This is a genomic window from Bartonella acomydis (assembly GCF_039543025.1).
In the GTDB taxonomy this organism is placed as follows: Bacteria; Pseudomonadota; Alphaproteobacteria; order Rhizobiales; family Rhizobiaceae; genus Bartonella; species Bartonella acomydis.
Map to the genome: position 1 here is coordinate 1 of NZ_BAABIY010000040.1, position 55615 is coordinate 55615.

Below are 55615 nucleotides of genomic sequence, written 5' to 3' on the forward strand. Positions count from 1 at the left end.
CAAACCTGCCCCAGCACAAACCTGCCCCAGCACAAACCTGCCCCAGCACAAACCTGCCCCAGCACAAACCTGCCCCAGCACAAACCTGCCCCAGCACAAACCTGCCCCAGCACAAACCTGCCCCAGCGGAACAAAGCAACCTTTAAAAACGTTTATTGATCACGAAGAACGCCTCAAGGCTGACAAACAAAGCCCTATGCTGTCAACCTTTTATTTGGAAATATTTTATGAATACCCTCATTTTTATCCTTTTATTGGTTTCATGCACAGATGATTTTAACAGCTGTTATTCCAACAATAAAATGGTCAAAATCTATCCCACAGCGCAAGCGTGCGAACAGGCCATGATACCTTCCACAAAACAATTTTCCTCTTATGGGCAACAAATCTTTGCCCAATGTATCAGTATACAAGCAAACTTACATCAACAACAAGTACAACTCGTCTGGTCTGTAACAAACCGAGGAAACTTCCTGCTTACCAGCCAAAATATGCATGATAAGATCTCCAAACCCCACGACGCAGATATCTTCGCATCTCATCCCCATTTCTAGGTTTTTCTTCTATAAACCTCTTGCACAATGCACAAAAAGACTTAAAAACATAAATTCATCAAGCTCTCAAAAAACAATCCATGGAAGAGGTCAGCACGATGGATAATAAGCAAATGGATACAGCAAAAGACCACTGCACACGGCCTCAAGATCTCCCCTTAGACCCGGCAGTAGAACGAGTAAGAAAAAAGCTTATGCGATTAATGATCATTTCCATTGCAATAACGCTCATTCTTATGCTTGCTGTACTGTTTGGTGTTGTCTATAAAATTATAGCGACGGGATCAGCTCAAAAACAAACAGAGCCTTTTTCCTCTCACAGCAAAAATAAAGAAATTGCTTACCACACACTTTTTTTACCGAAAGACACGCAAATTCTCTCGCACAGCGTTTCAGAGCCAAATCTTGTTTTAAAAATCTTAACCTCAGATGGGCAGACAAAATTTATGGTGTACAATTATTACACTGGTACACGCATTGCTGTTCTTTCTGTTGAAACAACGGAAGAAACAACAAACCCCCCTCCCCATTAAGAAGATGCCTCAAAGCACACTTACAGGCCGTGGTTTTCTTTGTGTTTCCTTCTCCAACACAGGCAAGGAGGAGACCTTTTGTGCCAACACATCATTATCCTGAGCAGCTTTTGAGGTTGCCCTAAAAAAGGAAAAGCAAAGTGCAAAACACATCACATACTGCTTACAAGTAACACTGCCCCTCAACAAGCGCACTTACAGCATGCACGACATTTTAGACATTTTCTTCTGTGAGAGATGTAACCGTGCGACGACGCCGTGGTTTTCTTTGTGTTTCCTTCTCCAACACAGGCAAGGAGGAGTCCTTTTGTACCAACACATCTTCCTGAGCAGTTTCTGAAGGTGCCTGTGGAAGTTCAAAATGTGGAAATTCCAGGGATATTTCTTCTTGTTGCGCGCGCACAATGGCAGTGCGTCGCCGTGAAATTCTGCGTGATTTTTTAACAGGTTCAACAGTCTCTTCAGCACGACATTGTTCTTGGAATTTTTTTTCATCCAGAGGAGTATTTACTTCTAACTCTTCTTCATGCACATATCCATTTTGCGCCTGAGTGTATTGACCATGACCATTTTTTTGCAACGGTGTTTGTGCAACATCTGTTTCACAATTGACAGTATCTTTTTTCTCGCCTTCAACGTTTATCTCACTGCATTCCTGCTCATTATTCTCATCACGTCGGACATATTGCGTTTGTCCGACGGCAGCCAAAATAATCCGCAAATAATGCTCAGCATGTTGTAGATAATTTTCCGACATCACACGATCACCAGCGCCCTGTGCATCACGAGCAAGACTGATATATTTATCAGCAATTTGTTGCGCATTTCCGCGAATTTTAACATCCGGACCGCTACTTTCATAATTCCGCGACAATGGATTAGGTCCGCGACGATTATTATTGTTATTACTATTGTTGTTATTGCGACCGCGTACCCGTCTATTTTGTTGTGGCCTCATTTTTATCCCTTTTTGGAGTGTGTGTGTCTTAATTGACTCTTCTTCATTGTATTATTTTGCGATAACGCTCATCATGTTTAAATACGGTTATCAGACTATCCGCGTTTTATTTCATCAAATGATACCTACTGATATTTGATAAAGCATATATTTTTTGAAAATCACAAAAACAGCAGGGAAACCATAAATTTTAAATTCCCTCATTCTCTGTTAACCGGCGTTAACCGGCAGAAATCTAATGATGTTCACATAAAATGCCAAGTGTTTTTTTCTAAATAGACCATATTTTATTAAAAAAATAACTTATCTTGTGGAAAAACAAAAAATGATAACGTATAAAAAACACATCTAGCAAAAATACTCCCTGCCAGAGAACAACTAAAACTGCCTTTTTTTGTTTTAAAACCACTGATCCTAAAAACGCCGATATCATGCCCCCTCGCACACTTAAACCAGACAAGCACGCATGCTTCAGTTACTGTACGAACATATTTACTTTATGTAACATAGGCTTTCTTCCGCGCTAAAGCAACCCCTTTATGCGTAATAATCCACTATTACTTCACAAAACCTCTTAACTTTTATAAGTAGATGCGTATGAAGCATTATTCAAGTCCTATACCCATCAACAAATACGTTTTCTTGTCAAAGTTTACTTCCTGCGCTATGAAGCTTTTTTAAAGTTTAAGGGAATTTATAGAAAAATCAGTGTTTTCATTTATGACAGGCTCGGCATAAAAGCCCCATATAAAAGCAAGTATAAACTCCGTATACCCCTTGTATGAACAACGATAAAAAGAGACTTATGAGAAAGCCCTCCCAATATGCTGCTTCCTGTCAAAAATTCGAGCATGTCTTAGAAAACAACAAAATCTATAAGTGAGAATGGAACATGAATTCTTCAATTTTTGTTATATTACCCAAGAGGGAAACTTTATTTGCAAAACGTTATACGCGTTTTGCTCATTTAGCCAACACCCTGGAAAACAAACAAGCTTTATTATTTTTTGCGCATTTTTGTCATGCCCAACAACAATCGAGCGAAAAATTTAAAGATTTTGCTGTTCCTCTTTGTCGTTTTGCTGCCCCCACAACAACGCCTCTTAATCGATCAAAATTATTAACCTTAGGTTTTTATGAAAGCATTGTTGATGATTTTTTACGACGCCTATCAACTCCAATACTTTCTCAAGCTATACCTTTGGCAATAAGCGCTCAAGCTTTAAAACGCACGCACCAGCAAAAAGACCACTGGCGCCTTTGGGGCGAGAATCTGTTAAACCATAAACTTCCCCCACAGCAACTAACTGAATATATTTTTATCACCGGTGCCCTACAAATCATTTATTGTCTTGCTGCCTCACAACTTGATGCTCAAAACTTGAGCGCACAACCAAAAAACCTCTGTCCTGCTTGCAGCGGCACACATTCTGCTAACCTCATAATCGAGGTCAAACCACAAGAAACCATAAAAGTTTGTTCTTGCCTTTATTGTGGCACTCTTTGGCAGATTGCGCACAATCAATGCAGTTTTTGTCAAGCAAAACAAGGTCTTTCTACCCACAGCAATAAACATCTTTCCAACGGCATTTTATTTGAAACCTGTGAGAAATGTGGCTTTTATTGCAAGCAATTCAATCACCAGCAAAATCCTATACTGGATGTTTTTGCCGATGACATCAGCACCCCCACAACGGATTTTTTACAAAAAATCTCTTGTAGTTTTCAGCATAAGAGTTTTAATCCCTTTTTAGCCGAAGACAGAAAAGAACCCGTATGGGCAAAATCATAAAAATTTCTCTTTTCTCAAGAAATAAAAGGAATCCCGCTGATAATTTATCTTGAAACCGTTTTCAGATAAAATGGACTTTTTGATCTATGATGATAATTCATGGTTGTTGTTCTCATAACAACTGTGCAGATGAAAAGATTTTGGCATGACAAATCCTCTTTTCATAGTTTTAAAATTTTCTATTATATCAGTTAAAATCACTCCGCCTACATCTTCCACAAGTATGATTGCTGTGTGAAAGCAAATATACAGGATAAGATGCTGTGCATTGTGCAAAAGTTTCAAAGGAGAAGGAGATATACAAGAAAGCGTGGCAAGATTTTTACCAATCAAAACGCTGTTGGATAAAAGCAGTGATGTGATGACCATAAGAACTTGGTTTTTTCATGCAATTTCCAGAGCCTTTAAGTTCTATATAAAAAACTTAAAAGTGATTACGCATCTTCCCTTTCCCACCTTCTTTTTCATTAAAAAAACAATCCCGTAGGAGAAAATAATTTCCGTCTCCTGGTCGCACCATTGCCACACATTTTTTCTTTGCCCTATCAGAGAGCGTATCCCACATTTCACGAATAGCAAAATAGGCTTCACTTTCTAAATTCAGACAATGCTGATAAACTTCTTGCCTCCTATCGGAGGTTACGGAAGCAGCTATTTCCTTACAATATACGCGATGGTCAAAGACTGGAATAATCAATTCTACAGGTGCTTTTTGTGCTATTTGTTGGTGAGAAGAAAAATGGCTAATGATTTTTACCATGAAAAAAGCAAAAGCTGCTACACAAAACAGCAGCAAGCACACAAAAGCGATCTTACGAGAGAGTCTTTTGAAATAAGCCTTTTGTCTTGCGCGGATTCTTTTTTCCATAAAAACCCCATCCTGTAATATCTAAAGAACGTTTTTAAAAAGCAAACAATAAAAAAAGCCTCAAAGCATAACATACATGTTACAATAGCAAATGATCAATCTTCTTAATTCCAAAGCACAGCATTTTTTCTACCCTCTGCTATATTATGCTCAATATACTCTTTCTCTGAGGCTTTTTTCTCGATATCAGCAGTACTATACGCCACACCCTTGACTAAAATTCTTCATCTCATCTGTATGACGTTGGCCAGCAGAAAAATATTTACCAGCAGTTATATCACTTTCTAAACTGATAAGATAACTTTCCTTATCAGCTTCAAGAGTGCGATCACTTAATTGATGGACATACGGACATAATTTGGTTAAATATTTCATTTATGCTATAATCTATATTATAGTTCATTGGTTCACTCATGGGATTGTGTAGACCAATGCCACGACCAACCTTAAAAGAAGCCATTCCCGATGTAATAATTGCAGAATTGCGTAGATAAATTCTGTTTCCAGATTCATAAACTGTACTATTTTATACAGTTATTGTTTCACCGCTCACGCTACTCTTCCCACTCGCACAGCTGCCTTTCTCCTCTTCCTTAAGAACTTGTTCATGCGTGAGGGGGAGCAAGATTTGTTATTTTCAATTGTTTTTCTAAAGCCTCAAGCCGCTGTGAAATTTGTGTAATATCGTTACATATTCCCTTCAACAATGCATTCAAAGGAGCGTGCCCCATTCTTCCGCTGGCATAAAGAACCACGCGAATATGTTCAGGATCATCAATATCAGCGATAGAAAATGGAAAAAGCGCCATTATCCCTCCTTCACTCTAAAACAGCTTTCTTGGTAAATTGCCCTTTTTGGCAAATTTGAAAGCCTTTTGTCGACAAACTCTTGCACCGACATAAAGCTTCAACCTCTATTCTCAAAACGCGTGCAAAAGAATTTCTCAACAGCCATGAAAAAAGGATCTTATTAAAGGAGCTCTTCAAGAAAGAGAAGAAAGCAAAGATGCATTTTTTTGCATAAAACGCGCAAAGCATCGAAACTTTATGCATGCAGATTCTATAACGTTCTATAAAGTCCTTTTAGAGCAGGCTTTTTTTCACAAGAAATCTTCTAGAATCATTTTTATCTCGGTTAAGAACTTTCATTGATCACGCTTTGACAGCATAAACAACAGCCACATTGACGGGGCGCGTTTCATCACCACCGGTTTTTTCCAAAATGACTTTGTGTTCATGATCCCCTGCAAGAGTCGTATCGAGATCTTCTGAACCGTTAAAGAAGTATTTATAATTCCCGTAGAAAACGTCTATACCAGCGGCTTCGCATTCTTTAATTTTATGTGTATGAGCCCCTGTAAAATCTGTTTTTCCTTGATGAGTATGGGCTTTAAAAGACTCTTCCTGTCTACTTCCCAGGCGACGTCCTTTGTCGATATTTTTTTCATAATCGAGCCCACGCAAAAACATAGCACGCAAATCGGGCACATTAAAAGTTGTTCGCCCATCTCCACGTCCCCATATTTCCCCAAGGGCAGCAAAGAGATTTGCATAAATTCTGCGAGAATAAGCTTTACCATCGCAAAGCAACCAACCAGGTGGCACTTTTTCCATAGCAAAAGTACCAATAAAGCCCGCTGCAAAACTTTGCGTTGGATTGGTTAAAAACCAACCGTCTGCGTTTTTTCCAGCAATATCCGGGGTATAGACGAGCTCATAAAGTCCGCCCTTTTGTATTTCTCCGCCACTTAAAGGCGTGATACCAACAGGCGTTGCCATATAAACGGGACGTGGGAGTAATTGGTTTAAAGCGACATTTGTGGTTCCACTATTTTGCTCCTGTGCCCTAAAGCGCAACATAATTCCGCCCTTATACACTTCAAAAGAAGATTTTGTCCTCAAGTGCACAGCTGTTTTGTTGTTCTCCTTATCAAAACTAAACTGTGCCTCAATCACCCCGCCATTATCCAACAAATATTCTTTAATGCGTTGCATCATAGCCCGCGCACTATCATTGACGGAACTTGGCGGTTGTCCCTCTGCCCAATTGATGCCCTCATCGGCATAGGCATTTTCAGATGCGGTAAGTGACCAATCATAAATTGAGCTCATAAAAGATATCCTTTTTGTAAGAAAGACAAACGTGCAAAGAGAGAAGAGAAAAAGTGAGCAATTTTCTTTTGAAGCGCTGTAATTTTTTCCATTTTTGCCTTTTCCATTTGCAGCTTTTCCATTTTGAGGCCGATTTTATCATAATCGACATGCAACAATTTGGTTTTTGCATTGACAAAGACGGCCTCAGGTTTTAAGCGCAGCACCTCTTGAGCGAGAACACCAAGGTAGCGTTGCGGATTGCCCTTATAATTAAAGCTATAGAGCGGATAGCCATTTTTTTTGCCCGCAGGGATGATATTTTCTTTGGCTCTTACATCACAAAGCCCTAGAATTCCTCCCACCAATCCCAGCACTTTCTGTGCATCCCGCAAGGGATCTTTTGTCACAGAAGGTATGATTGTCGATTTTCCTGATGTTGTTCCGTAATTTCCAGCTGCTTGTGTTCCCACACGCAGCAGCTGTTCTAAGCGGTTCCAGCCCTGATTATCTTGTTCATCCCACTTTTGGCGCTGTGCATCTAACATATTCTGACGGTTCATATCTTGAATAAGGCCGCCCTTTAAAGCATTGCTTTGCGCATTACTTTGCCCTTGATAATAGTTGTTGGCCGCATTGACCTGATCATATAAGGAGCGATCAATCATCTGATTAGCATTCATCATATTCTGCACATCTTGATTATATTGCTGAGCGGTAGCATTTGTTGCCAGTGCGCCAAGCTCATCGGCGAGCACACCGGTATGGGCACCAGAACCATAGCGCCCAGCCCCAGACATAGATTGATTGATAGCATCGGAAGTTTTATTCAAAGCATTTTGCAAAGCAGCATTAAATTTACTATTGCCGCCAATCCAATTCCCTTGAGCCATACCAAGAAGATTGTGCGCGGTTTGTGTTGGAGCATTAAGCCACTGTGTTAAGGCTGGATTATGATATTGATCGGCAGCCTGTTGTAGACCGGTGAGTGCATTTTTTGTCAGGTTTCCAAGACCAGCCACACGCTCTCCCTGATACACATTTCCGCCCACTCCTTTATTATACAGATCAAGAGCTTGGCTACTTGCTTTTTTAAAGATATCTGCAGCCCATTCGGGCGGTGCATTTGTTTGTGTTGTTGTTTGCACTTGAGGCGTTTTTTTTCTACTCATGGCTTTAAAACCTTTCTATAATGAATAAGATTACGAGAATATCCGTGTTGGCTGAGCATTTTCGCCCACCCAGCTCTTGCAAACATTTGTATTTCCTCGGCATTAATTGTTCGCGCCCACGCTTCAACTTTATCGATCAACGGGACCAATTCCAGTCCTCCCTCACCAGCCAGATCTGAGAGGATAACGCATTTTTTTCCCTTATGGGTACTTTCAACTTTGGTAAGAGCAAAAGCGCTAAATTGGTGGTTATTTTTTAACACCAGCCACAATTGTGCTTGTCCAGCGATGAGTTCTTCAGCAATGGTTTGCAAACAAACATCATCGGGAAAACGCTTAGCATATTTTTCGAGTGCAGCATTAAGAGGCTTTTGATAAGGCGCTATTTTTTCCCACGACCATTTCTGTGTAAGATGAGCAGCATAGGAATTTGGCTTCTTTTGCGTGATAATTTTCTTCCTCGCCGCACGCATCTTCAGCCCTTTAATAAGCCCCCTCACCAACTCTAAACTTTTCCGCCTCATGAAACACCCCACCGCATGAACCACCCCTCTTACCAAGGCACGTGCTAGCGCATACCAGCCCCCTGCAATTGCACATCGAATCCCGTCACATGAGACCAATTCGCCCCTTCAGGAATACGCAATCTAAAGCGATAAAACCGTGCCCTTGCCCGCACATGAATTTGCCCCGTATGATGGGAGGGCAGTCTTTCTGGCAACCAAAAGGTTTTCTCTGCAAGAGATTGGCGAAAGCGCAGCCCCACAGACAAATAAAATTCCCCACTATTCACTTGAGGCATAATATTTTTCACCCGTGTTATCACACCATTTGTCTGCCCCATTTCCTGTGAAGTCACCACACAAGCCATAGGGGAGCCAGAAAACGAACCAAGTCTGCCCTGCGCATCAAATGCACCGAGAATGGGCGATTCATTTTTCCAAGCTTTACTATCGAGAGAAAAGGGCAAATCATCAAGGTTTCCATTCACTTGATCGAGACCTTCTAGAGTGGTTCCAGCCAAAAAAATGGGCAAAATCATTTTGGTATCGACAAGAGCTTTTGTCCATTTTTGCAATCCCCAATCATAAATGAGCAAAATGCGTTTATGGAGAATCTCATCGCTATCGACCATCCAATAAACGCGGTTATACACGCCATCAATGGCAGCAGACAGAGTATAAAGATTATTCTGTCTTTCTTTTGCTGTCATGGTTCGGTCAACTTTTTCAAATCCAATGGGTATAATCTGTCCCTCATTGGTGATCTGATAAAAACCGCCCTCATCAGCAAAGAAGGCAAGATCGCCTCGACAAACGATAGATTCGGCGTTTTTTGCCCCACGTTTATCGTGAATTTTTTGAAAACTGAAAATAATCTTAGAACCGGGGATAAAAGAACCGGCATAGATGGCAGAACGCATAAAGATGATTGGATTTGTTGTTTCGGTTGCCCCTTGTACGAATCCGCCATCGGGAAAATCTTGATAATCACAACTTTTTTTTCCCACGGTCCAACATTCGGCATCGTTCAATCCCGACCAATGAATACGTCGTGGATGCTCAGTCAATTTCATCAGACAAACGAAATCTCCCCACACACGCACAATTCCTGCTTGAGGTGGATTTCCGCCCAAATCCCTAAATCGTTTGTCATGATGAATATCAATGACTTGTGGCCTATCATTGGCATTCACAGCGATCACATAATCGCCAAACAAAGCAAACGACCATGGAGCATCAACATTGGCAAGATAAGATATTCCCCTTTGGCTAATATCTTTCCACTGTTTTGTTGTATTGTCGAGAAGATAAATTTTTTGTCCTGTTCCAACAATAATAGACACGCCATTTTTTGTTTTCACAGCAAGAGCGCCTAAAATTGCATCTGGACAAGGCTGTGACAAAGGTTGAAAACTTGGCATAGGGATATAAGAACCATCAGCCGGTAGCACATTGATGAGTTCATCGGTAAAAAGCCCATTGATGTCTGCGACATCGGGTCGATAATCAGCGATTGGGAAAAAAGCCATTGAGCACCCCATAAAAAATATTGAAAAAGCCCAGCACGACATTGCAAAAGTGTGTATTGCAAAACAGCAAGGCTTACTTTTAAGCACCAGTCCCCAGCACCAACCCTCGGCACCAGCCACCGGTATCAGCCGCCAGCACTAATCATCCGCACCAACGCCCAGTACCCAAGAACAGTTTTTTAAAACTTCATGGGACGAATATTTGTCGAATTTTTTCGGCGTGATGTTTCAAATCGCAAAGCCTGCAGCTGTTCTTGAAAATCTCTAAAAGAAACAGCAGCATATTCAGAATCTTTGAGGATATTTTTGTAGAGTTCGTATTTTGCACGCGCTTTAATGAGATCGAATGCATAAAGCAACCAAGGATTATCTTCCTCGACCAGCGCTTTATTGCTAAAACAGACAGGAGCAAAGACAAGGCACACGGTTTCAACCTGTTTTGGTGTTGGAAAGAGCCCTATTTTTTGCGCCATACAACTATAAAAGAGAGGTTCTCCTTGTTGTGTTCCATATTGTTTTTGCAATGTTTCAGCGGATTTAAAAAACAATTGAGTCGCATCATTTTTTCCCAAAAAGACAGATTCCACAGCCTTTTCCGACTCGATAAAAATCCCTTCTTCTTGGCCATACCATGTTTTTCCCTTTTGTGTTTTGAAAGTACTCTGTCTTTTTTGATTAAAGAACAAAGGCTCGCGTTCACACAAACGCAAAGCGGTACAAATGGAGTCTTGAATTTGTATAACATATTCGCCTATTGTATCGTCAATTTCATCTTGAATAAGAGCGACCATAGAAGCAAAAGTTTTACAAGACTCTGAATCTGTCGGATTGAGGAAATTTAGATTAATGGGTAAAATGGTCATAAGCAATAATAATCCTTTTGCATGAGGCATTTTGGGCATCTGTAGGCAGACGGCATATTCTTTTGAGAGATAAAAAAACTTTCAAATGGGTTGCAAAGAAGCACTCCAAAAGCTCAGATCAAGCATCCCTTGGCATCACAATCCTACAAAATTCTGCATAATTCTGCATAATGATGACAAGTAAAGCCAATGTTTGGCACTTCTCCTCAACAAAAAGCTCTGTTGAGAAGAAGCATTTGCAGTACTTAAGCTGGTGCTCCATAAGTTGGGATCACGATAGTAGCAAAATCTTGTGCACCTTGTGAACTTCCAGGCAAAGTGAAGCAAGTTTTTTTCATACCGATAATGGTTTTTGCTGCGACACCGAATTCGCGTTCATAGTCGAACAGCTCTTCCACCAATTTATAGCGTGTAGCCCCGCGATCTTTTCCAAAAGCGATGACAGCACTTTGTGCACCAAGCAACACCGCACGGCGCACATTGGGCACAGCTTTGTTTGTTGTAGCGGATTCAACGCCTTCGGTAACATGTTCCGCCTCACGCAAGACGACGCCATTATACATACCAAGCGATCCATCATAGAGCGGATTTTTAAGACGGCTTCCGCTATAGATAGCCTTGGTAATATCGAGCCACTGTCCGGCATCGGTATTGGTTCGCAATTGTGTGACCTGTGTTGGGTGGAGATAAAGCACATAGACATTTTCGCCATCAATGCGCACAGGTCTAATTTTGGGATTAGCAAGCTTAGCCCGTTCCACAGCTTTATCGATTAATTTGAGAGAAAAGACATCATTTTCTTTCAAATCTTCATCTTTTGTTTTTCCATTGGGTCGCACGACGCGTTTATCGGTTGGTGCGGTTGGAGCATTAAAACCATAATGGACAGGTTTAAGGGTAATACTACGTCCCTCAAAGTTAAGAGCTTTTGCAGTATAGCCACACACTTGAATGAAAAACATCAAACTCAAGCGATCTGCATACCAATCGACCAAACCATTTTTGGCTTCGGTTCGCAAATCATATAAGATACGTTGTTGATCAATAGTGCCTTCATTTTTGACCCGCACAGCATGAACAAGTTCATTAATTGCCAAACGATCACTGAGAAATTGCAAGGCTTCTTCATTGCCTTCCACGGCCTGCCCCTCACTCACCCCATCGCCAAGCAACTGTACACGCAAATTAAAGCTAATGGCATCACCACTTGCTTTTGTCGTTTCGTCTTTTAATTGTACGATACTGTTTGAGTCTGTCCCTATCAAGGGAGCAATAGGAATTGCTTTTGAAACTTCTTGGTTTAACAGTTTAGACCACGTGCGCACTGCCATAGGGTCATTAATTCCAATATAAGTTACGGTCATTTTATCCTCTATAAATTGATTGACATAAAAAAACCGGCAAAGCGCCGGTTGTTAACATTCCACATTTCTCATTTTCAGATGGTGGATCCATTGTTGTGTTTTTGTATGATTTTCTTGCTTGTCCTTCCCCCCCCCTTTTGAGAAACGTCACATTCTCACTTCGAGAATTCTCCAGCTCTCCCACACCAACATCCCAAAGGCACCAGCGCCAACAGCTCAAAGGCATGCGCCATCAAAATTCCTCCACGGGTTTCTTTTTAAGATTCTCCCCCGCCCATGAGACGATGAAAAGCAGCTTTATTTTTGGGATCAGCAACCCAACGATTAAATTCGGTTTCCGACATTTTATCGAGCATATCCAAAGAAATGGGTCCATTAGGAGTTACGCCATTATAGGCTGCAAGGGTACGTGCAGAATTTTGTCTTTTTTGAAAATCCTCAACAAGACTCTTTGCGCTGTTGGTGTAGCCAATTTTTTGCGCAATCGTGTAGAGCACTTCGGCAGGGTTTTGATTTTTTTTGGCACAATCTTGGACGATTTGCTTTAATTCACTGCCAATCAACGCATCGATAACATTTGGATCTGCCATTTCCGGATAGAGAGCAGAGAAAGCAGCCAACTGCTTAGCTCGCGTATCATAAATAAAATCGGCAGCTTGATCAAAATCATCGTGTCTTTGCTTAACGCTTATAACAGATTGTTGATAGAAAGCACTCAACTGTTCTGCTTCAGCGCTTAATGCAGGTTCTTGTTGTGAGAGCCCCCCCCCTTGTTTGTAGAGATTTTTTCCTAACCATTCTATATAACCCATAAAATCTTTTTGCGGGTCTGGGGGTGCATCACCTTCTGCTTCTCCTTGCACATTTTGAATATTTTGTTGCTGTGCCCTCTCTTGGATTGAACGCTGTTGTTGTGGCAGATTGTGCTGTGTTTGGAAATTTTCTTGCCCAAACTTTGCTCCTTCTCCTTTTACGTGTCCTCCCACATCAATTGCACAGTTTTCTCCCTGTAGAGATTCTGAAAGAGAAGCCTGTTGTAATTGGTTTTGTTCTGCTGGTGTTAAGTGTTCTTGATCCATACTCTCAAGCCTTCTGTTGTTTAAAAATAAGATGATATTTCTTCACATAAAGCGACCTTACGCCGCGCATTTGCCTGTTACTCTGTCTTTCCTCTCCCGCCCTAGCATGACCAGCACAACGCTCTTGTTTTCCACCACAATGTCAGACGCTCCCATGAAACCTGCCGCTAAATTCTCCACCCCCATGAAGCTGCCTGCCACCGCCCGCATTCAATGGCATATTTTGCCCTTCTAAATTTTGCTCTTGCACATTGTCTGCCACTTCCTGAATTTGTGCTTTAAGGGCAATTTTATGGATAAGGGATGCGGGCAAAGGCGAATAGTGTAAAAGATCAAGCATAATTTCTGGTGTTGCGAAATTCTGCATCAAAGGCAACAATTGCATAATAATAGCAAATGTACGCTCTTTTTCATTGAGACTTGTTGGCGCATCATCAACGACGATATCATATTCCAAGCTGGTGATTATTTCGCGTGTGAGTGGCACATACTGGGCGTTTTCATCCCCAGCGATACGCACCAAGCGCCCATCGGACAGATAATTTTGAATCAGATAAAGGATAATTTTTCCCTGCCGTTGCCGATATCTTCGCAAACCATCAAAGAAGGATGCCAACAAATTAAGGGAGGATTGGCGGCGTTGTTCCTCTAAGATTCCTGGTTGATTGACAGCCCGTGTTCCAATAAACTCGGAAGATAAGCCTGTGACTTGTTCCAGTGCACTTTTTGCTTCATTAAACAGTTGAAAGAAGCCTTGAGGAAATTGTGCAACGGGTTTAGGCTGTATTCTTCCCCCAGACACGGCACCACTTTTCAACCAAGTAATGCTATCGGCTCTCGCCCAACTTTCGACAGCCTGTCGATCATCATCAAAAGCGTCGCGTTCTGCCATAATCCCGCCTTTTGACTGGCTATTGAGCAAATGCATCACTTGACTAAAATATTTATTTGCCCAACGTTGTGGATCTTTTGTTGGTTTGACGATACCGTAAAATTGCCGGCTTAACTTATCAAAAGTCCCGGTAATACATTCCCATCCCAATTGCCCTGCTGGCACCAAAGGCTTATCGGGTGGCTCGAGCAATTTTCGCCCTAAGAAAGCCCGTTTGACAATTTTTCTAGTTAATCTTGTTGCTTGGCTATTAGGAAATTCTTTGTTTAATTTCTGGAAATCCTGCTGTGAATAATCGACAAATTTTCCGCTTAGAGGATCGAGGACTTTATAAACCACCTCGCGTTCGAACCAGCGGCATTCAGCCAATGTCACCATTTTAGGGCGTTGAGAGCTGTCTAACTCCCTCTCACCAAGATAGCTTTGCTGCTCGCTCACACTGGTTTGCTGCCACAATGTCTGATGTTTGACCCAATCGGCATGCAGATCACTCCAATGGACATGGGGAAACATTTCGGCTGCCACATCGAGTGGTTTTTCATCAATATACCACAAGCGCTGTGCATCAATCAGATTAGGTTTCACAGCACTTGCATCCCACACCATTTTCATAGGATCTAACCGGGCGATGACGGGTTTTCCTTGTGGATCTTCTTCATAATCAAGCCTGGTATCTGTCCATCCCATTCCGCAAATAATAGCATCTTGAAAAGCATCAGAATCCTCGTACTCACCATCAGCCTCATCACGAAACCACTCAGCAGCACCGGTGAGGATTTGGTTTGCAAAAGCCGCACCTTCTTGACGTGGAATAAATTGCACTTGGCGTTTATTATTACGCTCAGTGCCAATCACAGCATTGATCAGCGGGGCAATGCGATTAAAGGTCATGACCGGTCTATTTTGTTCGCGCAACACGGCGAGATCTTGCTCGTTCCATTGGCGTCCATTATAAAAATCATAATCTTCTTGGGCATTTTTTCGCCATTGCTCGACATGGCCAATATCATCCTGATACCAGCCAATAAGTTTTTTAAAGAGCGCTTGATGTTCAAGGGTCTCGATTGGATCAAAAGAGTCTGTAGAAATATTCATTAAAAAGCCATCCATGAAGTTTGAGAATGGTAAGAAGAGCGATAAGCCTTTTTTTTCGCTCGTATATGCGGCTGTTCGTAAGCCACACACATCAGTCCAAAGGCATCGGCTCCATGACTTGCCCAGTCATGTTCCGCACCCAGTCCAATATTGCGTTGTTCATCACGCTTTTCGTGATACCAGGCGAGTGCTTTTCGCCCCGCAGCTGTTGTTTCGCGATTAAACCATATGGCGGGAAACAAACGTCTAACAGCTTCGATACGCATTTTCACCGCCCCCGCTCCTTGATTAGGAATCACCTTGGTTTGGAAACCAGCTTGTTGGAGAGCACTTTCAAAACTGACATTATAGACGCGGTCTTTACTCGCCCCATCATGGGGCAAAACCATCAATGCCTTGTCATATCCGCGTTGCAACACCCAGCCCACATGCTCAGAGAGTGGCTGCCCTTGTGCTTCATAATAATCCAGCACACGAATTTCCCGTCCGACAAATTGTACCACCCACAAAGCGGTTGCATCGGCCTTTGCCCCTGTTCCCCCGATATCCCAAAAGATTCTCACCTGCATGAGCGGGTCGCGGGGCACCGTGGTAATACGCCCTTCGCGTGCAGCTTCAAGCAGGGCTTTTTGGTAATAAGCGCCCTCAACATTTTGCAGATATTCGCCCTCCCAAATATGGTTATATTGTTCGGGCCGCTGTTCTAGATCTGCCATACGATCTCGATTGAGTTTTTCGGGAAATTGCGGATTATCACGCCAATTAATTTCAGCACCTTTGATATTGGGATCTTTGACATTTCTAAAACGTTTTTCCACGGCTGCATTTTCACGACAAGGGTTCCAAGTCACCCATAATTCGGCATTCCAATCGTCCCCCTCTTCGCGCAAAGTCGGAATAAGGGTTTGCCAAGCGGTTTCGGTTACCGGTTCTGCTTCATCGACCCAACAAAGAAAAACACGCCCCATGGATTTAATACTTGCGATATTGCGATCAAGCCCAGCGAACACATAAGAAATACGCCCATCTTTTGACTTGATATATTTATCGCCAACTTCATAATAGTCTTGCAAAAAAGGATAGGAATCGATTGCGCGCTTAATTTCCTCCAACGAACTTTCATGAAGCGAATTCTGGAATTGTCGTGCACACAGAATAATGCCCCGCTCTCCAGCCTTGCCATGCCGATATCCCACCACGGCAGACATTAACGCAAAAGAACGTGTTTTTCCAGAACCCCGTCCCCCCCAAGCGGCACGCACATCGGCTTTTCCGGTAAACACGGGAATAAGCTTTGGAATAAGAGCAATTTGCGCAGTTGTCATGAAACCTCAAACAGGACAATTTTCAAAAAAACACTCCGCCAAAACCACACTTCCCAAATTCCACCCTCCAAAAATTCCGCGTTCTTCAATCCCCGCCCTCAACACCCTCACACATCGACGGGTTGAGCCTTCTGCCCTACAGATCCCACATTTTTGGCAGCCACTGGCACAATTTCAACCCGTGAAATGGTTTTAATATCCCCATCTCCTGTCACCTGTAGAGGCAAAACTTTAGCCAACAGTGAAAAAAGCCTCAACACCCTCACACATCGGCGGGTTGAGCCTTCTGCCCCACAGATCCCACATTTTTGGCAACCACTGGCACAATTTCAACCCGTGAAATGGTTTGAATATCCCCATCCCCTGTCACCTGTAGAGGCAAAACTTTAGCCAACAGTGAAAAAAAAGGCACTGGATTATTCAAAGCATGATATTGCAGGTAAGACACCAACCCATCTTTACCATAGTGATATCCCGCTTGTTCAGCAGCAGTAAGCAGGGCTTCATTAAAACGCCTTGTAGTTTTATTCAAAGCCCCTTTAGGACGCCCTCTTCGGCGTAAAGGAAGACAAATTTCATCTGCCATCATTCTATTCCTTTAAAGAAAGAGAAGAGCACTCCACGACATAAAAACGGTACAAGTATCAGCCACACTCTTCAAAACCCGCGCATGGCACTCGTCAAACATTGATGGCACCTCCTGCCCCACCAATATCCCAACCACAGACACAATCTTGAACACGTGCAATGGATTGAACACCGATCCTCACTTCATTGGATAACTGGCAAAGGCAAAGCTCTTTGCCAAAAGCAAAAAAAAGCCCAAAATTATTGAAGAGGATATTGAGCAATTTCCCCCGATAAACGCAACGAGATTGACGAGAGAGAAGGGAAACATAATCAGCCCCTCTTAGCCCCTTAAAAGTTAAGATTTTCTCTTATTTTTCAAGATATTGGATATGAGCAGATTGAGCTCTGGAGAAATTTAACCGCAACAGGCAACCGCAACAGGCAACCGCAACAGGCAACCGCAACAGGCAACCGCAACAGGCAACCGCAACAGGCAACCGCAACAGGCAACCGCAACAGGCAACCGCAACAGGCAACCGCAACAGGCAACCGCAACAGGCAACCGCAACAGGCAACCGCAACAGGCAACCGCAACAGGCAACCGCAACAGGCAACCGCAACAGGCAACCGCAACAGGCAACCGCATTTACAAATGCTTATGCGCCCTCACCATCATTAATCTGTTTGCTTGGTAAAAACGCACAATCCCGATTGTACCATTATGATACTGATAGAGATTAACCTTGTCAAGTTTTTTTATGTTCTCATGAACATTTTTTGTCTGCCTGATGAGAATATTCACCACACGCCTATACTCCACCATGGCACCCACGCGCACGCCATTCTTGATGTTTTTCCGCTTTATATTTCATCTGTTATTCTTTATTTTTTTCTGTTTCTCTTGTTTTTGTTGTTTCAGGCAAGAAGACCAACTGATCGCCTTCTTTTGCGATTGTCACCGCCATTTCATCGTGAATTTTTCCAAACAGGATATTTTCCGCCATTGGGTCTTGAATTTCCTTTTGGATAATCCGTTTGAGAGGGCGTGCCCCATAGAGGGGATCATAGCCTTTATCAGCAAGGAATTGGCGCACATCTGGTTTGATATGCAAAGTTATTTTGCGTTCATTGAGCAAATTTTGCAAATGTTGTATCTGAATATCAACGATAGCTTCCATATCTTTGCGTTGCAAGCGTTGAAAAAGGATAATTTCATCAACACGGTTGAGGAATTCTGGACGAAACGCAGCCCGAACAACATTCATGACCTCGTCTTTAGCCTGATTGGTTATTTGTCCTTCCGGCAAAGCGGTTAAAAATTCAGCACCAAGATTGGAGGTCATAATCAGCAAAGTGTTGCGAAAATCGACGGTACGTCCTTGGCTATCGGTCAAGCGTCCCTCATCAAGCACTTGCAACAAGAGATTAAAAATATCGGGATGGGCTTTTTCGATTTCGTCGAAGAGAATAACTTGGTAAGGTCTTCTACGCACGGCTTCGGTCAGCACGCCGCCCTCTTCATAGCCAACATATCCAGGGGGAGCACCAATCAGGCGTGCACCGGCATGTTTTTCCATATATTCAGACATATCGATACGCAACATTGCATTGGGATCTTGGAAAAGGAAAGCGGCAAGCGCTTTGGTGAGCTCGGTTTTTCCCACTCCAGTAGGCCCCAAGAACATGAAAGAACCCAGTGGGCGATTGGGGTCCTGCAATCCGGCGCGGGCACGGCGTACAGCACGGGAGACAGCCTGTACGGCTTCTCCTTGTCCCACCACACGTTTGCTCATTTCGTCTTCCATACGCAACAGCGCTTCTCGTTCTGCCTCCAGCATACGATCCACCGGAATTCCGGTCCAGCGAGAAACAATTCGCGCCACATGTTCAGCGGTCACGGTTTCTTCAACGAGATGATTTTGCTGATCATCATTTTCAGCGATACTTAATTGTTTTTCGAGTTGGGGAATAAGGCTATAAGCGAGTTCACCGGCTTTTTGAAATTGTCCATCACGCTGTGCGATAGCCAAAGCATTGCGTGCTTCTTCAAGTTGTTTTTTCAAATCGGCAGCATGGCCTAATTTTTGTTTCTCTGCCTGCCAAGCGGTTGTCATCTCTTTTGACTGTTGTTCCAAGGTGTTCAATTCGTCCTCTACAGTTTTGAGACGTTCTTTTGCGGTTGGCTCCACATCGGTTTTCAAAGCTTCGCGTTCGATTTTCAGCTGCAAGATACGCCGATCAATGGCGTCAAGTTCTTCAGGTTTTGAATCGACCTGCATACGCAAACGTGCTGCCGCCTCATCGATGAGATCAATAGCCTTATCAGGCAAAAAACGATCCGTAATATAACGGGAAGACAACCTTGCCGCTGCGGTCAAGGCACTGTCAGCCAAGCGCACCTTGTGATGTTGTTCGTATTTTTCTTTAATGCCGCGCAAGATAGAGATGGTGTCCTCAAGGCTTGGTTCTGGTACAAAGACAGGCTGGAAGCGACGAGCAAGAGCGGCATCTTTTTCGACATATTTGCGATATTCATCCAAAGTAGTTGCGCCCACACAATGGAGCTCTCCGCGGGCAAGAGCCGGTTTGAGCAAGTTTGAAGCATCCATAGGCCCATCGGATTTTCCAGCCCCTACAAGGTTGTGCAATTCATCAATAAACAGAATGATTTGTCCATTTTCGGCTTGCACTTCCGCCAAAACTGCTTTGAGTCGCTCTTCGAATTCGCCACGGTATTTTGCCCCTGCGATAAGTGCCCCCATATCGAGGGCATAGAGCTGCTTATCACGCAAAGTTTCTGGCACATCACCATTAACAATACGCAACGCCAACCCTTCCACGATAGCGGTTTTTCCCACACCGGGTTCACCGATGAGCACAGGATTATTTTTGGTCCGCCGTGAGAGCACCTGAATGGTGCGGCGAATTTCCTCTTCACGCCCAATGACAGGGTCAAGCTTTCCCTCGCGTGCATCTTTGGTGAGATCACGGGCATATTTTTGCAAAGCATCATATTGGCTTTCCGCATGGGGGCTTGACGCTGTTTTTCCTTTACGCAGGGTATTAATGGCTTGATTAAGCGCTTGCGGGGTCAAGCCTGATTTTGTGAGAATATCGGCTGTTTTTGCCGATTTCTCCATGATGAGCGCTTGTAATAAACGCTCCACGGTAACAAATTGATCGCCAGCGCCTTTAGCGAGCTCTTCAGCCAGCGTGAAGACTTTTGCCAAGGGTTGGGCGAGATAGAGTTGGCCATTACCGCCTTGCACTTTTGGCAAAGCCTCGAGAGCTTTTGACAGCTCCTTTTGAATAACAGCGAGATCACCGCCGGCTTTTTGGATGAGAGAGGCTGCCAATCCTTGAGAATCGTCTAACAACACTTTGAGCAGATGCTCGGGCATAAATTGCTGATGGTCAGAAGAGAGAGCATAATTTTGTGCTGCTTGTAAAAAACCTTGCAATCGTTCGCTATATTTTTCCAGGTTCATTTTTTTTCCTTTCTTGCACCACCGCTCTTTAAGCTCCCCCAGGCACTAAGGCAAAGAAGTGTGCCACCCACAACACTGCCCGCAGTGTGAAGAATAACCCCAGCAGCGTGAAAAATAACCGTTGTGCTAAAGAGAATATGGGTTCTCAAAAGCCCCATAGCAAGAGGGAAAAAAAGGCGCGCTGTTATTTTTCCACAAAACCAGCAACCCCCAGAATCCACACTCCACATCACACCAGCAGCCAACATCCACCAACAGTGTCTTGGCAGCCAACACATCACCCTCCTATAGCGCTTTGCCAACATCACCACACGAAAACCCATCATCCTAAAGGCTCTGTTGATCAGCATGCAAACACCTTCAAAAGCAGCTGCCCTCTTATGCATACTTTTTCATGGCCTCAAAAACATCCCACCTCCCCTAAAACAAAGCTGTGTGCATTTTTATTGCCAATCCTCTGAAATTACTTTATGAATAAAAGGGTGTTGGTCGTCTACGCAACGTCCAAATAGGGATTTGAAAGCCCGAAGACTCGATACATAAATTCATCCCGCTTTGCGGGTGGTATCCCGGCGTTCCGGGAGATTTTGCTATGTCCAGGTGCTCTCACGCACTAAAAGCAAAATGCTGATTCGAGTTCAGTGCTTTCAAACTCCCGGAATACCAATGCGAGGGCGCTCGCAACCGGCGGGGAGAAAAATGCAAAGGACAAATCCTCATCAAGACATTTTCCATAATGACATTTTGATTGACACATTCATTGGCAAAAAAATTCGCTTGAGACGCAATATGCTAAAAATGTCTCAAAAACAATTGGGGCAATCGCTAGGGGTCAGTTTCCAACAAATTCAAAAATATGAAAAAGGTCTAAACCGTGTAAGCGCCGGACGCCTGCAGAAAATTGCTAATCTTTTAAATGTCCCCATAAGCTTTTTCTATGCGGAGGTCTCCACAAAACAACAGCTCTCCCACCCTCATGGCGAAATCGCCTCAAGCAGAGAGGAATATCTACTGCTCAAAAGATTTAGAGAGCTCACTTCTATAAAACGCAAAGCAATTTTACAATTAATCCGTGAACCAGATGAAAGCTTTTAACAGCATAACCGCCCCCTAGGCTCTGTTCATCGCACAGGTTCTGTTGATCAGCATGCATGACACCTTCAAAAGCAGCTGCCCCCTTATGCATACTTTTTTATGGCCTCAAAAAAACCCACCTCCCCTAAAACAAATCTGTGTGCATTTTTATTGCCAATCCTCTGAAATTACTTTATGAATAAAAGGATGTTTTTGGTCGGTTACGCAACGACCAAGAGGGACAACAAGCCCTAAATCCGAGCGTAAAGATGAACCCACTGATGTGGGTGTCCCGGCATTCCGGGAGATTTTGCTATGTCCAGGTGCTTTCACGCACTAAAAGCAAAATGCTGACTCGGATTCAGTACTTGTTACTCCCGGAATACCAATGCGAGGGCGCTCGCAACCGGCGGGGAGAAAAATGCAAAGGACAAATCCTCATCAAGACATTTTCCATAATGACATTTTGATTGACACATTCATTGGCAAAAAAATTCGCTTGAGGCGCAACATGCTAAAAATGTCTCAAAAACAATTGGGGCAATCGCTAGGGGTCAGTTTCCAACAAATTCAAAAATATGAAAAAGGTCTAAACCGTGTAAGCGCCGGACGCCTGCAGAAAATTGCTAATCTTTTAAATGTCCCCATAAGCTTTTTCTATACGGAGTTCTCCACAAAACAACAGCTTTCCCACCCTCATGGTGAAATTGCCTCTAGCAGAGAGGAATATCTGCTGCTCAAAAGATTTCGCATCCTCACCTCTATAAAACGCAAAGCAATTTTACAATTAATCCGTGAACCAGATGAAAGCTTTTAACAGTATAACCGCCCCCCAAGCTCTGTTCATCCTAAAGGCTCTGTTGATCAGCATGCATGACACCTTCAAAAGCAGCTGCCCCTTATGCATACTTTTTCATGGCCTCAAAAACATCCCATCTCTCTTAAAACCATATCCTCTGCCGCCATATTTTCCCGCAGATAGTTTCCCTTTTGCCTCAAACGGCAGTTTTCATGGCTTTTAAACAGCTTACTGCTTTATTCTTCCTCATCGCTCACTTGCGGTGGTGGCGGCAAAATATAAGCACCAGACAACCACCGATTTAAATCGAGTGCGCGACAACGTGTTGAACAAAAAGGATAGGCATCTTGTTGTGCCATCTGCCCACAGATTGGACAAGGATGCGGAGGACGAATGGGAGATTTTTCTGTTTTTTTCAACTCTGTTTCTCTTAAATATTTGCGACAACTGTGTTGTTGGATTTCTGTTGTTGGCAGCTTTAAATTTCTTGCTATTTACACCTTTTCATGGTGTCTTTCGCTTTTTGTTGTTTTTATTTTGTTACCTTACTTTGCTCTGTCATTTGACTTTTTCTCCACAGCTCACAGAACAAAACTTTCCCTGCGTATCTGTCTGTGCCCAATCCGACTTTTCTTGGGTCAACTTCCTCCTGCTTAACCTCTACAACGACTCCACCTCCACGACCACTTTCCCGCCTCTTACTCTTAAATATGGGCATAGTTCACCTCACATAAGGTTTTACAAGCAAGGGTTTCTCTAAAGAGAGGCACAAATTATCTAAAAATATTTCATGTGTAAAGTTTACCACTGCTTATATTATTGCTATAGGTGAGAGGATTTTCCGACACAACAGATAAAATTTTTCTAACGCATTTCTTCAATCCAATGAGAGAGCACAGGATATTGATAAGCTGTGAGAAGATCCATAGTTTCAGCCAGTGGTAATCCCACCACATTGGAATAAGACCCCTTGATATGAACCACAAAAGCACCAGCTTTTCCCTGAATAGCGTAACCACCGGCTTTTCCCTGCCATTCTCCAGAAGCAAGATAGGCATCCATCAAGGAAGCAGTGAGGCGCCGAAAACGAACACGACTTTCGACCAATTTTACTGTTATTTTCCCCGTTTCATTGAGCGCACAAACAGCGCCATAGACCTTGTGCGAACGACCAGAAAGGAAGCGCAAACATTCATAAGCCTCGTCTTCACCCTCTGGTTTAGGGAGAATGGTACGCCCCACCGCCACCACGGTATCAGCCGCCAAAATGAGCATTTTTTGCGCTATGCTCTGTTGTTCATTTTGACTGCGCCATAGCAAAATCTCTTGCGCTTTAAGGGCTTTTTCTTTTGCCAAACGTTTAGCGAGATTGCTGGGATGTTCTCTTAATTTTGCTGTTTCATCGATATCGGTGACACAGACTTCATGAGGTTCAAGACCAATCTGCGCTAAGAGCATCAAACGGCGTGGTGAAGCGGAAGCGAGTACCAATTGCAGATCTTGGGCATTTTGGCCCTTCACAGATTTTTTTCCTAAGAAGGTTTTTTTGAAATTCATCATTTTTCCCCCTTAGAACAATAGTCCTCCGATGGTTTATTTCAACAGCTTCATTTTAGCGCCACGGATATCCTTTACCTTTTGTACATATTTTGATGTCTTTTGCAGAACATTTTTTTCTTCTTTTAAAGGTTTAAAAAGAAGCATCCAACCCGTTTGAGCAACAATATCCATGCATTCGATAAAGAAAAAGCAGCTCTCACTTACTTATAGCGATAAGTAATACGCCCTTTTGTCAAATCATAAGGGGTCATTTCCACCATGATTTTATCACCAGCCAACACGCGGATACGGTTTTTGCGCATTCTTCCAGCGGTATGGGCAATAATTTCATGATCATTTTCCAATTTCACACGAAACATCGCATTTGGTAAAAGTTCGGTTACGATACCAGAAAATTCCAAAACTTCTTCTTTTGACATAAAAAAACAATTTCCTTTACAGTGCGTATAATTTTTTTCAGCTATGCGCTATTTTTCAGCACTTATAGCCTATTTTGTTAGTTTTGTGAACAGAAATTCCACAAAAAGGCAAAGCTTTTTCTTTTTACATTTTTTCCCTCGCACTGTTAAAAAATCTTTAAGCTGCAAGGCTTTAGTTCTTCAATGACAGCAGTTTTATGAACATCTCTTTCTGCAAACGCTCCTCTTGCTTTATTTTTTTCCCACCACAAGCCCTTCTCCCCGTGCCAAGCTTCTTCTCCTCCCCTACTATCTGATCTCCTCACCAAAAAGCACAACAGTCTTCTCATCCCCCATGGCTCTCGCAAGCTGCCCAAAACACGCGCTTACAGACAAAAAAACGCGCCCATGCCGCACTCTTCCCCAAAGCACACAGCTCATGCATCCTGCGCGGCAACAAAAGCAAGACAGAAGACACATTTTACGATTTTCAATATTTACACAAAACAATAAATCTGTAAAAACGCATTATAGGAGAGTATTTTAAATAATTCTCTTTACTCCCACAGCTGTCTTTTTAAAGCAACTTCGTATAGCAACTTTTGATTTTGGGGTTTTCGCGCTTGTGCCGTATGCACAAAAGCCATACATAAAAACACATATTCTTTTTTGCCCAAGTCATAGTCCTCCTTAACCCAAGAGATATTTCAAGTAACAGATATATTTTAAGAAGGCCTTTTCTAGCAGCAGTTTGCAGATAAGCCAGCAGGCAAGAAAACAGGGAGCAAGAGATAAAAACAGATCCATTTATTAGAAACAGACTTTTAGAGAAAATTATTGCGTAAGTAATCTTTCAAATTTCAACCAAAGCCTTAGAAAGCGTTTAAACCAGCCCTAATGCATCAATGAACATGAAACTACGAACCTTATGAGCAAAGAAACACAAAAGCGACACAAGCAGAGACTTAAAATAAGTTTTCAGCGTACCAAATGTAATACTTTAATAATATTTTTAGCGTCCCAAAACCCTATGCCAGAAAGAGCTATGAATATGCTGATAAAAGAGAAATTTCATAGGAATTGCTTGAGAATTTTTCTATCACTTTACAAATTTTTACAAAAAAGAAGCGACAACATGAATGCTACCGCTTCTTTCATCTCACCATTAAGATATTATCCAGCAATTTTATAAAAAAACACTTTTAAGGTGAGGAAGGAAACCAACTTGACAACAATTCGTATTCTAATGGATCATCAGCACACTGCCCACCTCCGCATTCGAGGATGGTAGAAACCAAATTTGCTCCGATCAAAAAGACAAATAAGAAGCTTGCCACTTTACTAAAAACTGGAAAAGGAGAAAACATTGTAAACTTGGAAGCCAATTCGCTCAAAATCATCATAAGGGAAACGGCGATAATACAAAGGACAGAGATGATCAAAGTCCAAGTATAAAAATGTAAACCAAAGAATGTTGAACCATATCCAAGATCATCTGGAGTGATATGCAAAAACACTTGCCTTGCAGCAACAACACTGGTTACCATACAACCAAGAATAACCATACCATAATGGGCATTTTTCACTTTATAGTGAATATTGAGTAAAAACCCACATCCAGCCAACATCAAACCGACGCGTTGAAGAAGACAAAGGGGGCAAGGCAACTCAAACTTCACCAACTGATAATAAAAAGCGACGATCAAGACAATGGATAATCCCATCAGTCCTAAGGTATTCATCAATATAATGAAAGAGGGGGTTTTGTGTTCAAGGGTTTCCATGGCGATTTCTCTCAAAAAGACAAATTTAAAGTAGAAGTTGCGTGGTGATTAAAAGTAAGAAGAATGACCACTAACAAAATTGCCCACAGGGCATAACTAATATTTTTCTTACCATAAATGGTTGTGATTGCGGTACCTAAAGCAATTAAAAACGGGAAAAACATGGCATAAAGTCTCCTTTCTTATTTTTTTGTAACATATGAGAAAATTGGGCAAAAAAGAGACCATAAATTTATTATTCACACTCCACCCTTCATTTTTATTTTTAAACGAAGACGAAACAAGGTGGGATATAGGGTAGTCAAAGCGAAAATCAACAAAATTTGCTTGTGCACTTTCATGCTGCAGAGCATCTTTTTTCTTAAGAAAGATAAAAGATTTCACTTAGAACGTCAAAAGAAGAAGTTTTACTTATTTAACAATGACGCTTTGACGCTTTTTCTATTCTCTTTTCTCAAAACGAAACGTCCTTGTTTTTGTCTTATTTTTGCCGCCATAATTTCTTGTTTGCTCTCAAAAATGGTTCAAATTCTTACATTTTGCCTATGCTTTGAATCTTTTTACCCTTATGTGCAAACAAGTTGGCTTCTCAAAGCAAAAGCACAAGCGTAAAAACGGGTAAAGTGAACCATAGCAGAGTGGCATCCCCACATCCCACAAGCCACATCCCACAAGCCGCACGCACGCCTACCCAACACCGCGCCATATTACAACACCTTAAAGCGTGCAAACAGCCCACAATACTTCTGTCCCCAGTACACCCAATGCCCCACCCTCAACACGGATAACCAAAACCAGATTCCACCAGCACAGACAAAAAAACGCGCCCATGCCGCACTCTTCGCCAAAGCATACAGTTCATGCATTCTGTGCGGTAACAAAAGCAAGGCAGAAGCCACATTTTTACGATTTTTAATATTAGCACAACATAGCAAAACAGCCACATCCCACAAGCCGCCTCTCTCATTTCCTCTCCATCCCACACCTTTTTCAAAAGACTCTCCCCAAAATTCGCAAAATCGTAAATCTGCAAATAAGTAAAACTGCACAATCACAAATCAGCAAATTATTCTTCCCCAAAGCGTATCCGCTGCCGGCATAACAATGCGCTGCTTGGCAGGCTGACTTTCCCAACACTTCACGAAAAAAGGCAAACTTCACCCCGCACCACTCTCTCCACACCAGCACATCCACTCCCCCCATATATATTCCCTGCTCATCTCCTCACATCATTTGAGAAGCCCTCTTCCTCACCCCCTTCCAACAAATACACAAAATCGTAAATCTGTAAAACAGCAAATACACAAATCCCTGCAAACCTTCCTTGCGAAGGCGTCTGCCGCGTGTGCAACAGAGACAACAAAATGAATTGCCTTTTTAATACAAGTTTTGTTTTTTACACAATTTTTTGATAGAAAGAGGATGGATGAAAGAATAGCGACAATATTTTACTTTGCCATTTACCATAAATCTGAAAATTTTTCTGTTTTTTACAAGATTTTTTATTTTTTGCCATCATAAAGTCGGTTATATTTTCCACATATTGGAAATAACACATGCCTTCATATCAAGAGGACCAGCATGTTGAAAAGCACAAGGTTTCAAATTTCTGTAACTGTTCTGCCTATAAATCTGTTGCTCACCTTCAATCTTCTTTGAAAAACTGTTATATGGTGAAGAGACTTTGCAAAGGGAAGATAAGCTCTTACAGAAAGCATGAATCGCCTTAAACACTTGCAGTTGAAAAGGATGTAAAATGACGAAGCAATCATGTGATATAGCGATTTTAATGGGCAGCCAATCGGATTGGCAAACGATGCGCCATAGTGCGGATATTTTAACGAGTCTTGGTATTTCTCATATTTCGCATATTATCTCGGCACACCGCACGCCTGAACGTCTTTACCAATTTGCCAAAGGAGCAAAAGCAGCAGGTTTTAAAATTTTGATTGCCGGAGCAGGAGGTGCAGCGCATCTTCCTGGCATGCTTGCAGCGCTCACCCCTCTTCCAGTTTTCGGCGTTCCAGTGCACTCACACTCTTTATCAGGTCAAGATTCTCTCCTTTCCATTGTGCAAATGCCAGCAGGAATACCGGTTGGCACCTTAGCAATAGGCAAAGCAGGTGCCATTAACGCAGCGCTTTTAGCAGCAGGGGTGATGGCAGTTTACGATGATAACCTCGCACAACGGTTACAAGATTGGCGCCACAAACAAACAGAAAATGTTGCGCAAACTCCGGTAACTGAGGTTTAAGATGACAAAATTTTCCAACGCCTCCACATCCAATGCACCCACCCTCAACACGGATAACCAAAACCCAGTCTCACCAGCAGGCGAGCAAAACGCATGGTCTGCAATACCCCCACATCACAACACCTTCGGCATGCAGACAGCCCACAATGCTTCTGCCACACCCAGTGCCCTCACATCCAGTGCCCCCATACCCAGCACCCTCACAGCTAATGCGCCCAGTGCCTCGCCCCTCAACACACGCACATCCAACACCTCCACGATGTTGCCTTTTGGAAACACCATTGGTTTAATAGGCGGTGGACAATTGGCACGCATGCTTGCCATAGCGGCAGCAGAACTGGGGTTTCGCACGGTTGTTTTTTGCCCTGAAGCTGATTGCCCAGCAGCACAAACAGCAAATGAACATATTGTCGCGCCCTATGATGATAATTCCGCCTTAGACCGTTTTATTTCTCTGTGTGATACTGTGACCTATGAGTTTGAAAATCTTTCCCTTGAAACGGTTCAATATGTAGAGAAGGTCAAAAATGTTTATCCCTCTTCTAAAGCGTTAGAGATCACACAAGACCGACTTTTTGAGAAACAATTTTTGCGTGATCAAGGCATCCGCACGGCCAGATGGTATGCTGTTGATGATTATGCTTCTCTTCGTTCAGGACTCTTGAGCTTAGGCAATCGCGGTCTTTTAAAGACTCGCCGTTTTGGTTATGATGGGAAGAACCAGATCAAGCTGGATTTTCCCAATGAAGAAGCGCTTGCCAATGCCTTCACGACATTTCAAGAACAGCCTTTAATTTTAGAAGAGATTATTCCTTTTTTATCGGAAATTTCGGTTCTCTCGGCCCGTACGAAACAAGGGGAACATATTTTTTATGATTGCCCTGAAAATCAGCACAAAAACGGTATTCTTCATAAATCATTTTTACCCTCGCATGTTCCGCTTGAGGTACAAAAGGCAGCGCAAGAAATCAGTGCAACAGTGATGGATGCTCTTCATTATGTTGGTATTCTTTGCATTGAATTTTTTGTTCTCATAGATGGACGTTTATTAGTGAATGAACTGGCGCCGCGTGTTCATAACTCTGGCCATTGGACGCAAAAGGCATGCGTAACTTCACAATTTGAGCAGCATATCCGTGCCATTTGTGGACTTCCCTTAGGCAGCACATACCGCCACAGCAATTGTCAAATGATCAACCTTCTTGGCAACAATTTGAACGAGGTCAAGTATTTTCTCACGCAAGCACGCACCTCGGTGCATTTATATGGCAAAAGCTCAGCTCAACCTTTACGCAAAATGGGGCACATCATCCAATTAACGGGACCGGCCAGCAAACTTTGACAGGAGAGCGCCGCCCATATAAGAAACAACAAAACCCTCACTCCAACAAAATCCTTCATCATTGTCGTAAAACCAAAACGCTCCCCTCCCACTAATCAGCAAATTATTCTTGCCCAAAGCGTATCCGCTGCCGGCATAATAATGTGCTGCTTGGCAGGCTGGCTTTTCCAACACTTCACGAAAAAAGGCAAACTTCACCCCGCACCACTCTCTCCACACCAGCACATCCACTCCCCCCATATATATTCCCTGCTCATCTCCTCACATCATTTGAGAAGCCCTCTTCCTCACTCCCTTCCAACAAATCCATAAAATCGTAAATCTGTAAAAACACAACTCCCCACGAACCTCCCTCCAAATGCATCTTCTGCGCTCATAACAACGCTACTCTTTTATGAGCAAACAAGAGCACCTGAGCTTGATAAGCAAAAAATTGTTACAATTGCACCACACAGGGGTAACATGTCATGCATTTTTCAAAATAACAAACCCACGAAATCAGGTCTATTGAAGAAAGCAGCAACATCAGAGAACAAAAACACAACATATAACGCTTTCTCATTCAAACGAATATCTCAAAAACTTCAAACACTTGCTGAGAGATTGACGCTGACTGATAAAAATCTTTGTGCTTTAGTGATATTTTACAATCTTGCATCGACAACGAAATAACGACAATACAAAAGGAAAGTGTTTTCATTCATAATCAAACATCAGGTACAAAATGGCTTTTTGTTTTTTCGGTTTGAGCGTTCTAAAATTTTTTAACAGCAAAGTTTCTTTTTCGCTCAATATTTCTGCATGACTGTGCTACGGAATATGTTTTTTTGTGCAATATCCGCATAAAAAAAGCTGATGGAGACATCCAGTATGTTGGCAATTTTCTGCAAACGTCCAGCGCCCAGACGATTGCCCCTTTTTCATATTTTTGGATTTGTTGGAAACTGACACCCAAATAGCGCCCTAATTCTTTTTGAGAAAGCCCCCTCATTTTTCTTCTGTAACGGATTTTTGCCTATAGCAATGTCATTAAAATGTGGATTTTTTTGCCTACACTTGATATCCTCTACCGGTTGCAAGCGCGCTCGCATTGAGCTTCCGGGAGTCAAAAATACTGAATTTGACCAGTTTTTTGCTTTTAGTGTTTAGGGAACACTTGGACAGAGCAAAAACTCCCGGAATCCGCGAAATACCAACAAAGTGGATTCATTTTATGTGAGAACTTAAATTGATAGCCCCCCTGTTGATCGCCGCATAGACGATCAGAATGACTGCAACTATAAAGTAATTTCAGAAGATTAGCAAGAAAAATAAAAAGATTTTTTATATCTCGAAAATCATAATATTTGAGACTTTAAAGATCTATATAATCTCTCTTAGAATTTTAAAGAAAAATATGTTTTTGCGCCTAGCCCAGAGAGCACTCTAGATCAAGAGCACTTTGGCTTTTCATATAAAGCAAAACTGACGAAAACATTATCAAGCCAATAACTGTTCTGTTTTGTTCTCATCAGACATCATTTTTTGTGTTCACTTTCACAGCTAAGCTTTCTTTATACAGCAAGTCTTTCAGCGAAAATATTTTTGCAGATTTTATTTCTCACGCTATCGCATGATTGCCCCCTAAAACATGATGTTTTCCTAAAAACCACGCTCCCCTCAACACGATACTCTCTTGACAAGAAGCAGATTTCTTGTTAGAAGCGTATCAGATTTTCGCAATTTTCACTTATTCGCTATGGTAATGTGCTTATTTGCTGTAGTAATGATAATGTGTTTTTGGCGATAATGTGTTAATGCGTACCTTTATTTTTAAGGGTGCGTTTTTCTTATTTATGATCACGGTAAAAAAGGTAAGAAGTGTTATAATGCAATTGCCTATGATTACGGCCCTGTTATGATAGGAAATTTATCATAGCAAAATATTTGATCAAGAGTGAGCCGTGTATGATAGGGGTGGAATGGTAAGTGAGAAGCAAGCATTGCATTAAGTAAATAAACGGTGAGTATGATGAAAATTAAAAATTCCCTTAAAGCATTGATGGAGCGCCACCGTAACAACCGTTTGGTGCGTCGCAAAGGTCGTGTTTATATCCTCAATAAAACAAACCCGCGTTTTAAGGCACGCCAAGGTTGATGGTTTTTATGCCTGCTTTTTGCGGACATGAGAACTTTTTCTCTCTTGAAATTTTGATATAACAGGTTCATTGTTTGATCATTGATCATTTGAGGACTTGTCTTATGCGTTTTTTTAAAACTCTGTATTTGCCGATTTTTTCTGCTTTTTGGCGGAATTTTTTGCGTTTTTTTCTTTCTTTTTTGGCTTTTGCAGGTGTTTTTTGTTTTACCCATGCAAGCTATGGGCAAAATCCTCCTTCTTTTCCTGAAGATCGTCCCACCCCACAATCGCTTTTGCCTCTGGAAGATCTCATTCCCAATGCCCCTTTCGCAGCACCAGCAATAAGCGATTCTGATTCCTCTGCGATTCTTCTTGAAGATTTTGTCTCAAATTCCCATTCTGGTGTAGACAGAGCAAAACAGCGGCAAGAAGCGGAAATCTCACGTCTTCTGAAAGAATTAAAATTTTGTGCGAATGTCCGTGAAGCCAAAAAGATCAGCGGACAACTTCAACATTTATGGTCGCAATCGGGGAGCGAGACGATTGATCTTTTAATGTCATGGGCTGAAAATGCTATTAATGCCGACGATTATGGTCTTGCTCTTGATTATATTGACAATGCCCTTGTGCTTTTACCAACGCATGCCGAAGCATGGCTAAGACGCGCCTGGATTCACATTCAATTGAGCGATTTTAAACTTGCCATGCTTGATCTTAACCAAGCTTTAGAGCTTGAACCACGTAATTATAATGCATTTTTTGCCCTTGGCGTCACCATGGAAGCGACAGAGCGTCCAGAACTTGCACTTAAAGCCTATACAAAAGCACTTGAATATTATCCGCAAATGCAAAAACTTCAAAAGCGCATTGAAACTCTTTTAGACAAAAAAACACCACAATCTCTTTGAGTTCGTAGGAACTCATTTGCCCTTTTCGCACTTTCACTGCAAGCGCAAAGAAAAATGCGCATGGCTTCCCCTTCAACCGCATAATTTCACCCACGCATTTTGACCAAGCTTTAGAGCTTGAATTACGTAGTTATAAGGCATTTTTTGCCCTTGGCATCACCATGGAAGCGACAAAGCGTCCAGAACTTGCCCTCAATACCTCGCGCCTCTCCCCACCCTACACCCCAACACCGCAAGCCCCAACACACCTGCGCTCATTGCAACCCCATCCAGTGCGCACACGCCAAGTCGAGCAAGCAGAAGCGACTCAGCACCAGCACACGCACAAAATGCACAGCCCGCAACAATCCCACATCCCATCACCCAGCACATCCAGTATCGCCAACATCACCAACATCACCAACATCACCAACATCACCAACCGCATCTCCCACCCCTAAAAGAGAGAGGAGATTGAAATCATTTTATATCTAGCAGAAGCTTGCAAACTGTTTTATATTAGAAAGGGTGTTCTGCGCTTCTCGACAGGAGATAACGCATTCCTGAGACCTTAGTGATCTCCAAGGGAGCTGTCCCTGATAAAGCCCGTGGGCTTTTTCATATGGCGCCCACCTATTTGTTTAGGTTCCCGGGATCAACTTTTTCCATCGGCCGTCGTGGATCACCTTTTTGCATCGATAAAACCAATTTTTTAGATTTTTCTCATAGGAAATAAGCAACAAATTGTTGTAACATTCTTTAAGAGATTTATGAGAATTTTTAATGGGGTAGAAGATTTTATTTTGTTTGACCAACAGCAAAAGAGACAATAAATTAACGCGGTTATGACACAAAATACAAAGCCCTCCGACACTACAGCGTTCATTCGTGCACAGCAGCGCAAAATTGGTTTATCGCGCCGCGCTGCTCTTTCAACCCAAGAACGTGTTACTTTTTCACGGCGCGCCTGCGCGCATTTGATTGCAAATCTTGAAACGCAAGGGGAAGATTTTTCACGTCTTATTTTGGCGGGTTATTGGCCCATCAAATCGGAAATTGACCCACGTCCCTTATTTCATGCTATAGCGTTACGTGGAGGGCGTTTAGCATTACCAGTTGTGCTTGATTCTACCACTATGGTTTTTCGTGCTCATGCACAAAATAGCGTGTTAGAACCGATGCGTTTTGGCACTTTGGGTCCAGGGAGAGAAAATAGCGTTGTTGTCCCCAGCCTTATAATTGTTCCTCTTTCTGCGTTTGACAGTCAATGTCACCGCCTTGGCTATGGGGGAGGATATTATGATCGTGCTGTTGCAGCACTTGAAAAGGAAGGGCATTCCCTTAAGTTGTTAGGCTTAGGCTTTTCCTGTCAAGAAGTTGAATCCATTCCCCCAGAAGAGCATGATCTTATTGTGGAGGGAATTTTTACAGAAAAAGGTTTATTAAAAGGCTAAAATGTGATTAAAACGCCTATGCGTTTTTTATTTTTGGGTGACATTGTTGGAACAACAGGTTGTAGAGCTGTTTTTGACCAGCTTCCACAACTAATCAAAAAGTGGCAGCTTGATTTTGTTGTCGTGAATGGTGAAAATGCTTCTGATGGTTTTGGCATCAATCAGGAGACCTATCAAGATCTTCTCATGACCGGTGTTGACGTTGTGACAACGGGCAATCATGCATTTTCTTGCCAAGAAACGTTGCACTATGCCCATGAGAGTGATCGTTTTTTGCGTCCTGCTAATTTTATGAATGACACTCCTGGCCGAGGTTCTGGTATTTTTACGGCACAAAATGGAGCCCGTGTGCTTGTTGCCAATCTTTTGGGCAGTATTTTTATGCCATGCAAAGTGGATGATCCCTTTGAAATAGCAGAAAAGATTTTGTTTTCTTGCTCTTTAATGGAGCAAGCAGATGCAATTATTTTTGACTTTCACGCAGAAACGACCAGTGAAAAGCAATGTTTAGCGCATTTTCTTGATGGCCGTGTGAGTGTTCTTGTTGGAACACATACCCATGTTCCAACAGCTGATGCGCAGATTTTAGAGGGTGGCAGTGCTTACATGTCGGATGCGGGAATGTGTGGAGATTATAATTCGTCGATAGGGATGGATAAGGAAGAGCCTTTACATCGTTTTCTTTATAAGCACAAGCAAGGTCGTTATGAACCAGCACAGGGACCTGCCACGCTTTGTGGTTTGGCGGTAGAGCTTTCAGACCGCACGGGCTTAGCAGAAAAGGTCTCAGCGATACGGATTGGTCCGCATTTAAAGTCTGAGCTTCCAGATTTTTGGTAACGTACTTTTCGTCAATTTTTATATGCGACTTTTTTGCGTAACAAGATTCTGCCATTTTTTAAAGTTTTGCCACAAAACAGCTTTGCGTCCTCCGACATCCCCCTTTAGCCAGCAACAGCGCAAGTCCATAACCAGGGAGAGAGAGCCATTGATTTATAAATATAATTTAGCGTTATTGATAGGGAATCAGAGAGCCGAATATCGTAAGATTCTCTCACTTCAAACCTATTGATCTTGAATTGATCAAAATCACTTGCTTGTAGGTTCAAAAGCGGAGCTGCTGTGTGGATAAAAACTGTACAAAAAAGGATTAAAATGGCTTTTATGAATCAACTTAATGCGAGGGCTGTCGGCAACATTGGAGGCTGTCAAATATAATATGGTGCAGACTTGTTACGCCATAAGCGTAAAGATGGGGGGGGCTGAAAGGCTTTATCGTTAGACCATTTGGACAACGCGCCGCGCAATAGGCTTTGGTGTTTTAGCAATAGGCTTTGGTGCTTTAAGAGATGTTTTTTTAAAACAAGCGCGTGAATGTGCAAACCAATGGCGCTCTGTTTTTGGTGTACAACACAGTGACAGCCAAAAAAACTCTTATACACAAAGGACAGTGCAAAATTTTTCCCTGCCAAAATCTTTATAATAAGAAGATCATCAGAAGAATACCCAAAGGCCAGCACCGGCAAGCTTTTCGCACAAGCGGCATTTTTCCTAAGAAGTTCTCATTGCAAGGCATTTTGCTTCTCAGAAGCACTGGCGTTCATCTGCCAATGCTCCAAAGGTGCAGAGAGCAAGTTTTTATCTCCACATTGATCTCCACAAGGCAGAAATTCTACCAACAAGAATTGTACCAATGAGAGTTTGAGAAGAATTCTTAAACAAGGATTTAAGCTGTTATCCGTTGAATGACAGCGCCACATCCTGCTAATTTTTCTTCCAATCTCTCAAAGCCGCGATCCAGATGATAGACGCGGTTGACAATTGTTTCTCCCTTTGCCGCCAGAGCCGCAATGACAAGAGAGACAGAAGCGCGTAAATCGGTGGCCATGACAGGTGCACCTTGGAGACAGTCTGTTCCATGCACGGTTGCCGTTTGCCCATCGAGCTTTATCTGAGCGCCCAAACGGATCAGTTCTTGCACATGCATGAAGCGATTTTCGAAGATTGTCTCTGTGATATGGGAAATTCCCTGCGCGCGTGTCATCAGTGCCATGAATTGGGCTTGCAGATCAGTTGGGAAAGCGGGATAAGGTCCTGTTTTGATATCGACGGGCATGATTTTTGTTTGTCGCAAATTTCGTTTGACGCGAATTCCTTTTGGTTCTATTTGAATATCAAGTCCGGTTTTTTGCAGCACGCCGAGCACTTGTGTGAGATGATTAGGGTTTGCATTTTTGAGAAACACATCCCCACCTGTCATAGCGACGGCCATGGCGTAGGTTCCGGCTTCGATTCGATCAGCGATAACGCGTATTCTTGCGCCATTGAGTTTTTTGACGCCCTCAATGGTGAGAGTTGATGTTCCCTCGCCGAGTATTTTTGCACCCATAGCATTAAGTGTTCGAATAAGATTTGCGACTTCAGGTTCACAAGCAGCATTTTCAAGGATAGTTTTTCCCTTTGCCATTGTAGCAGCCATCAGCATGACATGGGTTCCCCCGACAGTGACTTTAGGAAAACGATAGTGAGCAGCTTTGAGTCCGCTTAGGGCTTTTGCATGGACATAACCATTTTCGATAGAGATACGGGCGCCTAGAGTTTTGAGTCCCTCGAGAATAAAATCGACAGGTCTTGTACCGATAGCGCAACCACCAGGTAGGGATACGTATGCTTCTCTGCATCGCGCGAGCAGAGGTCCAATGACCCAAAAGCTTGCGCGCATTTTTTTCACCAATTCGTATGGAGCGCGTGTTGTGGTGATTTTTTGCGCTGTAAAATGGATTGTTCTTGCATTCAGACAATCACCATTGTCTTTTTGTCCATCCACCGCATACCCGACCCCATGATTATTAAGAATACGAATAAGCAATTCGACATCTGCCAGATGGGGCACATTGTCTAAGGTAAGCGTTTGTTCGGTAAGCAGTGCAGCAATCATCAAAGGTAAAGCGGCATTTTTTGCTCCTGAGATAGGAATAGTTCCTTTAAGTTTTTTGCCACCAATAATTTGAATAGAATCCATATTTTTCTCTCTTTTCCCTTTCCCCCTCCAAAGGGTCCCCCCTTTGAGAAGTTATTTTATGATGATTTCAGATCGAAATCGATGATATGAGAAGACTTCTCAAAGATAAGAACGCTCATTTGGGAAGTTTGGTTGCAAAATGAGCGTTAAGGATCATTTTAGAGTTCTGTTTGTGCTTTTTTTCGGCTTTGCTCTTTTCGACGTTTTAGGTTTTGTCGCAATTGTTGTGCCAATCGTTCTTGGCGTCGCTTTGCTTTTTCATTTTTTTCATCTTTGTGGTTAAGTTGTTGTTGTTTTTGATGCATTTGTGTCATTGCGCAACCTTTGGAGCATTATCGAGCTTTTATTCAAGCAACTCATGACTTTTGTATAAGAAATTTATGTCATGACACAAGAGTGGTTTTCTTTCAAGAATGTACAAATGTTCTCTTGCCTATTTTATGACAATATGGCACAAGACAGCGCACATCTTGCAAAGAGCTGCGGTAGCTCAGTGGTAGAGCACTCCCTTGGTAAGGGAGAGGTCGAGAGTTCAATCCTCTCTCGCAGCACCATATACAACCTATCTTTCCTCCCCCCAATACCATACAACAAGAACAGCACTCCCTCTTTCATTTTTTTCATTTTTTGCATCATATCCGCACAATCTTCTTCGCCCATAACAGTTTCGTGATTCTTTTTTAAGGCTGTCACACACCACACGCCGCGCCTCCCCCATGTTCCGCACGCCATTCCCAACTTGCTATGCCAAGCCCTCGTCCATAAGCCCTACAGATTTAATTTGCCGCACCATCATCTCCAAGGCCTCATTAAAACGGCTAATTTCACTTTCAAGCCTGCGAATATAAGTTTCATCACGGTAAGCGCGCTTAATCAAAGGCGGCATATCAGGCCAATAGAGCATCAAATCAACCCATTCGCGTTGCGCAATCCACAATCCACCCTGACACTGTGCTTTATGTTCTTCTGGAAAGCCCTTCTGCATGAAATGGGGAATAAGGATTTCGGGTTTTTTTGTTTTAATTTCCAACAATCCCTCTTTTCCCACAAAGGCATCGGGAGAAAAGCCTTTTTTACCATCATCGGCAAGCACAAACCCAATAATTTCAGGCTCCCTATGGGTGAGTTTAGCATAAAGCGCACGTGCACTTGGTTCTAATTCGCTACCCCGTCGCATAGCAAGGGTTGTTCCCTCTTCAACCGTTTTGCCAGTAATTCTTTCTCCGGCCAGTTTCATCATCACAGAATAATATCGCGCAGTTTTTTGCCCGTGTTTTTTTTGTGCCATCACCATTTCAAACAAAGAAGCAGTAATCAAGCCATTGCGTATGTTCTGCCATTCTTCTGTTCCCTGAAGACAATCCACAATAATTGGCATAATTTCCTCCCCTTTTCTTTAATTTTTGTCTTTGCACTCTATTTGAGCAGTTTTTTGATGCAGCTTGCTCACAATTAAAACCTTCCAAAGAGACAAGTGCTCCAAACCGCCCGCTAAAAAAACAACACGCTCCATCGCTTTTCCAATTCCCAAGCAAACACTTAAATAACCAACCTTGACTGTGAGCCAACACATCCCTCCCATGCTTGCCTCTTATACGCCTTTTTACATTTCCCTCTGATGTTTTCTCGGGCGTTTACCCTGGAGCCCTTTTATTGCAAAAAAACTGTATATTTTTTGAAGTAAAATTGGGCCCCCTAGACGCCTACCGTTGTTGCTGTTTTATTCCTCAAGACAGATAACCCTCATAAGAAGCCTCCTCCCCCTTCCCGAACTGTCCCCTTTAATCCCCCACACATTTCCTCCACACTTTGCCGAGCGCTGTTTCCACACTCTCCAAACACTTAGCCCTCTTTATTGAAAAGCAGCAACACAAGCTTAAAGCTTGTGTTGCGTACCAATGTCTCCCTTCAAAAATCTGAAGGTTCACATTTTTTGTTGCGATAAAATAACGAGAGTCTTGCCTCAATCGTGCTGTTGCACGATGCAAAAATCATTTTGGCAATATTCTTCTGCCAAATTTTTTGCCACACATTCTGCCACCTTTCGTGATATGAAAAGGATTGCATTATGTTTTTGAGGTTCGAGCCTGATGATATTTTGGGTCTTTCCAGCGTAGTAAAGTGGAAAGCCGCGATAAAAAGTCTGAAGATAGCTTGCCATAAATTCTTACCACCAGTAATCATTCAAGACATCACATGGACGCAAGCGATGTTGTTTTTCGTAAGATCCGTAGAGATTGTCTTCATAATCACGAGCGACTTTTTCATTGAGATGCACATGGTAGGCATCACTACTGAGAATAAAAGGCTGAAGTTGACTATTTTCGTCGTCAATTTCATGATTTGCCACATAAGAATCTGCGAGTTGTTCGCTGACATCCTCTGCATGAAGTGTCATAAGATCGAGACGCAAAAGTCTGTAAACAGTTTCGTATTCTTCAAGAATTTCGAGCACTTCTTCGCTTTGCTCGAAAGGTCCTTCATAGACATCGCCTCTTTCATCTTCACAAAGAACAATGAGTATTTCATCCTCTTTAACGAATGGAATATTTTTCATCATTTCCCCCCTTTTGACAGTTGATAAAACACAGCTTTGTCTTGACAAGGCTGAATATAGCGTTAGTCTTATCTCCTCTATGGGAGATATGTCAAATCATTTTATCCTTAATAAAAGATATATTTTTAGTCTTTACGACGGTTAAAGGACATATGCGGATAAAAATTTATTCTCTTTTTGCCTCCGGTGTCCTTATATTGTTCTCTATTTGTTCTTACTTAATTCAACCACCAGCAGACAGGAGAGCCAACATGAGTGATCTAGAATTGATACAATACTGGCGCAGTCTTGATTTAAAAACACAAAAAGAGCTTATTTTGCTACTCCGGCGGTTGGTCGGCGCAAAAGAGTCAAAATCGCCTGTCGCTCTTCAGGAGAAAGCTTTAAAATAAGATCGATAAATTCTTTATCCTCGTGGCTCACGCCCTGACCATAGAGGATATAATTCATACTGATATTAATTTCATGACAAACCCGGGCGAGAGATTCGATTGTTGGTTCTTTTCCTTCTGTAAGGATAGAATGAAGATATCCAGCCCCTTTACCAGATGCGAGGGAAATAGATCTTTTAGACCGGCCACTTTTTTTGAGTGCCGCACTTAATCTCTGTCGCCAACCATTGATATTCATAGTTCCACCATATAGTGCGTCCTTTAAAAAAAACACGTCCTTATTTGTAAAATGCGCTTGCATTATCCTCCAAAAAGGATAAAATTAAGAAAAAAATTTTTATTGATAAGGGGGGATAAAAATTCATTTTCAGATTGCAAGAACACTTTATCATCGCAAAGAATGCGTAAGGCAGCGCCCCTGCAAGCCGCGCCGAAATCCTCTGTATTTTAAAAAAAATCCCATATATTTTAAAAAAAGTTCCATGCATTTTAAAAGAAGACCCAATATATTTTAAAAAGAGCTATCATGCAACAAACAGCACGCATCATCACTAGTTAGACAGCTATCAAACAGCATCTCAAGAACTGTTATTTAACAAAACATAGCGCAACAAAACCGTATCACTTTGTACTTAAAACGCAAAAACTTTCACCGCATAGCACCAAACGCATAACATCCCATAAGACATAAAACGCTCTTCCCGATTTTATTATGAAGAGAAATGTAAGAAAGAGGATTAAAGCATGAAACAAACCAATCAACAAGCAACTCCTTACTATGAATCGTCTAGGCTTCCTTATGTTTGTTGGTATCAAAATGATTTTCTAGGAGGAGTACGTGGCATGCGCGCACACGAAATTGGCATTTATACAATTCTCCTCAACGAAATGTATGCGCGTGGTCGTCCTCTAGAATTATCGGTAGAACGTTTAGCGCGTCTTTGCGGTTGTGACAAGCGAACATTTACAAATGTTTTAGAAATGCTGATAGAAGAGGGGAAAATTTTAAATTTAGCGCATGGTTTATGGAACAAGCGTTGTGAAACTGTTTTTCAAGAGCGGGCAAAATTTCTTGAACAGAAAAGCTTTGCGGGTCATTGTTCGGCAAAAAAACGCAAAAAAATCAATGCTGAGATTCAACGACTGCTCAACAACCCTGACAGAGATGATGCACAAAGTTCACAAGCTCAGAAGGAAGAAGAAAAGGAAACACCTTACGGTGTTTCAGAAAAGTCCTTTTTTTTGCTGACAACAGAGCCTTTTGCCGGAGACGACCTACAGGAGGATTCCAGCGCCACCAGCACACCTCACGCACCCATCGCACCCAACACTCCTGCCCCAGGCAAGCAAATCCTTAGCTCACCGGCAGAAGGACAACATGCACCGCTCACAACACCAAGGCTCAACGCCACCAGCACGCCTCACGCACCCAGTGCCTCTGCCACATCCAGCACCGCCAACAGGCAAAAGCAAGCCAAAAGCCGCACAGTGATCGCCAAAGGACAACGTCTTCCCAAAGATTGGCAAGCAGATATTGGGGCAGCGATTTTAGAAGGATTGAATGAAGAACAAGCCCGTTGGCAAGAAAAGAAATTTCGCGACTATTGGCAAGCCAAAAGCGGCAGAGAGGCTCTTAAAGTGGATTGGCAAGCCACATGGCGCAATTGGTTTCGCCGAGAGATTGAACGCCTAAAAGAACATCAAGAAAGACTTGCCATTTTTTCATCGCAGAATCGTCTTTCAGCACCTAACGGCGAAAATGAAGCCCTTTACCGCAGCCTTATCAACTACCACACGAACTAACATGAACAGCATTGTACAGAATTTGTTTTCAATCAACACAGAGCCTTTTGCAAACTGCATGCAAGTGGTCCAACACGACCCGCACAGCACAGCCAACAGCCCACCCAAACAATAGAAAAACCCAACAGCAGAAAGGCAAAATGATAAACCCGCAACCCTCACGCCTCCTACCCCTCTTACCCCAACATGGGCAATGAAAACCGCACCTCATGGGCAAACAAAAACCGATGCGGCAGTTTGAGAAGGTTTGCGTAAAAAACAAATCCGTAGACCAAAAAAAATTCATGATGATTGGCATGCCAAAAGCGGCAAGGAAGCAGCAAGCCCCAGAGTGTAATGGGTTATGCGATAGCAGTGCCCAAGAAATTCAACAAAGAGAGTGAACGTATGAAAAGAGCTTCAAGCAAGCTGTCACGTTTTTCCTCACCCATACCCTCATGGCAACAGGCAGCACAGATGATGCGCAAGAGCAAAACCGTAAAACCACAGAGATGAATATGAGCACAATTTTTGATATCAAACAACAGCTTAACGCACAAGCAGGGGCGATAGCAGAAATGCTTCTTCCCAAAGGCTACAAACGAGGCAATGATTGGATTGTTGGCAATACGCGCGGTGAGGCGGGTCAAAGTTTATCGCTGTGCCTGAGCGGCAATAAAGCGGGTCTTTGGTATGATTTTGCAGAAGGCAAAGGTGGAGACCTTTTAGACCTTTGGTGTGAAGTCAAAGGGATAAGCCTTTCTCAAGCCTTAGAAGAAGCACGCACCCTTCTTCATTTGAATCGTCCCAAACCCTTTATGGCGCCCCGTCGTTCCTATCGTCTTCCACCAGTTCCCACAGGCGGTACACCACAAAATTTAGTCAAAACTTATCTCAATAAAGAACGTTGTATCCCCCTCGAGATTTTACAGCGCTACCGCATAGGAGAAGAGGGAAAAAAAATCATTTTTCCCTTTTATAAGCCGGATGGCACCCTTGCCTTGGTAAAAGAACGGCTCGCACAAGCAGGAGCAAAAACCAAACCCACATCCTCTCAATGTGAACCAATTTTATTTGGCTGGCAAGCGCTCTATCCCAGCACCCTAGAAACCCACAAGTATAGCCCATCGGCAGTGGAGCAAAATACATCACACCCACATCGCAATATCTTCACCGGCATACAAGAAGCCGATACCCTCTCCGCCACATCGCACGCTTTTTCTTCAACCAATGGAAGCTTTCATGGCAGCCCCAATCACGCCCTCAATGAGAGTACCAACCGAATGATTGTCATCACTGAGGGAGAAATTGATGCACTCTCGCTCGCCGCCTATGGATATCCAGCGCTCTCCGTCCCCTTTGGCGGAGGAGTTGGGGGCAAACACAACTGGATTGAAAATGAATTTGACCATTTAGAACCTTTTGAGACAATTTTTTTAGCCACCGATATGGACAAGCCTGGTGAAGAAGCCGCCCATGAGATTGCCAGCAGGCTTGGTCGTCATCGCTGCTACCGTGTCCACTTACCCAAAAAAGATGCCAATGACTGTTTAACCGCTGGAATTGATGCCGCCACTATTAAAGCCGCCTTTTCGACAGCCCAAAGCTTTGCCCCAAAAGGCTTACGGCGTGCCTCAGACTATAAAGACAAAGTCATCGGACTGTTTTGGCCAGAGCCTGAACAACATGTTGGCTATACGCTTCCCTATGCTAAACTGCAGGGCAAATTGCATTTCCGCCCAGCAGAATTAACGCTGTGGAGCGGTGCCAGTGGTGCAGGAAAAAGTCAATTGTTATCCGACTGTATTCCCCATTGGATTGCCCAAAACAGTCGCCTTTGCTTAGCCTCGCTAGAGATGAAAGGAGAACAATCACTGCGCCGTTTAACCAAACAAACCGGTGGCTTAGAACAACCCACAAGAGAGATGATTGAACGGATTCTGCATTTTTTGGATGATGGACTTATTCTTTATGAGCATGTCGGCAAATCGAGTGTTGATAACTTACTAGATGTCTTTGACTATTGTCGTGCGCGCTATGGCTGTGATCAGTTTATCATCGACAGTCTCATGCGGCTTGGCATTGCCTCTGATGATTATGCCGGTCAAGAACAAGCAGTTTATAAAATGGTTGATTGGGCTGTTTTAAACAATGTGCATCTTCATCTTGTTGCCCATGCCCGCAAAGGGGGGCTAGATATCCCAGGCACAGAAGATATCAAAGGCGCCTCAGAGATTGGTGCCAATGCCTTTAACATCATCACCATTTGGCGTAACAGATCCTTAGAAGACAAAATCTTCGCTGCCTCGCTGACACAAGAAAAAACAGATTTAGCCAAACGCCCCAGCGTTATTATGAATATCGCTAAACAACGTTCCGGTGATTTTGAAGGCAAAATTGGACTTTGGTTTGATGGGCAAACCTATCGCTATCGCTGCTCGCCTGAACGCCCCATCAACCCACGCCGTTACTTGGAGCGCCCCATCAACCCCACGCCTTTTAAAAATGCCTCCCCCACCCATCACACCCTGATAAAGAGACAGCACGATAAAGACACCAACACAGGAGCAATCCCTAAATGCAGCCAAACAGCATAACATTCAAAATACGCAAAAGCCTCTGCCCCAGAGTATTATCGCGCTTGCCTATCAACAACCCTACGAGCAATTTCAACAAAACAGCAAAGACCAGCACTATCAAGAATATCGCCCTTATTTGATCAAGATTCCTGACACCCGCATAAAAAAGCCACAGCAGAACGCCCATGATGCAACAAACCAAGGACCGCGCCAAAAATGCAGAAAAACACCGCTCCCTTCAACACCCCCCCCAAGCAACAGGCCAACTCCCCGTGCCCACAACGCCACTGTCCACGCCCACAGAGAAAAAAAACCACACACAAAGCCCCAAAATATCCGCTCTGTCACCCCGTCGCGCTTGGCAGCCCTATAAAGAAAAAACACGAAAACAGCAAAAACCACAACCCCTGCGACATCCATAATCCCCACATAGCAGTAAAATCCCCCATAACAGTAACCTCAAAGATCCTGGCGAACATGCAGCAAAACGCCCCTTCTTTCAAGAAGCAAATCAACAAAGAGATAACAGATGTCCCACCCGCCTACCTTTCGCACAAGCCCCCTGCATAAATCCCCGCATACCCGCTCCCATATACCACCAGACATTATCCCCCGCACAAACAGATGAAAACGCCAAGGAAAGTCATACCCGCTCACCCCTAAACATTCCCCTCACGCAAAGGAGCAGAGACTTATCCCCCACAAAACATAGAAGCAGCACAATCGCATTTTTTTACATGCTCATTTCTTTACGGAAAAGAAGCAAATTGACAATTTTTAAGGATATACCATGAATCACCACAACAAAGGGCAACAACCAGCAGCAGACAAAAGCAAAACTTTTTCTTCCCCTCATAATGCTCAAGAACAACCGCACATTGGCCATTTAAAGACGCAAGAAATTGCTGTTGAAACGCGCAATCCTTATTTTCAACCCAATCATCCAGAAAGCGCGAGCAATCCGCGCACCATCAAAGCCATTGCCAATGCGGCGAGTCGTCCCATTGCACTTTTATACGCCAAAGGGCATCTCAGCAAAGCACAATATAAAGCAGCAGAACGCTTTTATGTTTATTGGCGTCAAAGTCAGGCAGACCTTCACATGAGTCCTGACTACACGCGTGAAAAGGTAGCCTATAGCCAAAGCTACATCCATCCCATTGAACGCCAAATGGAAGCCACCAATCATTTAAAAACCATCAAAGTGCAGCTTGGCATTCTTGGCTATGCGCTCATTGAGCAGGTTATTGGTTACGGTCAAGCAATCAAAGAATTAAGCCCCACAAAGCGCAAACAAAACTCCCTTGCTGACCATTTACGCGATTGTTTAGACCTGTTAGCATTTCATTGGGGATATACAAATGAGAAGAAAATACACAAATGAGAGAGATAAATCACGGCTGCTTTCCATACACTGCAGCTCTAGAAGCATGTCTCAAACAGGAAGAGTACCAATAAACACCTCCCATCAATCATGCCTCCAATCATCGATCATAGGCTCAAAGAAATCTGACACAACAAACCATAGAGGGAAATGCAACCCCAACAAAATCATGCAACAGGCATAAAATGACTTTCAAGAATAGCAAAAACATTTTTTCCATCCTCATCATTTTAAACCTGCATCTTAAACAGCTGCCAGCAACCATTCTAGAGCAACGATTTTAGCAAGAATCACTTCAGCAGAACAACCAGTTGCCCCTCTAGATCTCCTTATTACCGGATGTTTTTTCTTGCAAACAAGCCCCCATCCAGTATTTTTTATGCCAAGCTTACCATAGAAAACAACCACCACCTAGTACTAGCCATAAGCAAAAAAACCGCATACCAGCAGCATCAGGAGAACAAGCACCGCTCACAACACCAAGGCTCAGCGCCTCGCACCACCTCACTTCATGCTCTCAACCACACCAAGTCATCCTGCCACACCAAGCCACCTCTGCCCCAGGCAAAAAAAACGCATACAAGCTAGCATCAGGGAAAAAACCAAACCAAAAGCCGCACAGTGATCGCCAAAGGACAACGTCTTCCCAAAGATTGGCAAGCAGATATTGAAGCAACGATTTTAGAAGGATTGAGTGAAGAACAAGCCCGTTGGCAAGAAAAGAAATTTCGCGACTATTGGCAAGCCAAAAGCGGCAGAGAAGCCCTTAAAGTAGATAGGCAAACCACATGGCGCAATTGGTTTCGCCAAGAGATTAAAAGCCTAAAAGAACATCAACAAGACTTGCTATTTTTTCATCGCAGAATCGTCTTTCAGCACATTATCTTTTCTTAAAAAACAAATACACGTAAAGCACATCTTTCACCGCTTCTTTCTGGTGCGCTTACCATCGAAAACCGCTAAATCCTCACCTATTAACTGCGCCACACCCACCCCAAACCGTCCTCAACAATCATGCCAACCAAGAATCATGTCAGCAAAAAGACCCCTTATGAAAGAATTTTTATTGTTATAATTGGCAGCTTGTCTCAAGACCTTCCCCCGTTTCTTAGCTGAGATCTTTATCATAAAAACACATGGGGATTGCTCTGAGTAATTTAACCGCAATAGAGAAGTAGATTGTTAGGCTGATTCTTTTTCTCAAAATTCCATGAAAGAACAAAAAGACTTTTCTTCATAAAGTCCTCATATTCTTCTAAAGCACTCTTCATAAACTTTGTTTTGAATGAAATGAAATATAAGGATATTTTACTCTCTTAAGTTGAGAATCAAACAACAGTTATTTAACCATATTAAGTATTCATTATGTTTTTATCTGCAATGCAAATATATTTTAGGCAGAGTAATTTATAAATGCCTTATGCACAAAACTTGTGCACAAAAACGTCTTGTACACAAAACTTGTGTACAAAAAAGGAAATTCCAAAAAACCAAATCGCAACATTCTGATATGCGAATTTCCGTAGATTTTTCAGTAACTTTTGCTCTTATACGGCCCTGCTGATTTTACAATTTTATAATACAATTCTTTCTAAGTTTTAAAATACAAAAACAATAAATTTTCTTGACTCTCTCTTATTTTCGCACCAAATATGCGCAAATCTCAAATCGGGGTGCATCTTAACCCTCAAATAGATGCACCCCACCCCTCAAGGTGTATCCAACCCTCATAAGATACACCGAAATTTCAAACAGGGTGCATCCCAACCCTCATAGGATGCACCCCACCCCTCAAGGTGTATCCAAACCCTCATAAGATACACCGAAATTTCAAACAGGGTGCATCCCAACCCTCATAGGATGCACCCCTCCATCAGGGTGCATCCAAACCCTCAAGATGCACCCTAATCTCAAACCGGGGCGCATCTTAACCCTCAAAGAGATGCACCCCGCCCCTCAAGGTGTATCCAAACCCTCATAAGATACACCGAAATCTCAAACCGGGGTGCATCTTAACCCTCAAAGAGATGCACCCCGCCCCTCAAGGTGTATCCAAACCCTCATAAGATACACCGAAATCTCAAACCGGGGTGCATCTTAACCCTCAAAGAGATGCACCCCACCCCTCAAGGTGCATCCCATCCTCATAAGATGCACCCTAATCTTATGAGCTGTGCATTTTAATCTTCACAAAATGCACTCTGCTCTTCATAGGATGTGCTTTGCCTTCATGGAGATTTTACGAATTGAGTTGGTTCACCATGGACAAAACAAAAATTCGCCAAACAGCTGTTTTTCTCGCCTATCCTATGATATATATGTTTTGAAATCTTAAAAACCCTCTTTTATAAAATCAATTCTGAAAGAACTAATTGAGGCAAATAAAAGCATAATTTTGTCAATTTTTAGGCAAATTTTATTCTTTTTTATGTTTTTTTCATTTTCACTATAGTTATTTAAAGTGAATCTATGTATAATACGTTCCGATATTTATTTTTATAAATAAATATAGGAGAAGAACTATGAATATCAGATATTTTTTCATAGCAGGGGCAATCACCAGTGGTTTAGCCCTCGCAATTCAGCAATCTGATAGTATAGTCAATAAACAACCCTCTCCTACTGTAACGCCTCATACTGTTGAAAAAACTGTTTTACAGACTTTTGAACCAGTAAATGGCACATTGGATGTATTGAATATACTAGAAACGCAAACGAATAGTGGAGAACAGCAAAGAGCAAGGGACGATTTATACCAGAAAGGTGAAAATTTATTACAAGCGCTGATTGGTTTTGTCTGTTCTCTGGTCATGTATTGCTTAGAAAAGCTTTTTACCAGAAGTCTTTGATGGAAAAGTGACGCGTTTTAAAAAAACAGCCCAAACCCTAAAGAAAAGCTCGAACATTGTAATTTATTATTTAAATATTAATAAAGGCCCCAATTTTTCTGGGGCCTTTATTTTATTGTTCTTTTGTTCAACGATACACTTAACTTTTACTTTTATTTTTGCTTGCCTTCTCCTCGCCAAAGGGCAAAAGCTTCCCTGCGAACTTTCACGCATTTGTTTCATGGTTTTACCTATCAACCACTTTAAAAATGGCTTCACTTCATCAGTGCAACAAAGGCACCAAAAAGCTTGACAAGACTTCACCAAAAACACGACAAAGAGCCAAGAAACGTGACTGAGGGAGTTTTTCTGCTGAATATTTTCCAGCGTTTCTCTTTTCCCCTTAAACTGATGCAGAAAAATGCTCTGTGCTCTCAACTATCATTTATATTTGCACATGAAGATATTTTCCATGTTCAATGAACATTTTAAGAACAATTTTACAGCACTCGATAAAATGATTCGTTTGTAAAGAAAACTCTGCAAAGGTAAGAGAATCATGGATTTGGTATTCCTCCTTCTTAAAAGCTTTAAGACAAGTTATTTTTAATCTTTTTCTGAAAACTTTATAAAGCTGTTCTCTTAATTCTTCATGCCACCTGCTTCATCCCTACCTTAATTCCCCTGCTTATTGTCTTTTCCCCTCTCATAACAAGGCCAACGCTCTGGTAAGTTCTCTCTCACAGGCTTTTCAACTCTTTTTGCAACTGAAAGAACATTTTTGCCTGCTTAAAGACAGAATAATAAAGTGCCACAATGAGTACGGTAAAAAAAGCAGCCCAAAGCACCACAAGGATAAAGGCGATTCTCAAGAATTCTATAAGATGATTGTTCGCACTTTCCCTCTCTTCCTTTTTATCAGAGACCTTTTGATGATAAGGAGAGATACCTCGTTTTTGCATTGCTTCTTGCAATTTCGCGATATTTTTTTTCAACTGCCACATAAAGAAGAAGGAGAGCACCAACAAAACCGGTATAAAAGCAATCACACATACGGCGATGACTTCAAGCAGCACAAAAACAGAAAAAAGAGTTGTATCTTGTTCCACAGTGAGCTTCCACTCTGCCCAAATTGGAATATAAAGAACCTGTCTGCCCAATGTTATGAGAAGAGCAAGCAAACAGATAACAATCTGGTCTTTTTTTGAAAGAAATGCTTGTTCAAGCGAAAAAGCACGCGACTCTTTGATCAAATGTGCCATTTCCCCTTTATTTTCCCGTTTTTCTCTCATAACAGCTCTTACTTTATTGATAAGCTCCCCAGGCATTTTTTTCCATACTCTCCTACATGGGCTTTCTCAGTTGCGCCCCCTCTCAGTTGCGAGAACCATTTGGTAAGACACTCGCATAAAAATAAGCACCACAACTGCAGCACTTAACAAAACATCATGGCTCATTCTCAAAATCCCCCTTTTGCTTCTTCTCTCCCCCCTTCATGCCAAGCACAGCCAAATATTACAGATGCTCTTTCATCGCTTTATTGATACGCTCTCTCATCGCTTTATTGAATTGTCCGGAAACCTTAGAATAGGCGATGAGGCGCTTGATAAAAGAATAATACAACGCCACAATTGCAGCACTTAACAAAACATCAAGGATGATCCCGAACTTAACCCCGTAAAACATGCCCATGATAATTATAAACCCTACACTTTCGCTAAGCATTTTCCCCACACTTTCTTTTTATAAATTGCTTGTCTGTTACTTTGTTAATTTTTCCAATTTTCGGATCTTTTTTTTCAACTGAGCCGTTAAAAGCGCGCGCAAAATCAAAACAACAGGAACTGTTATACAAATACAGAACGAAATCAAGAATATCAGCATAAACAGCACCCCATAGATTTCAAATTTTTCAGGGCTTCCAATATGATGAAAGCTATGATCCATCTCCCTGGCAAAAGTGATATAAACATGGACTTTGAAAGCCATTATGATGAGAGAGAGAAAGAATACGACGCTATAATCTTTTCGTGTAAAAGCGAACCATTTTTTGTCTAAAGCGGCGTCTTTCTCTGGATCAAGCGCCAAAATTTGCTTTTTAATCTCACGATTTTGCGAATCATCAAAACGTTTTGGCTGTTCTTTCATCAAGCATTTATATTCTTTAAGCTTTACATAGAGCTTGTAACGTTTAATAAAAGAATAGTAAGGTGCCACAATAATCATATTGAGCAAAAGTACCAAGACCACAATTGTAAATATTGTGAAAAAAAAGCTGGGATGATAAGAGCCATTGCACCTGGTCCCATGGCGTTTATAACCTCACTGATTTATCGTGTGGCAGAGAGACTTGTTCTAAAGAATGCGTTTTTTTCAATTTACGCTCTCGGAGGCTGCGGAATACCCAAAGGAGAAGTAGAGGTGCAAGAAAGAAGACCCAGATCACAACCGGTAGCAAAAAAATCACATAGCCTATAACATCCCATTTCCCCCACTCTCCCAACTCTTTCAAAGGCTTTGCAAAAGCTGGGGATTCCAGAGTCATCATAAGAAGAAATATGTGCAAGAGGGTGAGAAAGTTTTGCCACAGCCTTTTATCATTTCGCCATGAAAACAATTTTGATTTTTTGCCTTGAAACCCAAGCATTTTTTTCTCAAATGCCCCAATTTTCCCCTTCATCATGCCCCCTATATTTTTATTGTGCTTAAAAATTTCCTTTTTTAGACTTTTATAAAGCAACTTGCTGTTTTTCTCAATCCTTGATTGCTCAAAACGGCTTTTATTTTCATAAAATTTCATGGCTCCTTTTCTCTCAAGAGCAACAGCCATCACACCTCTTTGTCATTACATTTTTTTCATTGTCGGGCTTTAAAGAGCGCCATCCCAAACAGGCAAGCCTCTTTATCCTCATGTCTATCTTCTCTTCTCAAGCAATTTTGCTGGAAAACTTTATAAGGCTAAAAAGTCTCCAGCCCGCCAAGCAAAGCGAGAGCCAAAAGAGGACGCAGAATATAAAAAACCAACCAAGCCTACTGACCCAAAAAGGTCCTATCCCTTTTCCAAGGAAGGATCCCCCTATAAAGAAGCAAATCTTTTACCAAGGCCAACAGTTTTCCTTGCCCATTTTCAAACACCATGCACCTGCTTTCAATATCCCACAGATACCCTTTCTTTAAAAATTTCAAATCCTTATACATTAAAGTCCTGATGCATGATAAAGCCAATACAAACTTGCAACAGTTTTTGCCTGGTAAGAATGCAGAGGTCTCATAAGCGACAACAAGAATGCCGTTTTTGAGCGCAAATCCATCATCAAATAGGGGCAAATTGCCGATCATTTTTTCCTTTTATCTCATCAGAGAAGAAAGTGCACTTCGCGGTCTGGGAAACAATAGACCGCCAAATGATCGCCTGTTCTCATCAATTTTTACCAACCACCCCAGACTCTTGAATGCTGTTGCACTTTCCGTAGAGAAAATTTTATCATCATCACCATCAAGGTCTTATTGCTTTTGTGAACACTTCTGCTGCAGCATTTCTTGTTTTTGGCGCAGCAACTGAAGGGCGAGGTCATTTTCTTCCAGCACTCTTTCCAACTCGCCTTGCACTTGGAAAGCGATTTTGGCCCGCTTGAAAATAGAAGAATAAAAAGCCAAAATAAGCAACATAATCAAAGTAAAAAAAATGCTACGAAACACACTCAACATGATAATGAAGGCTATAATACTACTACCCATTTTCCCCCTCACATTCTTGAGCAAGCGCATTTTGCAAACGGCTAATATTCTCTCCTACAAAGATTGCTTCTTCTAAATTCTGGATCTTTTTTTTCAGCCGACGCGTTATGATGATACGAAACACAAAAAAAACCGGGAGCAATAAAAGAAGCCCCATTAATATCACCTCTGCTATCATGTACAACAGAAAAAATAGCACACCAACAAGAGAATGCATTCCTGCTGCGAACTCTCCCTTTAACAGGATTATTATAAAGGGAATGTTTTGGCACAAGGCTATGATAACAGAAAGGATGAAGATCACTTTATAATTTTTTGTTGAAAGCAATGCATCTTCAAACGTAAAAGAACGTGCTCTTTTATAGGTTTCTTGCTCCACTGGTAAATTCCCCCTTTTATTGTTCATTTCGCTTAACATTTTCTCCTTTTCTTTGCCTATAAAGCAGCGTGCTATTTTTCTCAATCCTTGATTGCTCAAAACAGTTTTTATTTTCATAAAATTTCACCGCGTCTCTTCTCTCAAGAGCAACAGCCATCACATCTCTTTGTCATTACATTTTTTTCATTGTCGGGCTTTAAAGAGCGCCATCCCAAACAGGCGAGCCTCTTTATCCTCATGTCTATCTTCTCTCCTCAAATAATTTATTGGGCAATTTTATGGAGAAACACTCGTCTCTTGCACTCCTCGTGCCTTTTTAAGCACTCACATGCTAAGAACCATTCACACAGATCATTTTCCAACAATTTGTTCAAGCCAAGCAGAATTGCACTGTTTTCATCACTTTCTTCAACCACCTTCACATGAAAGAGACATACATGAAAAATATTTGAAAGATGTTTGCAAAATTTCCACATCAGCAAGCAAGACAAAAATCCCAAGCGAGAACTATGTGCTACTTTCCCATTCGCTGGCGGGGTGTAACAAAGCATTTTGCAAAAAACACCGACAAACTTAAGAAAAGAAGCATAAAGCAGCACAATTTGCCCCTTTGAGAAAAAATCGGGATGAGAGCTATGGCAAAAACACCGGCGAAACGCCCTTACTCGCCTGCCATTTCCCCGTCACTTCCCTTATGTGAGATTCTGTAGAGATTTGTTTAAGGCTATAGTTTTTTGGGCGCAATTTCTTCTTCTAGTTCTTGCATCATTTTTTTCAACCGACGCGTTATGATGGTACGAAACAGCAAAATGGTTGGTAAGAAGAAAAGAGTAATGCCAAGAATGCATGCCAGCGGCGCTAAAAGAAAAAAGGAAAGAAAACCTTTTCCACAGATAATCTGGTATAGAAAACCCATGACAACCAAAACTGTCACCATAAGTGCAGAGAGATGAAAGATTCTTCTATAATCCTGCCTTGACAACTTCAGAGCTCTTTTCAACAAAGAAGCAATTGTTTGATCAAACTCTACGTCCTGTTTCATGTTATTTTTCTTGTTTTCCCCCCTGCATGAGTGCTCTATCACGTTTTTGCAGCACGCTTTTCAGCTCACCTTTGGCTTTGCAATAGAGCCTCGCACGCTTTATAAACATGTAATAAAGGAGCAAAACTGGCACAGCCATTAAAAAACCGATTATTGTCAAAGACAAAAAAGAGAGGATCAAGTATGTTGCAAAACTACTGGTCATTTTTTTCTCCCCTGGCATTCTGCATACCGAGCGCTTTATCGCGTTGTGTCATTGCTTCTTCCAATTGTTGCATTGTTTTTCTCAATTTGCTTGTCAATTTTATACAGAGCAGCCCAACAATTGGTGCAAAGAAAAGAAAACATACAGAGAGACAAGTTAATAGCAGAGTTATAATACCACTTTCATCAACCTTCCAACCTGCTATATTAGCTGTAAAGAATGCAGATCTTAAAAGCACTATGATGAAAGAGAAGACACAGATTATTTTAAACTCTTTTGGCCAAAGCAACATGGATTGTTTGAAAGAAAACAGACGCGCTCTCGCATCGAGTGCTGCATTCTGTTGTCGCATTGCCTTCTTCTCACTTTGTAAGTGCTGTAATGCATTCTTTTCTTGTTTTATGCTCTTTCGCAATTCTTCAGACACTTTACAGTATAGCTTTGCCCGCTTTACGAAAAAATAAGGAAGCCCGATGAGAACCATAAACACGACAATGCCTATAATGATGAGTCCTAGCAGACCCCAAGATCCTATAAAAAGAAGCACTTTCCCCCCTCTCACATTTTGTGTACTAATCGATTGCATTGCCGTTTAAGCAAGTTTTTCCAACTTTTTTATCTTCTTTTTCACTCTCTGATTAAGGATACTGTAGAATATTAAAATCACTGTTAAAGAGAAAGCAATCAATGCTATGGCTAACACCATTAACACAGCCGTTATGGCATAAACAATAAAGAATACAGAACCATTATTGATCAATTGTTTTATGTCCATTCCTTGTGCCAGCTTTGCGCCTTCTATGCTGATGGAAAATGTGAAGGGCACGAATATAAAGACAAAGATAATGAGAGAAAAAATCAATATTCTTTTATAATCCTTTCTTGAAAGCGGCAAAGATTCTTTAAATGAAGAGAGATAAGCTTTGATATTGAATGCTGATCTCTGTTCCTTTATTTCCCTCTCATCACCTCACCTAAAATGCTGGGGATTTAGCATCTCTAAAGTCCTAGACAGCATTCGCGCACGCTTAATACGCTTAATAAAGGAATAATAAATTGCCACAATTGCCATAGTACTACAAACAGTTATCAGACTATACATGACAATCATTGACCCAGTAGATAATACTATCAACACCATCGTCAAAACATTCATTTTTCTCTCCCTCTCTTGTTCTATAAAGCCATTGAATGCCCTATTTGGGGGATTTTTCCCATTGCTGGATCATTTCTTTCAACTCGTGATTCAAGAAAAAATGGCAGACAAGAAGAACAGGAAAGAGAACGGTAATAATTTCAAAAATCGTTTGTGGGAGAAGACATAGAAAAGCCCAAACGCCATTCCACCCAGCAGCGAACC

At 42.2% G+C, this 55615-nt stretch carries 63 protein-coding genes, 1 tRNA gene, 1 other RNA gene and 4 pseudogenes (1 of these 69 cut by a window edge); 20 read left to right on the plus strand and 49 right to left on the minus strand.

The features are described from left to right. From ABD909_RS06350 to ABD909_RS06360, 3 genes and pseudogenes are all read left to right on the plus strand, one after another. The coding region (locus ABD909_RS06350) for a hypothetical protein (protein WP_345097193.1) at positions 1–274 on the plus strand (274 nt) is incomplete at its 5' end. Next, a pseudogene (locus ABD909_RS06355) lies at positions 228–607 on the plus strand (hypothetical protein). The gene ABD909_RS06350 and the pseudogene ABD909_RS06355, both read left to right, overlap by 47 nt. A 45-nt stretch (positions 608–652) precedes the next feature. Further along, positions 653–1087, plus strand: coding sequence for a hypothetical protein (locus ABD909_RS06360; protein ID WP_345097120.1), 435 nt, complete (start codon positions 653–655; stop codon positions 1085–1087). Positions 1088–1301: 214 nt separating this feature from the next. Here the strand turns inward: ABD909_RS06360 and ABD909_RS06365 are convergent, their stop codons facing one another. Beyond that, complete coding sequence (locus tag ABD909_RS06365; RefSeq protein WP_345097121.1) at positions 1302–2045, minus strand: DUF4167 domain-containing protein; 744 nt, start codon at positions 2043–2045, stop codon at positions 1302–1304. 892 nt (positions 2046–2937) lie between these two features. Between ABD909_RS06365 and fdhE the strand changes: the two genes are divergently transcribed. Further along, complete coding sequence (gene fdhE / locus ABD909_RS06370) at positions 2938–3837, plus strand: formate dehydrogenase accessory protein FdhE (protein WP_345097122.1); 900 nt, start codon at positions 2938–2940, stop codon at positions 3835–3837. Positions 3838–4261: 424 nt separating this feature from the next. On the opposite strand, the gene ABD909_RS06375 is transcribed toward fdhE, so the two are convergent. The 17 genes from ABD909_RS06375 to ABD909_RS06455 form a co-directional block, all read right to left on the minus strand. Then, positions 4262–4705 carry a hypothetical protein gene (locus ABD909_RS06375; protein WP_345097123.1) on the minus strand — a complete coding sequence of 148 codons (444 nt, stop codon included), beginning with the start codon at positions 4703–4705 and terminating at the stop codon, positions 4262–4264. A gap of 195 nt (positions 4706–4900) precedes the next feature. Then, the gene (locus tag ABD909_RS06380) at positions 4901–5080 is read right to left on the minus strand and encodes a hypothetical protein (RefSeq protein WP_345097124.1); all 180 of its coding nucleotides are present in this window, start codon (positions 5078–5080) and stop codon (positions 4901–4903) included. A 230-nt stretch (positions 5081–5310) separates the two neighbouring features. After that, positions 5311–5514, minus strand: coding sequence for a hypothetical protein (locus ABD909_RS06385; RefSeq protein ID WP_345097125.1), 204 nt, complete (start codon positions 5512–5514; stop codon positions 5311–5313). Between the two features lie 343 nt (positions 5515–5857). Continuing rightward, on the minus strand, positions 5858–6817 hold the full coding sequence (locus ABD909_RS06390) for a phage tail protein (protein WP_345097126.1): 960 nt from the start codon (positions 6815–6817) through the stop codon (positions 5858–5860). After that, positions 6814–7968 carry a tail fiber domain-containing protein gene (locus tag ABD909_RS06395; RefSeq protein ID WP_345097127.1) on the minus strand — a complete coding sequence of 385 codons (1155 nt, stop codon included), beginning with the start codon at positions 7966–7968 and terminating at the stop codon, positions 6814–6816. The genes ABD909_RS06390 and ABD909_RS06395 overlap by 4 nt, the downstream gene beginning before the upstream one ends. Beyond that, positions 7965–8441 carry a hypothetical protein gene (locus ABD909_RS06400; protein WP_345097183.1) on the minus strand — a complete coding sequence of 159 codons (477 nt, stop codon included), beginning with the start codon at positions 8439–8441 and terminating at the stop codon, positions 7965–7967. The genes ABD909_RS06395 and ABD909_RS06400 overlap by 4 nt, the downstream gene beginning before the upstream one ends. A 95-nt stretch (positions 8442–8536) precedes the next feature. Continuing rightward, on the minus strand, positions 8537–10000 hold the full coding sequence (locus ABD909_RS06405; RefSeq protein ID WP_345097128.1) for a hypothetical protein: 1464 nt from the start codon (positions 9998–10000) through the stop codon (positions 8537–8539). Between the two features lie 179 nt (positions 10001–10179). Then, positions 10180–10863: a phage adaptor protein gene (locus tag ABD909_RS06410; RefSeq protein ID WP_345097184.1), complete on the minus strand. Its 684-nt coding sequence runs from the start codon at positions 10861–10863 to the stop codon at positions 10180–10182. Positions 10864–11108: 245 nt separating this feature from the next. After that, positions 11109–12227 carry a N4-gp56 family major capsid protein gene (locus tag ABD909_RS06415; RefSeq protein WP_345097129.1) on the minus strand — a complete coding sequence of 373 codons (1119 nt, stop codon included), beginning with the start codon at positions 12225–12227 and terminating at the stop codon, positions 11109–11111. Position 12228: 1 nt separating this feature from the next. Further along, the gene (locus ABD909_RS06420; protein WP_345097131.1) at positions 12229–12453 is read right to left on the minus strand and encodes a hypothetical protein; all 225 of its coding nucleotides are present in this window, start codon (positions 12451–12453) and stop codon (positions 12229–12231) included. A gap of 31 nt (positions 12454–12484) precedes the next feature. Beyond that, positions 12485–13306: a hypothetical protein gene (locus ABD909_RS06425; RefSeq protein WP_345097132.1), complete on the minus strand. Its 822-nt coding sequence runs from the start codon at positions 13304–13306 to the stop codon at positions 12485–12487. Between the two features lie 142 nt (positions 13307–13448). After that, positions 13449–15293: a portal protein gene (locus ABD909_RS06430; RefSeq protein ID WP_345097133.1), complete on the minus strand. Its 1845-nt coding sequence runs from the start codon at positions 15291–15293 to the stop codon at positions 13449–13451. Further along, positions 15293–16618, minus strand: a complete 1326-nt coding sequence (locus ABD909_RS06435) for a PBSX family phage terminase large subunit (protein ID WP_345097134.1) — start codon at positions 16616–16618, stop codon at positions 15293–15295. Before ABD909_RS06435 ends, ABD909_RS06430 begins: the two co-directional genes overlap by 1 nt. Before the next feature lie 107 nt (positions 16619–16725). Continuing rightward, the gene (locus ABD909_RS06440) at positions 16726–16857 is read right to left on the minus strand and encodes a hypothetical protein (RefSeq protein ID WP_345097194.1); all 132 of its coding nucleotides are present in this window, start codon (positions 16855–16857) and stop codon (positions 16726–16728) included. 23 nt (positions 16858–16880) lie between these two features. Beyond that, positions 16881–17204 carry a hypothetical protein gene (locus ABD909_RS06445; RefSeq protein WP_345097185.1) on the minus strand — a complete coding sequence of 108 codons (324 nt, stop codon included), beginning with the start codon at positions 17202–17204 and terminating at the stop codon, positions 16881–16883. Positions 17205–18063: 859 nt separating this feature from the next. Further along, positions 18064–20676, minus strand: a complete 2613-nt coding sequence (gene clpB, locus ABD909_RS06450; protein WP_345097135.1) for an ATP-dependent chaperone ClpB — start codon at positions 20674–20676, stop codon at positions 18064–18066. Next, on the minus strand, positions 20673–21026 hold the full coding sequence (locus ABD909_RS06455; RefSeq protein WP_345097136.1) for a hypothetical protein: 354 nt from the start codon (positions 21024–21026) through the stop codon (positions 20673–20675). The genes clpB and ABD909_RS06455 overlap by 4 nt, the downstream gene beginning before the upstream one ends. 316 nt (positions 21027–21342) lie before the next feature. Between ABD909_RS06455 and ABD909_RS06460 the strand changes: the two genes are divergently transcribed. Further along, positions 21343–21771 carry a helix-turn-helix domain-containing protein gene (locus ABD909_RS06460; RefSeq protein WP_425547953.1) on the plus strand — a complete coding sequence of 143 codons (429 nt, stop codon included), beginning with the start codon at positions 21343–21345 and terminating at the stop codon, positions 21769–21771. 367 nt (positions 21772–22138) lie between these two features. Beyond that, positions 22139–22567, plus strand: coding sequence for a helix-turn-helix domain-containing protein (locus ABD909_RS06465; protein WP_425547954.1), 429 nt, complete (start codon positions 22139–22141; stop codon positions 22565–22567). A 218-nt stretch (positions 22568–22785) separates the two neighbouring features. On the opposite strand, the gene yacG is transcribed toward ABD909_RS06465, so the two are convergent. The 7 genes from yacG to ABD909_RS06500 form a co-directional block, all read right to left on the minus strand. Next, complete coding sequence (gene yacG, locus ABD909_RS06470) at positions 22786–22968, minus strand: DNA gyrase inhibitor YacG (protein WP_425547955.1); 183 nt, start codon at positions 22966–22968, stop codon at positions 22786–22788. 113 nt (positions 22969–23081) lie between these two features. Beyond that, on the minus strand, positions 23082–23267 hold the full coding sequence (locus ABD909_RS06475) for a hypothetical protein (protein WP_345097137.1): 186 nt from the start codon (positions 23265–23267) through the stop codon (positions 23082–23084). Between the two features lie 146 nt (positions 23268–23413). Beyond that, entirely contained in the window at positions 23414–24109 is a 696-nt protein-coding gene (locus tag ABD909_RS06480; RefSeq protein ID WP_345097138.1) for a Maf family nucleotide pyrophosphatase, read from the minus strand. 200 nt (positions 24110–24309) lie between these two features. Beyond that, positions 24310–24528 carry a translation initiation factor IF-1 gene (infA, locus tag ABD909_RS06485; RefSeq protein WP_004857577.1) on the minus strand — a complete coding sequence of 73 codons (219 nt, stop codon included), beginning with the start codon at positions 24526–24528 and terminating at the stop codon, positions 24310–24312. A 1181-nt stretch (positions 24529–25709) separates the two neighbouring features. Beyond that, complete coding sequence (locus tag ABD909_RS06490; protein ID WP_345097139.1) at positions 25710–26291, minus strand: disulfide bond formation protein B; 582 nt, start codon at positions 26289–26291, stop codon at positions 25710–25712. 11 nt (positions 26292–26302) lie between these two features. Beyond that, positions 26303–26455: a DUF5993 family protein gene (locus ABD909_RS06495; protein WP_345097140.1), complete on the minus strand. Its 153-nt coding sequence runs from the start codon at positions 26453–26455 to the stop codon at positions 26303–26305. A 543-nt stretch (positions 26456–26998) separates the two neighbouring features. After that, positions 26999–27346 carry a hypothetical protein gene (locus tag ABD909_RS06500; protein ID WP_345097141.1) on the minus strand — a complete coding sequence of 116 codons (348 nt, stop codon included), beginning with the start codon at positions 27344–27346 and terminating at the stop codon, positions 26999–27001. A gap of 701 nt (positions 27347–28047) precedes the next feature. Here ABD909_RS06500 and purE point away from each other — a divergent pair. Continuing rightward, positions 28048–28545 carry a 5-(carboxyamino)imidazole ribonucleotide mutase gene (gene purE, locus ABD909_RS06505; RefSeq protein WP_345097142.1) on the plus strand — a complete coding sequence of 166 codons (498 nt, stop codon included), beginning with the start codon at positions 28048–28050 and terminating at the stop codon, positions 28543–28545. A 130-nt stretch (positions 28546–28675) separates the two neighbouring features. Continuing rightward, entirely contained in the window at positions 28676–29887 is a 1212-nt protein-coding gene (locus ABD909_RS06510; RefSeq protein WP_345097143.1) for a 5-(carboxyamino)imidazole ribonucleotide synthase, read from the plus strand. Here the strand turns inward: ABD909_RS06510 and ABD909_RS06515 are convergent. Then, positions 29861–30112 (minus strand): hypothetical protein, encoded by a 252-nt coding sequence (locus ABD909_RS06515; RefSeq protein WP_345097144.1) that lies wholly within the window; start codon positions 30110–30112, stop codon positions 29861–29863. The genes ABD909_RS06510 and ABD909_RS06515 overlap by 27 nt on opposite strands. Positions 30113–30583: 471 nt before the next feature. After that, positions 30584–30978, minus strand: a pseudogene (locus ABD909_RS06520) (helix-turn-helix domain-containing protein). Between the two features lie 920 nt (positions 30979–31898). On the opposite strand from ABD909_RS06520, the gene ykgO reads away from it, so the two are divergent. Together ykgO and ABD909_RS06530 are read left to right on the plus strand one after the other, a co-directional pair. Beyond that, on the plus strand, positions 31899–32024 hold the full coding sequence (gene ykgO, locus ABD909_RS06525; RefSeq protein ID WP_345097188.1) for a type B 50S ribosomal protein L36: 126 nt from the start codon (positions 31899–31901) through the stop codon (positions 32022–32024). A gap of 104 nt (positions 32025–32128) precedes the next feature. Then, positions 32129–32914: a tetratricopeptide repeat protein gene (locus ABD909_RS06530; RefSeq protein WP_345097145.1), complete on the plus strand. Its 786-nt coding sequence runs from the start codon at positions 32129–32131 to the stop codon at positions 32912–32914. A 192-nt stretch (positions 32915–33106) separates the two neighbouring features. Here the strand turns inward: ABD909_RS06530 and ABD909_RS06535 are convergent, their stop codons facing one another. Continuing rightward, entirely contained in the window at positions 33107–33286 is a 180-nt protein-coding gene (locus tag ABD909_RS06535) for a hypothetical protein (RefSeq protein ID WP_345097146.1), read from the minus strand. Positions 33287–33420: 134 nt separating this feature from the next. Between ABD909_RS06535 and ssrS the strand changes: the two genes are divergently transcribed. The 4 genes and pseudogenes from ssrS to ABD909_RS08605 all read left to right on the plus strand — a co-directional run. Next, positions 33421–33581, plus strand: a non-coding RNA gene (gene ssrS / locus ABD909_RS06540) — 6S RNA. A 157-nt stretch (positions 33582–33738) separates the two neighbouring features. Further along, positions 33739–34347 carry a 5-formyltetrahydrofolate cyclo-ligase gene (locus tag ABD909_RS06545; protein ID WP_345097147.1) on the plus strand — a complete coding sequence of 203 codons (609 nt, stop codon included), beginning with the start codon at positions 33739–33741 and terminating at the stop codon, positions 34345–34347. 18 nt (positions 34348–34365) lie between these two features. Further along, positions 34366–35187: a TIGR00282 family metallophosphoesterase gene (locus ABD909_RS06550; RefSeq protein WP_345097189.1), complete on the plus strand. Its 822-nt coding sequence runs from the start codon at positions 34366–34368 to the stop codon at positions 35185–35187. Positions 35188–35502: 315 nt separating this feature from the next. Further along, positions 35503–35746, plus strand: a pseudogene (locus ABD909_RS08605) (integrase); the annotation flags it as partial. Between the two features lie 327 nt (positions 35747–36073). Here the strand turns inward: ABD909_RS08605 and murA are convergent. Further along, positions 36074–37369: a UDP-N-acetylglucosamine 1-carboxyvinyltransferase gene (gene murA / locus ABD909_RS06555; RefSeq protein WP_345097148.1), complete on the minus strand. Its 1296-nt coding sequence runs from the start codon at positions 37367–37369 to the stop codon at positions 36074–36076. A gap of 158 nt (positions 37370–37527) precedes the next feature. Further along, on the minus strand, positions 37528–37683 hold the full coding sequence (locus ABD909_RS06560; RefSeq protein WP_345097151.1) for a hypothetical protein: 156 nt from the start codon (positions 37681–37683) through the stop codon (positions 37528–37530). A gap of 165 nt (positions 37684–37848) precedes the next feature. Between ABD909_RS06560 and ABD909_RS06565 the strand changes: the two genes are divergently transcribed. Then, positions 37849–37923 (plus strand) — tRNA-Thr (locus ABD909_RS06565). A 188-nt stretch (positions 37924–38111) separates the two neighbouring features. Here the strand turns inward: ABD909_RS06565 and ABD909_RS06570 are convergent. The 5 genes from ABD909_RS06570 to ABD909_RS06590 form a co-directional block, all read right to left on the minus strand. Further along, positions 38112–38747 carry a lambda exonuclease family protein gene (locus tag ABD909_RS06570; RefSeq protein ID WP_345097153.1) on the minus strand — a complete coding sequence of 212 codons (636 nt, stop codon included), beginning with the start codon at positions 38745–38747 and terminating at the stop codon, positions 38112–38114. 18 nt (positions 38748–38765) lie between these two features. After that, positions 38766–38951: a hypothetical protein gene (locus ABD909_RS06575; protein WP_345097155.1), complete on the minus strand. Its 186-nt coding sequence runs from the start codon at positions 38949–38951 to the stop codon at positions 38766–38768. A gap of 381 nt (positions 38952–39332) precedes the next feature. Then, positions 39333–39530: a hypothetical protein gene (locus tag ABD909_RS06580; RefSeq protein ID WP_345097157.1), complete on the minus strand. Its 198-nt coding sequence runs from the start codon at positions 39528–39530 to the stop codon at positions 39333–39335. A gap of 6 nt (positions 39531–39536) precedes the next feature. Beyond that, positions 39537–39926: a hypothetical protein gene (locus ABD909_RS06585; RefSeq protein WP_345097190.1), complete on the minus strand. Its 390-nt coding sequence runs from the start codon at positions 39924–39926 to the stop codon at positions 39537–39539. 312 nt (positions 39927–40238) lie between these two features. Next, a complete protein-coding gene (locus ABD909_RS06590) occupies positions 40239–40556 on the minus strand; it encodes an XRE family transcriptional regulator (protein ID WP_345097191.1) in 318 nt (105 codons plus the stop codon). 506 nt (positions 40557–41062) lie between these two features. Here ABD909_RS06590 and ABD909_RS06595 point away from each other — a divergent pair. Continuing rightward, positions 41063–42121, plus strand: coding sequence for a YdaU family protein (locus ABD909_RS06595; RefSeq protein ID WP_345097159.1), 1059 nt, complete (start codon positions 41063–41065; stop codon positions 42119–42121). A gap of 497 nt (positions 42122–42618) precedes the next feature. Further along, positions 42619–44697 carry a toprim domain-containing protein gene (locus tag ABD909_RS06600; RefSeq protein ID WP_345097192.1) on the plus strand — a complete coding sequence of 693 codons (2079 nt, stop codon included), beginning with the start codon at positions 42619–42621 and terminating at the stop codon, positions 44695–44697. Between the two features lie 114 nt (positions 44698–44811). Here the strand turns inward: ABD909_RS06600 and ABD909_RS06605 are convergent, their stop codons facing one another. After that, positions 44812–45099 (minus strand): hypothetical protein, encoded by a 288-nt coding sequence (locus tag ABD909_RS06605; protein ID WP_345097161.1) that lies wholly within the window; start codon positions 45097–45099, stop codon positions 44812–44814. Positions 45100–45469: 370 nt separating this feature from the next. Between ABD909_RS06605 and ABD909_RS06610 the strand changes: the two genes are divergently transcribed. Further along, positions 45470–46063 carry a hypothetical protein gene (locus ABD909_RS06610; RefSeq protein ID WP_345097162.1) on the plus strand — a complete coding sequence of 198 codons (594 nt, stop codon included), beginning with the start codon at positions 45470–45472 and terminating at the stop codon, positions 46061–46063. 243 nt (positions 46064–46306) lie between these two features. On the opposite strand, the gene ABD909_RS06615 is transcribed toward ABD909_RS06610, so the two are convergent. Next, complete coding sequence (locus tag ABD909_RS06615; RefSeq protein WP_345097163.1) at positions 46307–46474, minus strand: hypothetical protein; 168 nt, start codon at positions 46472–46474, stop codon at positions 46307–46309. A 192-nt stretch (positions 46475–46666) separates the two neighbouring features. Here ABD909_RS06615 and ABD909_RS06620 point away from each other — a divergent pair. Next, positions 46667–46918 (plus strand): annotated as a pseudogene (locus tag ABD909_RS06620) (YdaU family protein); the annotation flags it as partial. A 1667-nt stretch (positions 46919–48585) separates the two neighbouring features. After that, positions 48586–48912 (plus strand): hypothetical protein, encoded by a 327-nt coding sequence (locus ABD909_RS06625; RefSeq protein ID WP_345097164.1) that lies wholly within the window; start codon positions 48586–48588, stop codon positions 48910–48912. A 66-nt stretch (positions 48913–48978) separates the two neighbouring features. On the opposite strand, the gene ABD909_RS06630 is transcribed toward ABD909_RS06625, so the two are convergent. From ABD909_RS06630 to ABD909_RS06685, 12 genes are all read right to left on the minus strand, one after another. Continuing rightward, positions 48979–49134, minus strand: coding sequence for a hypothetical protein (locus tag ABD909_RS06630; protein WP_345097165.1), 156 nt, complete (start codon positions 49132–49134; stop codon positions 48979–48981). Between the two features lie 497 nt (positions 49135–49631). Beyond that, positions 49632–50183, minus strand: a complete 552-nt coding sequence (locus tag ABD909_RS06635) for a hypothetical protein (protein ID WP_345097166.1) — start codon at positions 50181–50183, stop codon at positions 49632–49634. Positions 50184–50406: 223 nt separating this feature from the next. Beyond that, on the minus strand, positions 50407–50616 hold the full coding sequence (locus ABD909_RS06640) for a hypothetical protein (protein WP_345097167.1): 210 nt from the start codon (positions 50614–50616) through the stop codon (positions 50407–50409). Between the two features lie 36 nt (positions 50617–50652). Further along, positions 50653–51039 carry a hypothetical protein gene (locus ABD909_RS06645; RefSeq protein ID WP_345097168.1) on the minus strand — a complete coding sequence of 129 codons (387 nt, stop codon included), beginning with the start codon at positions 51037–51039 and terminating at the stop codon, positions 50653–50655. A 166-nt stretch (positions 51040–51205) separates the two neighbouring features. Continuing rightward, the gene (locus ABD909_RS06650; RefSeq protein WP_345097169.1) at positions 51206–51721 is read right to left on the minus strand and encodes a hypothetical protein; all 516 of its coding nucleotides are present in this window, start codon (positions 51719–51721) and stop codon (positions 51206–51208) included. 200 nt (positions 51722–51921) lie between these two features. Continuing rightward, positions 51922–52230 carry a hypothetical protein gene (locus tag ABD909_RS06655; protein WP_345097170.1) on the minus strand — a complete coding sequence of 103 codons (309 nt, stop codon included), beginning with the start codon at positions 52228–52230 and terminating at the stop codon, positions 51922–51924. 391 nt (positions 52231–52621) lie between these two features. Beyond that, positions 52622–53125, minus strand: coding sequence for a hypothetical protein (locus ABD909_RS06660; RefSeq protein WP_345097171.1), 504 nt, complete (start codon positions 53123–53125; stop codon positions 52622–52624). A gap of 607 nt (positions 53126–53732) precedes the next feature. Continuing rightward, complete coding sequence (locus ABD909_RS06665) at positions 53733–54050, minus strand: hypothetical protein (protein ID WP_345097172.1); 318 nt, start codon at positions 54048–54050, stop codon at positions 53733–53735. Between the two features lies 1 nt (position 54051). Beyond that, entirely contained in the window at positions 54052–54255 is a 204-nt protein-coding gene (locus tag ABD909_RS06670) for a hypothetical protein (RefSeq protein WP_345097174.1), read from the minus strand. Continuing rightward, positions 54245–54802, minus strand: a complete 558-nt coding sequence (locus ABD909_RS06675; RefSeq protein WP_345097175.1) for a hypothetical protein — start codon at positions 54800–54802, stop codon at positions 54245–54247. The genes ABD909_RS06670 and ABD909_RS06675 overlap by 11 nt, the downstream gene beginning before the upstream one ends. A gap of 423 nt (positions 54803–55225) precedes the next feature. Continuing rightward, positions 55226–55411, minus strand: coding sequence for a hypothetical protein (locus ABD909_RS06680; RefSeq protein ID WP_345097176.1), 186 nt, complete (start codon positions 55409–55411; stop codon positions 55226–55228). Between the two features lie 40 nt (positions 55412–55451). Then, positions 55452–55615, minus strand: the 3' portion of a protein-coding gene (locus tag ABD909_RS06685) for a hypothetical protein (RefSeq protein WP_345097177.1). Its footprint extends 334 nt past the window's final position; only the last 164 of its 498 coding nucleotides appear in the window; the start codon falls outside the window, past its right edge — the gene reads right to left on this strand; the stop codon is at positions 55452–55454.

What these genes read in the sequence shown, in the direction of transcription:
- ABD909_RS06360 (WP_345097120.1), top strand. Translation starts at nt 653, where the DNA reads ATGGATAATAAGCAAATGGATACAGCAAAAGACCACTGCACACGGCCT.
- ABD909_RS06365 (WP_345097121.1), bottom strand. Translation starts at nt 2,045, where the DNA reads ATGAGGCCACAACAAAATAGACGGGTACGCGGTCGCAATAACAACAAT.
- fdhE (WP_345097122.1), top strand. Translation starts at nt 2,938, where the DNA reads ATGAATTCTTCAATTTTTGTTATATTACCCAAGAGGGAAACTTTATTT.
- ABD909_RS06375 (WP_345097123.1), bottom strand. Translation starts at nt 4,705, where the DNA reads ATGGAAAAAAGAATCCGCGCAAGACAAAAGGCTTATTTCAAAAGACTC.
- ABD909_RS06380 (WP_345097124.1), bottom strand. Translation starts at nt 5,080, where the DNA reads ATGAAATATTTAACCAAATTATGTCCGTATGTCCATCAATTAAGTGAT.
- ABD909_RS06385 (WP_345097125.1), bottom strand. Translation starts at nt 5,514, where the DNA reads ATGGCGCTTTTTCCATTTTCTATCGCTGATATTGATGATCCTGAACAT.
- ABD909_RS06390 (WP_345097126.1), bottom strand. Translation starts at nt 6,817, where the DNA reads ATGAGCTCAATTTATGATTGGTCACTTACCGCATCTGAAAATGCCTAT.
- ABD909_RS06395 (WP_345097127.1), bottom strand. Translation starts at nt 7,968, where the DNA reads ATGAGTAGAAAAAAAACGCCTCAAGTGCAAACAACAACACAAACAAAT.
- ABD909_RS06400 (WP_345097183.1), bottom strand. Translation starts at nt 8,441, where the DNA reads ATGCGTGCGGCGAGGAAGAAAATTATCACGCAAAAGAAGCCAAATTCC.
- ABD909_RS06405 (WP_345097128.1), bottom strand. Translation starts at nt 10,000, where the DNA reads ATGGCTTTTTTCCCAATCGCTGATTATCGACCCGATGTCGCAGACATC.
- ABD909_RS06410 (WP_345097184.1), bottom strand. Translation starts at nt 10,863, where the DNA reads ATGACCATTTTACCCATTAATCTAAATTTCCTCAATCCGACAGATTCA.
- ABD909_RS06415 (WP_345097129.1), bottom strand. Translation starts at nt 12,227, where the DNA reads ATGACCGTAACTTATATTGGAATTAATGACCCTATGGCAGTGCGCACG.
- ABD909_RS06420 (WP_345097131.1), bottom strand. Translation starts at nt 12,453, where the DNA reads ATGCCTTTGAGCTGTTGGCGCTGGTGCCTTTGGGATGTTGGTGTGGGA.
- ABD909_RS06425 (WP_345097132.1), bottom strand. Translation starts at nt 13,306, where the DNA reads ATGGATCAAGAACACTTAACACCAGCAGAACAAAACCAATTACAACAG.
- ABD909_RS06430 (WP_345097133.1), bottom strand. Translation starts at nt 15,293, where the DNA reads ATGAATATTTCTACAGACTCTTTTGATCCAATCGAGACCCTTGAACAT.
- ABD909_RS06435 (WP_345097134.1), bottom strand. Translation starts at nt 16,618, where the DNA reads ATGACAACTGCGCAAATTGCTCTTATTCCAAAGCTTATTCCCGTGTTT.
- ABD909_RS06445 (WP_345097185.1), bottom strand. Translation starts at nt 17,204, where the DNA reads ATGGCAGATGAAATTTGTCTTCCTTTACGCCGAAGAGGGCGTCCTAAA.
- clpB (WP_345097135.1), bottom strand. Translation starts at nt 20,676, where the DNA reads ATGAACCTGGAAAAATATAGCGAACGATTGCAAGGTTTTTTACAAGCA.
- ABD909_RS06455 (WP_345097136.1), bottom strand. Translation starts at nt 21,026, where the DNA reads ATGCTGATCAACAGAGCCTTTAGGATGATGGGTTTTCGTGTGGTGATG.
- ABD909_RS06460 (WP_425547953.1), top strand. Translation starts at nt 21,343, where the DNA reads ATGCGAGGGCGCTCGCAACCGGCGGGGAGAAAAATGCAAAGGACAAAT.
- ABD909_RS06465 (WP_425547954.1), top strand. Translation starts at nt 22,139, where the DNA reads ATGCGAGGGCGCTCGCAACCGGCGGGGAGAAAAATGCAAAGGACAAAT.
- ABD909_RS06475 (WP_345097137.1), bottom strand. Translation starts at nt 23,267, where the DNA reads ATGCCCATATTTAAGAGTAAGAGGCGGGAAAGTGGTCGTGGAGGTGGA.
- ABD909_RS06480 (WP_345097138.1), bottom strand. Translation starts at nt 24,109, where the DNA reads ATGATGAATTTCAAAAAAACCTTCTTAGGAAAAAAATCTGTGAAGGGC.
- infA (WP_004857577.1), bottom strand. Translation starts at nt 24,528, where the DNA reads ATGTCAAAAGAAGAAGTTTTGGAATTTTCTGGTATCGTAACCGAACTT.
- ABD909_RS06490 (WP_345097139.1), bottom strand. Translation starts at nt 26,291, where the DNA reads ATGGAAACCCTTGAACACAAAACCCCCTCTTTCATTATATTGATGAAT.
- ABD909_RS06495 (WP_345097140.1), bottom strand. Translation starts at nt 26,455, where the DNA reads ATGTTTTTCCCGTTTTTAATTGCTTTAGGTACCGCAATCACAACCATT.
- purE (WP_345097142.1), top strand. Translation starts at nt 28,048, where the DNA reads ATGACGAAGCAATCATGTGATATAGCGATTTTAATGGGCAGCCAATCG.
- ABD909_RS06510 (WP_345097143.1), top strand. Translation starts at nt 28,676, where the DNA reads ATGCAGACAGCCCACAATGCTTCTGCCACACCCAGTGCCCTCACATCC.
- ykgO (WP_345097188.1), top strand. Translation starts at nt 31,899, where the DNA reads ATGAAAATTAAAAATTCCCTTAAAGCATTGATGGAGCGCCACCGTAAC.
- ABD909_RS06530 (WP_345097145.1), top strand. Translation starts at nt 32,129, where the DNA reads ATGCGTTTTTTTAAAACTCTGTATTTGCCGATTTTTTCTGCTTTTTGG.
- ABD909_RS06535 (WP_345097146.1), bottom strand. Translation starts at nt 33,286, where the DNA reads ATGTGCTGGGTGATGGGATGTGGGATTGTTGCGGGCTGTGCATTTTGT.
- ABD909_RS06545 (WP_345097147.1), top strand. Translation starts at nt 33,739, where the DNA reads ATGACACAAAATACAAAGCCCTCCGACACTACAGCGTTCATTCGTGCA.
- ABD909_RS06550 (WP_345097189.1), top strand. Translation starts at nt 34,366, where the DNA reads ATGCGTTTTTTATTTTTGGGTGACATTGTTGGAACAACAGGTTGTAGA.
- murA (WP_345097148.1), bottom strand. Translation starts at nt 37,369, where the DNA reads ATGGATTCTATTCAAATTATTGGTGGCAAAAAACTTAAAGGAACTATT.
- ABD909_RS06560 (WP_345097151.1), bottom strand. Translation starts at nt 37,683, where the DNA reads ATGACACAAATGCATCAAAAACAACAACAACTTAACCACAAAGATGAA.
- ABD909_RS06570 (WP_345097153.1), bottom strand. Translation starts at nt 38,747, where the DNA reads ATGCCAATTATTGTGGATTGTCTTCAGGGAACAGAAGAATGGCAGAAC.
- ABD909_RS06575 (WP_345097155.1), bottom strand. Translation starts at nt 38,951, where the DNA reads ATGGGAGGGATGTGTTGGCTCACAGTCAAGGTTGGTTATTTAAGTGTT.
- ABD909_RS06580 (WP_345097157.1), bottom strand. Translation starts at nt 39,530, where the DNA reads ATGGCAAGCTATCTTCAGACTTTTTATCGCGGCTTTCCACTTTACTAC.
- ABD909_RS06585 (WP_345097190.1), bottom strand. Translation starts at nt 39,926, where the DNA reads ATGAAAAATATTCCATTCGTTAAAGAGGATGAAATACTCATTGTTCTT.
- ABD909_RS06590 (WP_345097191.1), bottom strand. Translation starts at nt 40,556, where the DNA reads ATGAATATCAATGGTTGGCGACAGAGATTAAGTGCGGCACTCAAAAAA.
- ABD909_RS06595 (WP_345097159.1), top strand. Translation starts at nt 41,063, where the DNA reads ATGAAACAAACCAATCAACAAGCAACTCCTTACTATGAATCGTCTAGG.
- ABD909_RS06600 (WP_345097192.1), top strand. Translation starts at nt 42,619, where the DNA reads ATGAGCACAATTTTTGATATCAAACAACAGCTTAACGCACAAGCAGGG.
- ABD909_RS06605 (WP_345097161.1), bottom strand. Translation starts at nt 45,099, where the DNA reads ATGGATGTCGCAGGGGTTGTGGTTTTTGCTGTTTTCGTGTTTTTTCTT.
- ABD909_RS06610 (WP_345097162.1), top strand. Translation starts at nt 45,470, where the DNA reads ATGAATCACCACAACAAAGGGCAACAACCAGCAGCAGACAAAAGCAAA.
- ABD909_RS06625 (WP_345097164.1), top strand. Translation starts at nt 48,586, where the DNA reads ATGAATATCAGATATTTTTTCATAGCAGGGGCAATCACCAGTGGTTTA.
- ABD909_RS06630 (WP_345097165.1), bottom strand. Translation starts at nt 49,134, where the DNA reads ATGAAACAAATGCGTGAAAGTTCGCAGGGAAGCTTTTGCCCTTTGGCG.
- ABD909_RS06635 (WP_345097166.1), bottom strand. Translation starts at nt 50,183, where the DNA reads ATGAGAGAAAAACGGGAAAATAAAGGGGAAATGGCACATTTGATCAAA.
- ABD909_RS06640 (WP_345097167.1), bottom strand. Translation starts at nt 50,616, where the DNA reads ATGCTTAGCGAAAGTGTAGGGTTTATAATTATCATGGGCATGTTTTAC.
- ABD909_RS06645 (WP_345097168.1), bottom strand. Translation starts at nt 51,039, where the DNA reads ATGAAAGAACAGCCAAAACGTTTTGATGATTCGCAAAATCGTGAGATT.
- ABD909_RS06650 (WP_345097169.1), bottom strand. Translation starts at nt 51,721, where the DNA reads ATGGCTGTTGCTCTTGAGAGAAAAGGAGCCATGAAATTTTATGAAAAT.
- ABD909_RS06655 (WP_345097170.1), bottom strand. Translation starts at nt 52,230, where the DNA reads ATGATCGGCAATTTGCCCCTATTTGATGATGGATTTGCGCTCAAAAAC.
- ABD909_RS06660 (WP_345097171.1), bottom strand. Translation starts at nt 53,125, where the DNA reads ATGAAAATAAAAACTGTTTTGAGCAATCAAGGATTGAGAAAAATAGCA.
- ABD909_RS06665 (WP_345097172.1), bottom strand. Translation starts at nt 54,050, where the DNA reads ATGAAACAGGACGTAGAGTTTGATCAAACAATTGCTTCTTTGTTGAAA.
- ABD909_RS06670 (WP_345097174.1), bottom strand. Translation starts at nt 54,255, where the DNA reads ATGACCAGTAGTTTTGCAACATACTTGATCCTCTCTTTTTTGTCTTTG.
- ABD909_RS06680 (WP_345097176.1), bottom strand. Translation starts at nt 55,411, where the DNA reads ATGAATGTTTTGACGATGGTGTTGATAGTATTATCTACTGGGTCAATG.